The 57,671-nt window shown below is 39.4% G+C and carries 48 protein-coding genes, 2 tRNA genes and 1 pseudogene (2 of these 51 cut by a window edge); 22 read left to right on the forward strand and 29 right to left on the reverse strand.

The annotated features are described in order from the left end of the window. Positions 1-986, forward strand: partial view of an MFS transporter gene (locus tag B9Y81_RS06560; protein WP_085536201.1) — the 3' portion only. Its footprint begins 400 nt before the window's first position; 986 of the gene's 1,386 nt are visible here — the last part of the coding sequence; the start codon falls outside the window, past its left edge; the stop codon is at positions 984-986. 3 nt (positions 987-989) lie between these two features. On the opposite strand, the gene B9Y81_RS06565 is transcribed toward B9Y81_RS06560, so the two are convergent. Further along, the gene (locus tag B9Y81_RS06565; protein ID WP_085536202.1) at positions 990-1,364 is read right to left on the reverse strand and encodes a hypothetical protein; all 375 of its coding nucleotides are present in this window, start codon (positions 1,362-1,364) and stop codon (positions 990-992) included. Between the two features lie 2 nt (positions 1,365-1,366). Further along, positions 1,367-1,678, reverse strand: a complete 312-nt coding sequence (locus B9Y81_RS06570) for a GntR family transcriptional regulator (protein ID WP_245832414.1) — start codon at positions 1,676-1,678, stop codon at positions 1,367-1,369. Between the two features lie 973 nt (positions 1,679-2,651). Between B9Y81_RS06570 and trxA the strand changes: the two genes are divergently transcribed. Then, positions 2,652-3,116, forward strand: coding sequence for a thioredoxin (gene trxA / locus B9Y81_RS06585; protein WP_085536205.1), 465 nt, complete (start codon positions 2,652-2,654; stop codon positions 3,114-3,116). Between the two features lies 1 nt (position 3,117). Here trxA and B9Y81_RS06590 read toward each other — a convergent pair whose 3' ends face one another. Then, positions 3,118-6,000 (reverse strand): M16 family metallopeptidase, encoded by a 2,883-nt coding sequence (locus B9Y81_RS06590; protein WP_085536206.1) that lies wholly within the window; start codon positions 5,998-6,000, stop codon positions 3,118-3,120. 148 nt (positions 6,001-6,148) lie between these two features. Between B9Y81_RS06590 and B9Y81_RS06595 the strand changes: the two genes are divergently transcribed. From B9Y81_RS06595 to B9Y81_RS06615, 5 genes are all read left to right on the forward strand, one after another. Next, positions 6,149-10,063, forward strand: a complete 3,915-nt coding sequence (locus B9Y81_RS06595; RefSeq protein WP_085536207.1) for a hybrid sensor histidine kinase/response regulator transcription factor — start codon at positions 6,149-6,151, stop codon at positions 10,061-10,063. Between the two features lie 830 nt (positions 10,064-10,893). Continuing rightward, positions 10,894-11,355 (forward strand): helix-turn-helix domain-containing protein, encoded by a 462-nt coding sequence (locus tag B9Y81_RS06600; protein WP_085536208.1) that lies wholly within the window; start codon positions 10,894-10,896, stop codon positions 11,353-11,355. A 62-nt stretch (positions 11,356-11,417) separates the two neighbouring features. Next, positions 11,418-12,194, forward strand: a complete 777-nt coding sequence (locus B9Y81_RS06605) for a dihydroorotate dehydrogenase electron transfer subunit (RefSeq protein ID WP_085536209.1) — start codon at positions 11,418-11,420, stop codon at positions 12,192-12,194. Beyond that, positions 12,182-13,093: a dihydroorotate dehydrogenase gene (locus B9Y81_RS06610; protein ID WP_085536210.1), complete on the forward strand. Its 912-nt coding sequence runs from the start codon at positions 12,182-12,184 to the stop codon at positions 13,091-13,093. The genes B9Y81_RS06605 and B9Y81_RS06610 overlap by 13 nt, the downstream gene beginning before the upstream one ends. 122 nt (positions 13,094-13,215) lie before the next feature. Next, on the forward strand, positions 13,216-13,809 hold the full coding sequence (locus B9Y81_RS06615; protein WP_085536211.1) for a hypothetical protein: 594 nt from the start codon (positions 13,216-13,218) through the stop codon (positions 13,807-13,809). A 133-nt stretch (positions 13,810-13,942) separates the two neighbouring features. Here B9Y81_RS06615 and B9Y81_RS06620 read toward each other — a convergent pair whose 3' ends face one another. Then, positions 13,943-15,607, reverse strand: a complete 1,665-nt coding sequence (locus B9Y81_RS06620; protein WP_085536212.1) for an AMP-binding protein — start codon at positions 15,605-15,607, stop codon at positions 13,943-13,945. Positions 15,608-15,721: 114 nt separating this feature from the next. Between B9Y81_RS06620 and mtaB the strand changes: the two genes are divergently transcribed. Genes mtaB through B9Y81_RS06635 form a run of 3 tightly spaced genes read left to right on the forward strand, consistent with a single transcriptional unit; the run spans position 15,722 to position 18,948 of the window. Then, positions 15,722-17,041, forward strand: coding sequence for a tRNA (N(6)-L-threonylcarbamoyladenosine(37)-C(2))-methylthiotransferase MtaB (gene mtaB, locus B9Y81_RS06625; RefSeq protein ID WP_085536213.1), 1,320 nt, complete (start codon positions 15,722-15,724; stop codon positions 17,039-17,041). 6 nt (positions 17,042-17,047) lie between these two features. Then, complete coding sequence (locus tag B9Y81_RS06630; protein WP_085536214.1) at positions 17,048-17,935, forward strand: lysophospholipid acyltransferase family protein; 888 nt, start codon at positions 17,048-17,050, stop codon at positions 17,933-17,935. Then, entirely contained in the window at positions 17,932-18,948 is a 1,017-nt protein-coding gene (locus B9Y81_RS06635) for a glycosyltransferase family 2 protein (RefSeq protein WP_085536215.1), read from the forward strand. Before B9Y81_RS06630 ends, B9Y81_RS06635 begins: the two co-directional genes overlap by 4 nt. Positions 18,949-18,957: 9 nt before the next feature. On the opposite strand, the gene B9Y81_RS06640 is transcribed toward B9Y81_RS06635, so the two are convergent. The 3 genes from B9Y81_RS06640 to folB are packed head-to-tail and all read right to left on the reverse strand — an operon-like array spanning position 18,958 to position 20,657. Further along, the gene (locus B9Y81_RS06640) at positions 18,958-19,650 is read right to left on the reverse strand and encodes an HAD family hydrolase (protein ID WP_245832415.1); all 693 of its coding nucleotides are present in this window, start codon (positions 19,648-19,650) and stop codon (positions 18,958-18,960) included. Further along, positions 19,650-20,288 carry a MarC family protein gene (locus B9Y81_RS06645; RefSeq protein ID WP_085536216.1) on the reverse strand — a complete coding sequence of 213 codons (639 nt, stop codon included), beginning with the start codon at positions 20,286-20,288 and terminating at the stop codon, positions 19,650-19,652. Before B9Y81_RS06645 ends, B9Y81_RS06640 begins: the two co-directional genes overlap by 1 nt. Before the next feature lie 9 nt (positions 20,289-20,297). Further along, positions 20,298-20,657, reverse strand: coding sequence for a dihydroneopterin aldolase (gene folB, locus B9Y81_RS06650; protein WP_085536217.1), 360 nt, complete (start codon positions 20,655-20,657; stop codon positions 20,298-20,300). A 91-nt stretch (positions 20,658-20,748) separates the two neighbouring features. Between folB and B9Y81_RS06655 the strand changes: the two genes are divergently transcribed. Beyond that, positions 20,749-21,117: a bactofilin family protein gene (locus B9Y81_RS06655; protein WP_085536218.1), complete on the forward strand. Its 369-nt coding sequence runs from the start codon at positions 20,749-20,751 to the stop codon at positions 21,115-21,117. Between the two features lie 286 nt (positions 21,118-21,403). On the opposite strand, the gene B9Y81_RS06660 is transcribed toward B9Y81_RS06655, so the two are convergent. The 7 genes from B9Y81_RS06660 to B9Y81_RS06690 are packed head-to-tail and all read right to left on the reverse strand — an operon-like array spanning position 21,404 to position 28,077. Continuing rightward, a complete protein-coding gene (locus B9Y81_RS06660; protein WP_085536552.1) occupies positions 21,404-22,498 on the reverse strand; it encodes an ABC transporter permease in 1,095 nt (364 codons plus the stop codon). 18 nt (positions 22,499-22,516) lie between these two features. Next, a complete protein-coding gene (locus B9Y81_RS06665) occupies positions 22,517-23,611 on the reverse strand; it encodes an ABC transporter permease (RefSeq protein WP_085536219.1) in 1,095 nt (364 codons plus the stop codon). A gap of 4 nt (positions 23,612-23,615) precedes the next feature. After that, complete coding sequence (locus B9Y81_RS06670) at positions 23,616-24,350, reverse strand: ABC transporter ATP-binding protein (protein ID WP_085536220.1); 735 nt, start codon at positions 24,348-24,350, stop codon at positions 23,616-23,618. Further along, on the reverse strand, positions 24,347-25,261 hold the full coding sequence (locus tag B9Y81_RS06675) for an ABC transporter ATP-binding protein (RefSeq protein ID WP_085536221.1): 915 nt from the start codon (positions 25,259-25,261) through the stop codon (positions 24,347-24,349). The genes B9Y81_RS06670 and B9Y81_RS06675 overlap by 4 nt, the downstream gene beginning before the upstream one ends. After that, entirely contained in the window at positions 25,261-26,115 is an 855-nt protein-coding gene (locus B9Y81_RS06680; protein ID WP_394335434.1) for an HlyD family secretion protein, read from the reverse strand. Before B9Y81_RS06680 ends, B9Y81_RS06675 begins: the two co-directional genes overlap by 1 nt. Before the next feature lie 43 nt (positions 26,116-26,158). Continuing rightward, positions 26,159-27,433: a TolC family protein gene (locus B9Y81_RS06685; RefSeq protein ID WP_085536222.1), complete on the reverse strand. Its 1,275-nt coding sequence runs from the start codon at positions 27,431-27,433 to the stop codon at positions 26,159-26,161. Positions 27,434-27,444: 11 nt separating this feature from the next. Beyond that, positions 27,445-28,077, reverse strand: a complete 633-nt coding sequence (locus tag B9Y81_RS06690; protein WP_085536223.1) for a TetR/AcrR family transcriptional regulator — start codon at positions 28,075-28,077, stop codon at positions 27,445-27,447. A 220-nt stretch (positions 28,078-28,297) separates the two neighbouring features. Here B9Y81_RS06690 and B9Y81_RS06695 point away from each other — a divergent pair, with 220 nt between their 5' ends. From B9Y81_RS06695 to B9Y81_RS06730, 8 genes are all read left to right on the forward strand, one after another. After that, the gene (locus B9Y81_RS06695) at positions 28,298-28,900 is read left to right on the forward strand and encodes a TlpA family protein disulfide reductase (protein WP_085536224.1); all 603 of its coding nucleotides are present in this window, start codon (positions 28,298-28,300) and stop codon (positions 28,898-28,900) included. A gap of 471 nt (positions 28,901-29,371) precedes the next feature. Then, on the forward strand, positions 29,372-31,120 hold the full coding sequence (locus B9Y81_RS06700; protein WP_085536225.1) for a phospho-sugar mutase: 1,749 nt from the start codon (positions 29,372-29,374) through the stop codon (positions 31,118-31,120). Positions 31,121-31,299: 179 nt separating this feature from the next. Then, entirely contained in the window at positions 31,300-31,926 is a 627-nt protein-coding gene (locus tag B9Y81_RS06705) for a bifunctional nuclease family protein (RefSeq protein WP_085536226.1), read from the forward strand. Then, the gene (locus tag B9Y81_RS06710; RefSeq protein ID WP_085536227.1) at positions 31,923-33,242 is read left to right on the forward strand and encodes a NupC/NupG family nucleoside CNT transporter; all 1,320 of its coding nucleotides are present in this window, start codon (positions 31,923-31,925) and stop codon (positions 33,240-33,242) included. The genes B9Y81_RS06705 and B9Y81_RS06710 overlap by 4 nt, the downstream gene beginning before the upstream one ends. Positions 33,243-33,244: 2 nt before the next feature. Continuing rightward, complete coding sequence (locus B9Y81_RS06715) at positions 33,245-33,943, forward strand: 16S rRNA (uracil(1498)-N(3))-methyltransferase (RefSeq protein ID WP_085536228.1); 699 nt, start codon at positions 33,245-33,247, stop codon at positions 33,941-33,943. A gap of 3 nt (positions 33,944-33,946) precedes the next feature. Further along, a complete protein-coding gene (locus tag B9Y81_RS06720; RefSeq protein ID WP_085536229.1) occupies positions 33,947-34,438 on the forward strand; it encodes a 3'-5' exonuclease in 492 nt (163 codons plus the stop codon). A 72-nt stretch (positions 34,439-34,510) separates the two neighbouring features. Continuing rightward, on the forward strand, positions 34,511-35,128 hold the full coding sequence (locus B9Y81_RS06725) for an RNA polymerase sigma-70 factor (protein WP_245832416.1): 618 nt from the start codon (positions 34,511-34,513) through the stop codon (positions 35,126-35,128). Between the two features lie 263 nt (positions 35,129-35,391). Beyond that, positions 35,392-35,465, forward strand: a tRNA-Thr gene (locus tag B9Y81_RS06730). A 123-nt stretch (positions 35,466-35,588) separates the two neighbouring features. On the opposite strand, the pseudogene B9Y81_RS06735 reads toward B9Y81_RS06730, so the two are convergent. From B9Y81_RS06735 to tamL, 4 genes and pseudogenes are all read right to left on the reverse strand, one after another. Continuing rightward, positions 35,589-36,569: pseudogene (locus B9Y81_RS06735) on the reverse strand (ISAon1 family transposase). After that, positions 36,559-36,909, reverse strand: coding sequence for an ISAon1 family transposase N-terminal region protein (locus tag B9Y81_RS06740; RefSeq protein ID WP_085536230.1), 351 nt, complete (start codon positions 36,907-36,909; stop codon positions 36,559-36,561). Before B9Y81_RS06740 ends, B9Y81_RS06735 begins: the two are co-directional and overlap by 11 nt. Before the next feature lie 165 nt (positions 36,910-37,074). Continuing rightward, positions 37,075-37,151 (reverse strand) — tRNA-Arg (locus B9Y81_RS06745). A gap of 65 nt (positions 37,152-37,216) precedes the next feature. Beyond that, entirely contained in the window at positions 37,217-39,577 is a 2,361-nt protein-coding gene (tamL, locus tag B9Y81_RS06750; protein WP_085536231.1) for a translocation and assembly module lipoprotein TamL, read from the reverse strand. Between the two features lie 80 nt (positions 39,578-39,657). Here tamL and B9Y81_RS06755 point away from each other — a divergent pair, with 80 nt between their 5' ends. Then, complete coding sequence (locus B9Y81_RS06755; protein ID WP_085536232.1) at positions 39,658-40,407, forward strand: TrmH family RNA methyltransferase; 750 nt, start codon at positions 39,658-39,660, stop codon at positions 40,405-40,407. 1 nt (position 40,408) lies between these two features. Here B9Y81_RS06755 and B9Y81_RS06760 read toward each other — a convergent pair whose 3' ends face one another. From B9Y81_RS06760 to lepA, 9 genes are all read right to left on the reverse strand, one after another. Then, the gene (locus B9Y81_RS06760; protein ID WP_085536233.1) at positions 40,409-40,669 is read right to left on the reverse strand and encodes a hypothetical protein; all 261 of its coding nucleotides are present in this window, start codon (positions 40,667-40,669) and stop codon (positions 40,409-40,411) included. Between the two features lie 11 nt (positions 40,670-40,680). After that, on the reverse strand, positions 40,681-41,472 hold the full coding sequence (locus B9Y81_RS06765) for a DUF4296 domain-containing protein (RefSeq protein WP_085536234.1): 792 nt from the start codon (positions 41,470-41,472) through the stop codon (positions 40,681-40,683). After that, on the reverse strand, positions 41,462-42,091 hold the full coding sequence (locus B9Y81_RS06770; RefSeq protein ID WP_085536235.1) for a lipoprotein signal peptidase: 630 nt from the start codon (positions 42,089-42,091) through the stop codon (positions 41,462-41,464). The genes B9Y81_RS06765 and B9Y81_RS06770 overlap by 11 nt, the downstream gene beginning before the upstream one ends. Further along, positions 42,092-42,472: a TraR/DksA family transcriptional regulator gene (locus B9Y81_RS06775; protein WP_085536236.1), complete on the reverse strand. Its 381-nt coding sequence runs from the start codon at positions 42,470-42,472 to the stop codon at positions 42,092-42,094. Positions 42,473-42,599: 127 nt separating this feature from the next. Then, a complete protein-coding gene (gene ileS, locus B9Y81_RS06780; protein ID WP_085536237.1) occupies positions 42,600-46,019 on the reverse strand; it encodes an isoleucine--tRNA ligase in 3,420 nt (1,139 codons plus the stop codon). 411 nt (positions 46,020-46,430) lie between these two features. Then, positions 46,431-47,024: an RNA polymerase sigma factor gene (locus tag B9Y81_RS06785; protein WP_085536238.1), complete on the reverse strand. Its 594-nt coding sequence runs from the start codon at positions 47,022-47,024 to the stop codon at positions 46,431-46,433. Between the two features lie 198 nt (positions 47,025-47,222). Next, positions 47,223-48,806 carry an OmpP1/FadL family transporter gene (locus B9Y81_RS06790; protein WP_085536555.1) on the reverse strand — a complete coding sequence of 528 codons (1,584 nt, stop codon included), beginning with the start codon at positions 48,804-48,806 and terminating at the stop codon, positions 47,223-47,225. A 74-nt stretch (positions 48,807-48,880) separates the two neighbouring features. Beyond that, on the reverse strand, positions 48,881-50,203 hold the full coding sequence (locus B9Y81_RS06795) for a hypothetical protein (RefSeq protein ID WP_085536239.1): 1,323 nt from the start codon (positions 50,201-50,203) through the stop codon (positions 48,881-48,883). A gap of 256 nt (positions 50,204-50,459) precedes the next feature. Further along, a complete protein-coding gene (gene lepA / locus B9Y81_RS06800; protein ID WP_085536240.1) occupies positions 50,460-52,247 on the reverse strand; it encodes a translation elongation factor 4 in 1,788 nt (595 codons plus the stop codon). A gap of 83 nt (positions 52,248-52,330) precedes the next feature. On the opposite strand from lepA, the gene B9Y81_RS06805 reads away from it, so the two are divergent. Further along, a complete protein-coding gene (locus tag B9Y81_RS06805; protein WP_085536241.1) occupies positions 52,331-54,487 on the forward strand; it encodes a tetratricopeptide repeat protein in 2,157 nt (718 codons plus the stop codon). A gap of 72 nt (positions 54,488-54,559) precedes the next feature. Here the strand turns inward: B9Y81_RS06805 and B9Y81_RS06810 are convergent, their stop codons facing one another. Together B9Y81_RS06810 and B9Y81_RS06815 are read right to left on the reverse strand one after the other, a co-directional pair. Further along, positions 54,560-55,546 (reverse strand): glycoside hydrolase family 43 protein, encoded by a 987-nt coding sequence (locus B9Y81_RS06810; RefSeq protein WP_085536242.1) that lies wholly within the window; start codon positions 55,544-55,546, stop codon positions 54,560-54,562. 15 nt (positions 55,547-55,561) lie between these two features. Further along, positions 55,562-56,767 carry an L-serine ammonia-lyase gene (locus tag B9Y81_RS06815; protein ID WP_085536243.1) on the reverse strand — a complete coding sequence of 402 codons (1,206 nt, stop codon included), beginning with the start codon at positions 56,765-56,767 and terminating at the stop codon, positions 55,562-55,564. Positions 56,768-57,547: 780 nt separating this feature from the next. On the opposite strand from B9Y81_RS06815, the gene B9Y81_RS06825 reads away from it, so the two are divergent. Beyond that, positions 57,548-57,671 carry the 5' portion of a tetratricopeptide repeat protein gene (locus B9Y81_RS06825; RefSeq protein ID WP_139822900.1) on the forward strand. The gene runs 1,736 nt beyond the window's last position, so 124 of the gene's 1,860 nt are visible here — the first part of the coding sequence; the start codon lies at positions 57,548-57,550; its stop codon lies beyond the right edge, outside the window.

The following is a 57,671-nucleotide window of genomic DNA, read 5'->3' on the forward strand; positions in this document are numbered from 1 at the left end:
CACTGATTGTGCTGGGAGGTTCGTTTATAAAAAGTGTAATTACAGGAACTGTAGCCAAAGAAACTACAGCGGAAAACCGGGCAAAAGGTTTTTCTATCTTTTATTCAATGGTAAATATCGGTGCTTTTTCCGGTAAAACAATTGTTGACCCGCTGCGTAACGCTATGGGGAATCAAGGATTGATTACCTTGAACTTCTTTTCGGCAAGCATGACGCTGATCGCACTTGTATTGGTGTGGTTTCTATATAAAAGTAATAAGAACGCGGGCGAAGGCAAAACCTTTGCGCAGATATGGCAGGCCTTGATCAAGGTTTGTTCTAACGGACGTTTGATTATCCTGATCCTTATTATCACCGGATTCTGGATGGTGCAGCACCAGTTATACGCCACTATGCCAAAATACGTTCTTCGTTTAGCCGGCGAGGGAGCCTCTCCTTCCTGGTATGCGAATGTGAATCCATTGGTCGTAGTGCTGGCTGTTAATTTAGTTACCCAGCTGATGCGCAAGAAATCAGCACTTACTTCTATGACGTTCGGTATGTTTATTATGCCGATTTCGGCATTGTGCATGGCTTCCGGTAATCTGTTAGATTTTAATACACCGATACTGGGTATGCATCCGGTAGCCTTTATGATGGTAGTCGGTATTGTGTTTCAAGGTTTGGCCGAAACATTTATTTCGCCCCGTTTTCTGGAGTATTTTTCATTGCAAGCTCCTAAAGGAGAAGAAGGGCTTTACCTCGGATTCAGTCATCTCCACTCCTTCTTTTCGTCAATTTTAGGATTCGGACTGTCCGGTTTCCTATTGACAAAATATTGTCCGGAGCCTACCCTCTTCGCTACGCACGAAGAATGGGCGGCAGCAAGTGCCAACGCCCATTACATCTGGTATTATTTCGGAGGGATAGCGTTAATTTCAGCCTTCTCTTTGATTATATACGGAAAAGTAGTTAATTACCTCGATGCCAAGAAGGCACAGGTGTAAACGTTAACGGGTATAAATAACCTGATTTCCTAATGTCACTTTATCTACCCCTTTCAGGTGCAGATGGAGTGACATTTTTTGTTCTATTTCGTGAGGGCGCCTAACAATCAACGTGTCTCCGGAATGTCTTAACCAAACACCTTTAGTATATTCTCCTTTCGCATAATAAATGAAGGCTTCTTCCTTGGTTTCGGCAACATCGAAAAAGATTTCATCTTTACCTATTCTTTCGTCTTCAATGGAAACAACCCGGAATTGATCTGATATGGCTCTGGTAGCAGATCGGCTGTACTCCGGATTATAATTTAAAAACAGAAATAAATAGATAACGCCGGTTACCAACACCAACGCAAGAATAACTTTATTACTTGTTCTCATGATTAATCGCTTTGTTTTTTTGATGAATACTCGGCATACGCCCGGTTTAAAAGCTCGATGCTTATTCCTAACAAATCCATTTCTTTGAATAATGTAGGAAGTTCTTCGCGAATGAAAGCAGCATGACGCTGTTTGTGTATTTCGTCTTTGGCAGTAGGAGATATAAAATAACCGACTCCCCGTTTGTTATAGATAATATCCATTTGTTGCAAACGTTCGTAAGAGCGCATCACGGTGTTGGGGTTTACCTCTACCTCTACTCCCAACTCACGAACGGAAGGAATGCGTTGATCGGGCAAATAGGTTCCATCCAATACGCGCTTGCTTATCAGATCGGCAATCTGAATAAAAATGGGTTTATTGCTGGTAAAATACCCGGTGAAACAATTTTTTCTTCAAACAACCCTTCCAATGAGGTGGTACAATTGTCTAACGATTCATTGAAAACGATCTTTTGCTGATCTATAATCACAACAGCATCAATCAGACTATCCAGATCGCGAACCTGATGCGTAGATAAGACTACAATCTGATCTTCACGAACAAATAAAGTGTATTAGTTAAATAGTACACCACAAATGCATTCTTTCTAAATAACCAACTAAAAAGCGAAAAAAACAGGGTAAAATCAGGAAAAAAACACCATTTTATAACTCATTGATAATCAATGCTTATAAGTAATGAAAAAACATATCCTTTATTTTTTGAAATATAAAGGATATTTTTCAAAAAATAAAGGATATATTTTTTTTCATATAGTAATGTAAAAAAACGAACTCTTAAGAGCAAATCAGGCCTGTTTTTTTTCTCAACTGTCTCAACCCAAAAGATCATGAAAATCCCGGATTAAGATATCGCGCATAAAATAAATCTGAATGATTGTTGTGATGTTGTGGGGGGGAGTAAAAGAAAGCCGCACTGAGGATATGAACAAACTCCGTATGACAGGATTTGAGTGCTTTACCACCTTTGTAATCCGCTGTGCGAAGCATACCCGAAGGTTGCGGCCCGCCATTGGTAATAAGAGCTATGTCTCGGAATTAAAATAACTGATGAGTTTCCCAATCTATCAGCGCGGCTTAACTCATTTCTTTAATACAAAGTAAAGTAAAAAACTCGAAATTTCCAAACAAACCCCCGATCAAACCTATGTTTCAAACAAAGTTATAAAACATATCTAAGACGCAGAAAATGCTCCCTCGTAATTGTTATATTATTATGTGATGTACTTATAAAATAATATTTGTAGTTTTGCAAAATTAAAATCTTGATAATATACTTCTTTATATGAACAACTTAACAAAAGTATTTTTATTTACTATTATATTCTCTTTTTCAAGTTTCTTTTCGCATGCTGAAACAGACAACAAAAATGATAAATCCGGAGAGGTTATTGTTTTAACTAAAGCGGATTTTTTAAAGAAGGTATATAATTTCGAAAAAAATCAGGATGAGTGGGTTTATGAAGGTGATAAACCATGCATTGTGGATTTTTACGCTGATTGGTGTGGACCTTGCAGACAAGTTTCGCCTATTCTGAAGCAATTAGCTGAACAGTATAAAGATCAGATTATCGTTTATAAGATTAATGTGGACAACGAAAAGGAATTAGCTATGGCTTTCGGGATACAAAGTATTCCTACTTTTCTCTTTATACCGAAAAACGGACAGCCACAATTAGCTATGGGAGCTCTTCCAAAAGAAACGTTCGAAAAACAAATTAAAGAATTCCTGCTTGGTGAACAAGAATAACTTATTTGATAATATCTTTTTTACGAATGTAGATTACCTCTCCTAATTTGGCCAGTTCATTCATGTCTATTTTTCTTGAATTACCCACTACCATATAAACAACAGGGCGATCGGCTACATTTTCATTATAAAAACGCATAATATCAGCCATACTTAAATCTTTAAGATTTTGAATGAATAGATGATTCGGGTCTTCTGTATATCCCTCCATACGGTATGTGGCTATCTTTTCGGATATTTCACGAAAAGACGGATAGTTGTTATTGGCATGGTTCAGAACAGTTTGACGTATCGATTCAACTTTCTCCGGTTTCACGGGCATTTTTCGTATTAATGAATCCAACACAACCATGGCATCAGTTGTTTTGTCTGACAGTGTGGTCATACTTGCCGTCAGTTCACCGGGTTTGTCTTTATGAACCAACGACGGAATCGAATACCTGGCAAAAGCACGATAAGCAAACGAACGGAATTCCCTGATTTCCTGAAACATCAAGGATGACATATCTCCTCCGAAATAACCGCCAAACAACTTGCCCGAATGCCTTTTCCGAAACTCACCCTGAGCTTCACCGGGCACATAAGCGTATACAATGCTTTGGGAGGCATCCGGCATATTATAAAAATAGACCCGTGGCTCATCGTATGTGATTAACGAACGATAATAAGGTGAAGCAGATTCTTTGGTGATATTTTCCAAAGCAATGTTTTCCGATAAATAATCCGCTACTTTTTCTATGGGTATTGTACCGCAATAGTGTATATCGCAGGCAATTTTTTGTGCTTTCTTAAATGAATTAACCAACTCGTCGCCGGTCATTTTTTTCAATTCTGAAAGAGAAACTTTTTTTAAGTATCTGGATTCATTTCCGTATTTAACCATTTCAAGCAGGGCGCTGGAAATATCGTCACCTGATTTTACAAATGCTTTAAGAGCTACCTTTTCCGCATCTCTTAGTTGACTTATATTCTTTTTATCCGCTTTTACGGTCTTCATAAATGAGCTGATGAGTTGAACTGTCTGTTCAAATTTCTCGTCAAATCCATTTATCCTGATGGTAAACAGTTGTTCGCTTGCTTCAAAAGACAAAGACGCACCATAAGACTGAAGCACCTCCCTGAATTCACGGAAAGATTGTTGGTCCGTTCCTAAAAAAGGCAGGTAGTTGGCCACTTGCTTTAATATAGGTGCCTTCAGAGTACCTATTTTATAGGATATATTTAGCGTGAAAATCGTATTTACCGGGTTTTGTTTCACATACAAAGTGGCTAATGGAGTTAAAGCCAATGTTTGTACGTCATTATTGAAATCGAGCAAACGCGGAGAAACTTTCTTAACAGGTATTTTTTCAAGTTGTTTGGCAAATACTGATTTAGCTTCCGCATTTTTCGGAGCAATAGGTTCGTAATCGGGCTTAGGCAGATTGTCTTTCGGATATTTGCCGGTTGTTTTTGTTATATACAAGTAGTTATCGGTAAAATATTTACGCGCTGCATTAACTACATCGTCTTTTGTTAACGCATTAACCCTATCCAGATCGGTTACATATTCTTCCCACGAAATATTTTGAGAATATAATCTCATCATAGTTTGGGCGCGTGCGCTGATATCTTCAAGACTTGCATTATAGGAACGTACTGATTCCAGTTTAAGGCTATTGAACATTTCGTCGGTAAACTCTCCCGATTTAACGCGTTCTATCTCCCTCCAAACTAATTTAGTGGCGGAGTTATAGGTTTGAAATAACAACTTAGGCACTACACCTACTCCTAATATCCCCGCTTCATTCAGGCTTTCGTTCATAGCTATGGCAGCCATTAATTTACGATCTACCATGAGTTTATCTAAAAAGCCCGTTCCGTTTTCGTTATTAAGTAGTCCGACAGCTATTTTTAAAGCCGCTTCATCCGGATGATTGGCCGGTACACCCCGAAAGCCGAGTGCCAATACTTTGATAAAAGGAATAGACAGTTTTATGCGCTCTGTTTCTTTACCTTGAAAAGAAGGCAACGATACTTTCTCCCTAACAGGAGGCTCTCCTTGTCTGATTACAGAAAATTTCGACTCCAGAATAGGCAAAACTTCTTCCGATCTGAAATCACCACTCAGTATTAATCCCATATTAGAAGCAACATAATACTCCTCAAAGAATTTCATCATCTCTGAAAGACGGGGATTCTTCAGGTTTTCTGTACTCCCTACGATAGGATAAGCGTAAGGATGCGGATAAAAATAACGATAGGTCAATTTTTCAATAGCCTGCCCTCCTACGCGGTCTGTGTACATGTTTTTTTCTTCATAAACGGTTTCAAGTTCACTCTGAAAAAGACGAAAGACCGGATTTACAAGGCGTTCACTGTTTATGGCAGCCCATTGTTCAATATATTGAGGAGAAAATGTGTTGAAATAAACAGTATAATCATAGGATGTTCCGGCATTGAGCTTGCTTCCGCCGTAACGTGTAATTAAATGATCAAATTCATTCGGAATAACATATTCCGAAGCACGAACACTGATTTGATTGATCTCCATCTGAATTTTATTGCGTTCAGCCGGATCATTTATTTGTGCTAATTCATCATATTTTGCAGCAATGGAATCCAACAATACTTTTTCGGCATCATAATCTACCGTACCTATCTTATCCGTTCCTTTGAACATCATGTGTTCAAAATAATGCGCAATACCGGTATCAGGACAATCTTTTGAGCCTGCCTTAACCACCACAGCGCCAAAAACTTTAGGTTGACTATGATCTTCGTTTAACCAAACAGTTAATCCATTACTCAGTTTATATTCTTTTACGCGAAGAGATTCCGGAATTTCCGTTGAATACACACTCGCGCTTAATGTCAAAAGTGCCACAGGCAATATTTTTTTCATTAACGATATAGATATCTCTCAAATACAAATATATCTACTTTCATTAAACAATACGAGAATTCAAATGGTTTTTAGTTTTTAAAATGGATGATTATGATTGTTTTGGAAATTCTTAATAGATTTGTAGTGAAACAAGAACATCTATTTCATGAATTTTAAAATCTTTCTGTCAATATTTCTTCTATTTTTCATCTTCCCTAAGGCAGAAGGATATAGTGATAATCGTTATTTCAGACATTACAATAACAAACACGGTCTGTCTCACAACACCGTATACGCTTCTATTCAGGACAAAAGAGGCTTTATATGGTTTGGTACTGAAGACGGACTAAATCGCTTTGACGGACATACGTTTAAGGTTTTTCACTATAACTCTTCTACCGACAACTGTATTCCTAATAATTTTATAATTAGCCTTTTCGAGGATTCGAAAGACCGGATATGGATATGCACGAATAGAGGTGTTTGTTTTTACGACTATCATACGGATACGTTCACCCCTTTTCGTCTGGATCCTAAGCAGGAGCATATCGAATATTTTCGTCATGTTAAGGAAGATGCGCAAAGAAATCTGTGGTTCATCAGTCATCAACAGATTGTACGGTATAGTATAACGGATCAAACATACAAGGCTTATTCGGCCAATGATTATTTTCATCCGAATGCAATTACAATAACCGAAGAAGGTAATCCATTATTAACCGACGGAAGTTCACTATATGAGTACAATAAGCAAACCGATTCTTTTTCTCAGAAACTGATTTTAACTCCGGATGAAATTAAAGATCAGGGGCATATTGATGTTATCTGCCAGGTTCCTGATGCCGGTGTATTGATCGGCACAGATAAAATGGGACTAAAGTTCTATAATTATCGATTACAAACAACAGAAACAATCATTCCCGATACCCAAATCAGAGATATTTGCTTATATAATAAGCACACTTATTGGATCGCTTCAGAGTCCGGTATATACATATATAATATATTAGACAAAAATCTGGTCAATCTGCGTAAGTCGTTAACCAACGAATATGCACTGGCCGATAATGCCATTTATTCACTCACAAAAGATCGTGAAGGAGGTATGTGGGCAGGCTCCTTTTTCGGTGGAGTAAGTTATTTGCCGAAACAATACACGCCTTTCAGCTATTTCATTGGTGGAAAAACGCATGCCGAAATGCCGGGAAATGCCGTTAGAGAGATTTGTCCCGACCAATACGGAATGATTTGGCTCGGTACGGAAGATAATGGCATCAACAAATACAATCCGCACACAGGCGAGATTACAAACTTTTCTTACAATAACCCCTTGCGCCCTTTATCGGCTACTAACATTCACGGGTTGCTTGCATTAGGAGATAGTTTGTGGGTGGGTACATACAATAAAGGAATAGACGTGATTAATATTCCTTCGGGCAAAATCGTTAAACGATACACACGGGATAATACGGCAGGAGGATTAAGCAGCGACTTCATTGTTTGTTTTCATTCAACACGTTCGGGCGAACTCTTTGTAGGTACTTCCACAGGGGTAAGCCTACTCGACAGGAAGAGCAACGGATTCAAGCGTTGGAAGGATATTCGCTCTTTAGTCAGACAAATTTATGAAGACAAGGATAATAACCTTTGGTTTGTAACCTCACACGGTGTCTTTTACTACATTCGTAAGCAGGATGAACTCCGACATTACACCCATGACCCTTTAAATCCAAATAGCATTAGTAATAATAATACAACCTCTGTTTTTGAAGATTCTACAGGTCGGATATGGATTAGTACTGTAAATGGGCTATCCCTTTTCAATAAGAATGCCAACTCCTTTAGCCGAATCACTGCTGAAATTGGTTTACCAAGCAATATCGTATACCGAATCGTTGAAGATAAACAGGGATATTTCTGGCTTTCAACGGCAAACGGATTAGTCAGGTTTCATCCCGAATCACAAGTAATGCGGGTTTTTACCTACACTGACGGGCTACATGAAACCCAGTTTAATTACAGTTCTTCCTATCAAGCACCGGACGGCACAATTTATATGGGTACAATCAACGGCATGATCGCCTTTAACCCAAGTAGGTTTAGTGAAGATGATTATATACCTCCGGTACTGATTACCGGCATAAATGTGCCGGACAGTAAGAGTAATAACTATAAATCACTGTCTGCTGAGACCGTAAAAAGCCTCAAACTACCCTACGATGCGGCTACATTCAGCATTTCGTTCGTAGCGTTGAGCTACACCTCCCCGGAAGCTATTCAATATGCCTACAAGCTGGAGAATATTGATAAAGACTGGATTTATATGAATGATAACAAAGATGTTACATTCGCCAACCTCTCTCCCGGAAAATACATTTTCAAGGTAAAATCAACAAACAGCAGTGGCAGATGGGAAGATAATGAATATACCTTGCCCATTTTAATTACACCTCCTTTTTGGCTTACCGGATGGGCGTTCTTTATATATGTAGTGATAGCCGGCACGGTAGGATTTCTATTTTACGGTTATAAAAAACGTCGTTTAGAAGAAAAGCACCGGCTCAATCAGGAGCGATTTGAAGCACGAAAAGAAAAAGAGCTATACGATGCTAAAATTCAATTCTTTACTTTTATTACGCATGAAATACGCACTCCTTTAACGCTTATAAAGGCACCTTTGGAGAAAATCCTCAAATCGAAAGATGGAACCAACGATACGAAAGAGCACTTACAAACCATAGAACGAAATACGAGCAGATTGTTAAACCTTAGTAATCAATTGCTGGATTTTAGGAAGACGGAAAGTAAAGGCTTCAAGCTTAATTATTCGGATACAGATATAATTGTATGGGTAGAAACAATCCTGCAATCGTTCTTGCCGGTTATGAAGTTAAAAAATAAAGAGTTTTCTTCTGATTTACCAGACAGTAAATTATTCGCATTTATCGATAGAGAGGCTTTTTCGAAAATCGTAAGCAATTTATTGAGTAATGCGATTAAATATTCGGATAAGAAAATAAAACTGTCGGTTAAAAGTGCTGAAGAAAGCAAAGCATTCTCGATTGCTGTATGTAGTGACGGACATTTAATTCCGGAATCAGAACGGGAATCGATCTTTTCTCCGTTCTACAGGCTGAATGAAACAATTCATCAGGAGGGAAGTGGTATAGGGCTCGCGCTGGCACGTTCATTAGCAGACTTTCATCAGGGCACATTGAACTGCATTGCTACAGAAGAGGGTTTAAACTGTTTTATACTAACATTGCCGGCTCATCAATCGCAGATAAAAACTATCCAAACTACAAACAAAACCGAATCAAATGAATCCGGCAAACCAACAATACTAATTGTAGAAGATCAGGATGAAATGCGGAGCTTTATCTATAAAGAGTTGGATACAGACTATGCCGTGCTGGAAGCTGCAGACGGTAAAGAAGCCCTTGATAAATTAATGCATAATGCGGTAGATCTTATAATCAGCGATGTGATGATGCCTAATATGGATGGATTTGAGTTATGTAATGCAGTTAAAAACGACATAAACTACAGTCATATTCCATTTGTATTGCTTACAGCGCAACACAACCTACAGTCTCATCTTAATGGACTAAATCAAGGTGCGGATGCTTATATGGAAAAACCTTTTTCCATTGAACTGTTAACAGCACAGATAATTAACCTTCTTAAAAACCGCGAACTATTAAACAAAGCCTATAAAGAAAAACCGACAACACAGGTTACCGACTTATCGACTTCTCCGGCAGATGATATTTTCTTAAAAGACTTAACAAACTGTATCGAACGCAACATCACAAATCAACGTTTAAGCGTAGATATGTTGGCTTCAGAGTTGGGGATGAGTACTTCTGGTTTATATAGAAAGGTAAAAGGGATATCCGGAATACCTCCTGTAGAATTCATTAAATTAGCCCGATTAAAAAAAGCGGTTCGTTTAATGCAGGAAGGAGAAACAAGAATGAACGAAATAGCTTTTCAATCCGGATTCTCGTCTCCATCTTATTTTTCTACCAGTTTTCTGAAACAATACGGGAAATCACCATCCGAATTTATTAAAAAGTAAGCTTTTCACAACACAATATATGGTAATGGAGTAGCTGTATTGCCTATTTCACTGATTATGTATACTCTCTTAACTCAAAATATTTGCAATATCCGTACAATAGTAAGGCTACCGGCTGAAATATTCCATTCTTAAACACTTGAGAAAATATTGTAAACTATTTTATGCTTAATGGAAACATTTGTGTAGAACTTAAGGACTACACGAAACGTCAACTATCATTTTGTCAAAAAAACAGACTATTGTAAGGATATCATTGTAAACACAAACACCAATATAGCAGGTTTACATATCTATCATTCGCATTTAATGTTGATACATTCGTAACATTAGTTACATGCATAAACATTATCAGTTATCTTAGAAGCAAAGGAAACATTTGTGTCAGTTACAAAAGAGAACGTATTTATTAAAATTACTTACCTGTTTTAACATATTCGGAACATCAAATAAATATATTCAATATCCACTATATCAGCGTTTTAGTATAAAATATCAAACATTTACTTTAAGATAAGAACGCATTAATAAGGCGATATATTCAATACAACACCCTATTTAAGGGTTTTGTAGCTTTTAATGTATTATATAATAAGCTATTACACACAATAAGCAAACAAAAGCTTTTATAACAAAATACAATTATAACAGATGTATTACTTGTTTACGTATTTGAACAAAACATTTGTACCACAATCTCGCCTATCTAAATACATTTGTATACGTTTGGTGTTCTAAAAATAAATTCACATTACTATCTCCTATTCATTTCATTTTGTTTATCTTTGTAATCTATTCTTTTTCGGATACATTTATAAATTTCGAACATCATGAAAGAGCGTATTTTACAAGTTATGGAAAATGAAGGACTCGCTCCTTCGAAATTTGCGGAAACAATCGGAATCCAACGGTCTGCTATGTCTCATATCATCTCAGGCAGAAACAATCCCAGCTTAGATGTATTCATGAAAATTTTAGAAACCTTTCCTTATATAAATTCAGATTGGTTGCTTTTTGGTAAAGGAGAAATGCAAAAAGAAAAAACAGAGAAGATCAGTTTCTCGCAGCCCGATTTGTTTACAAATACGGCTGTAAATCGACCTATCCCCCAGGTTGATCAGGAATATCGCAAGGAAAACAGGGTTAAGGCGGATGAAAACGAAGCAAAACAAACAGATAAAGAGATAGTTATACGCACAGAATTAGTGGCTAAGAAAATAAGCAAATTAGTTATTTTTTACGCCGACGAGACTTACGAAACCTTTATACCCGAAAAAGGCAGGAAAGAATAATCCAAATTTCATACATCCGTCTTATTCATGTATCTTTGTAGAAAATTGAGTAATCCTTTTATATGAAGAAGTACATCATGGACATGAAGGTTACAGAAAACCTTCGCCTTCATCAAAACTACTGCCTCCTAAAATTAGCTCCGGAAGAAACCTTACCGGAAATGCTACCCGGACAATTCGTAGAAGTTAAAGTAGATAATGCGACAACTTTTTTACGCCGCCCTATTTCGATAAATTACATTGATCGGTCAAAAAACGAACTATGGTTGTTGATACAAATTGTTGGGGATGGTACATTGAGCATGTCAATGCTACAAATTGGCAATATAGTAAATATAATCCTTCCTTTAGGAAACAGCTTCACTATTCCTGAAGCACACACAAAACAGGAATTACTGTTGATAGGTGGTGGCGTGGGTACTGCTCCCATGCTTTATCTTGGCGATCATTTAAAACAACTTGGCTTTACACCTTCATTCTTATTGGGCGCGCGCTCAGAAAAAGATGTACTACAGATAGCGGATTTTGAAGCTTTAGGACAGGTGTATATTACAACCGAAGACGGCTCGCTTGGAGAGAAGGGCTATGTAACCCAACACACTATACTTAACAAGAAGCGTTTTGACCGCATTTACACCTGTGGCCCTAAGCCGATGATGATGGCCGTTGCGAAAGTAGCTCGCGAAGCCGCGATCGACTGTGAAGTATCACTCGAAAACACAATGGCATGCGGCATAGGTGCTTGCTTATGTTGTGTGGAAAAAACAACAGACGGACATATTTGTGTATGTACAGAAGGACCTGTTTTTAATATCAATAAACTGACATGGCAGAATTAAACGTAAATATAGGAAAGCTACAGCTGAAAAATCCGGTAATGACCGCTTCGGGTACATTCGGATACGGACTCGAATATACTGACTTTATGGATATTAACCGTTTAGGTGGAATATTTGTAAAAGGTACGACTGCTGAACACAGAGAAGGCAATGCTTATCCCCGTATGGCGGAAACTCCGGCCGGTATGCTGAATGCAGTGGGACTGCAAAACAAAGGTGCTCAATATTTTGCGGATCATATTTATCCTGAAATAAAGGCATATGATACGCACATGATTGTAAACGTAAGTGGCTCTACAATAGAATCGTATATTGAATGCGCGGAAATAATCGCACAATTGGATCAGATTCCGGCTATAGAATTAAATATTTCGTGTCCAAATGTAAAGGAAGGCGGAATGGCATTCGGTGTAACTTGCCAGGGAGCCGGAGATGTAGTGCGCGCGGTTAGAAAAGTATTCCCTAAAACGCTAATCGTGAAACTGTCGCCAAATGTAACCGACATTACCGAGATTGCCCGCACGGTGGAAGCCGAAGGTGCGGATGCCGTTTCGTTAATCAACACCATGCTGGGCATGGCTATAGATGTAGAAAAACGTCGTCCTGTGCTATCTACCATAACGGGCGGACTATCCGGCCCATGCGTTAAGCCAATTGCCGTAAGAATGGTCTGGCAGACGTATAACGCCGTTAAAATACCTATTATTGGTATGGGAGGCATAGCCAACTGGAAAGACGCTGTAGAATTTATGCTGGCAGGCTCTACCGCCATTCAAATAGGAACCTATAATTTTATCGACCCGGCTGTTTCAATCAAGGTTATTGATGGAATTAATGAATATTGCGACCGTCATGGATTTAAATCCGTTGCTGAACTGACAGGTGCCATGATGCAATAAACACAAAACATATCGGTGAAAAATCCTTTGAAAATAAATTTTCAAAGGATTTTTTTTGTTCTACCAATAGGGGTTTTCCCTTCGTTTCTGTCATAAAAGTATAACTTAAACAAACGCAAAAAATGAAACATATCATCATCCTTTTATTTTTATTTCTATCATTAAAAACATGGGCAGACGAGAAACGTAGTTTAGAAACCTTGCCCTCACGCTGGCAGGAAATAAATTTATCCGGAGGGATAAACGGGAACGGCTATTTTGAAGTAGAACCATCCTACTCGTACCTGCTAACCCGCAATTTGGGACTAACGGCAGGTGCTAACTTTATACTTGGAATAGCAGACGACGATTATTATAACAACTTTACGGGCGAATATGAAAGAAGGTTGTTTGATATTCAAACGTTATTATTTCGCACTTCCGTTCGTTTCAGATATCCCATAGTTCGCCAAAACAAGGCAGAACTATTCGCCTTAAACATAGAACCGGGAGTATGTGCACCCATAGGTTCCGAAAAATTCAAAGCGAATATTATTTCAGATCAATTAGGTAACAAAAAAATGAATTGGCTATATTTTCATCTGAAAACCTATATCACCTTAGATCTTTGCCCAATATTTCTTTCCGTTGGCTATTCCGTTACAGACTTCAGCCACGAAGTTGACAAATTCCGCTTCACCCACAGCGGCTTTTTACAGATAGGTTATGCCTTTTAAAATCTGACAAAAACAACAACCAAAAATCAATCATTTTTACATAATACTATATAATCAAAAACATAACCTTTATATTTTTGATCCAATTTACCCATTTGATTTACAAAAAACGACTCAGATTTTGAGCTGAAATTTAATAATTGCTATACAGGTAACGCTTAATACTTTTTTTAGGTGTTTTTTCAAATTCTGTAGGGTAAAGTTGAATGGCGGATACCGATTCATAAGACGCAAGCATTTTGTTTAGCTCTGCTTTATTAAGCTCCATCATTTCCGGCAAATTCGAATGTGCTATACCGGCACTGTCTACCGCATCATAGTCCGGATATACGAGGGCAACCAATTTGCCGTTTCTTTCAACAACTACACTTTCAAGCACATAAGGCAGATTGTTTAGTTTGGATTCGATTTCTTCCGGATAAATATTCTGACCACTTGCTCCAAGAATCATGGTTTTGCTTCGTCCACGAATAAAAATACGTTTCTCTTCGTCTATGGTGCCCAAATCGCCGGTGCAAAGCCAGCCATCTTTCGTAAATACGGCAGCCGTGGCTGTTTTGTTCTTATAATAACCTTTCATCACATTTTCACCACGCACCTGAATTTCACCAACAATATTATAGGGATCTTCAGAGTCTATCCTGACATCCATAATGTCTTTCAAAACGTGTCCGCATGAGCCGGGCACAAAGTGTTTATTATTGCTGTAACTAACCAGCGGACCGCATTCGGTCATTCCATAGCCAATAGTAAAAGGAAATTTAATCTTATAAAGGAAATCTACTACCTCCTGGTTCATTGCCGCCCCTCCTACAATTACTTCCCGGAATTGTCCGCCAAAAGATTCAGTCAGTCCCTTTCTGATCTTTTCATAGATGCGCTTATCGATAAAAGGAATAGTCAATGCAAGCTTTAAACCCTTTTGATTCAGCCTCGGAAGAATCATTTTTTTATATATTTTCTCCAAAATCAACGGCACGGTGATTATCAGATTAGGTCTGATCTCTTCAAAAGCTTTGAGCAATATTTTGGGAGAAGGAACTTTGCCGAGCATATATACATGCGCTCCAACGGCCATAGGCACAAGAAAGTTGAAGGCGCAGCTATAGGCGTGCGCTAAAGGAAGAAAACATAGGATGTTATCTTTCTGATACATCAGATCCAACGTTTTCGAATAGGTTACATTTCCTGCCAGGTTATTGCCCGTCAGCATTACTCCTTTGCTAAAGCCCGTTGTTCCGGAGGTGTAATTTAAAAGAACTACTTCGTCATTCGATTGATCTACATAATGAATATCTACGGTAGAAAATCCGTATGGATACCGTTCCTTCATTTTTTCATCCAACGATTTCGTTAGCTTAGTAATATAATCGTCATTTCTTTCATAAGTGCAACTGAAATCAGAAATGGCAAATACGGCTTTTAGCCCATTCATCTTTTCTTCTTCCAGTGTATCCCAAATACGATGTGTAACGAAAAGAAGTACGGATTCGGAGTGATTAATGATGTGATGTACGTCATTCGGACTAAAATCCTGTAGAATGGGAACGATAACCGCACCATAGGTCATAACCGCCATATATATAATACACCAATGAGCCGAGTCTTTTCCGATCAGCGCAATTTTATCTCCTTTCTTAATATCGGCTTCCTCAAAGACAATATGTAAACGCGCAATTTTATCGGCTACCTGTCCAAAAGTGAAGGTATTATTCTTACTGTAGTCTGTCAAGGCGGGCAATGCCCAGTTTTCCTTGAAACTCTCTTCATATAACTTTATAAAGTTCTCTTTTATCATAGCACAAAACGATGAATAATGAGCAAAAATACATAGTAGTAGGCAGATATACAATTAAACAAAGTATTAACTTCTCGGTTTTATGTAACTTTGCAACCAAATTTTTATAATTAGATGATAGATACTACCGTTTTTGAAAATAAGATAGCGGCATATTATACACTTGGTTGTAAACTGAATTTCGCAGAAACCTCCACTATTGGAAAGATGTTGGCCGGTAAAGGAATAAGAAAAGCCCGAGCCGGAGAGAAAGCACATATCTGCGTAGTCAATACTTGTTCTGTAACAGAACTTGCCGATAAAAAATGCCGTCAGGCAATCCGTAAAATAAACAAACAACACCCCGACGCCTTTGTTGTTGTAACCGGCTGTTATGCTCAGTTAAAACCCGAAGAGGTGGCAGGTATAGAAGGTGTTGATCTTGTTTTAGGTGCCGAACAGAAATTGGATATACTTGAACACCTGGAGAATCTGGATAAGAAAACATCCGGTGGAACAATCGTTACTTCTAAAACCAAAGATATTCGTTTGTTCACTCCTTCGTGTTCATCGGATGATCGTACGCGTCATTTCCTGAAGGTTCAGGATGGTTGTGATTATTTTTGTTCGTTCTGTACAATTCCTTTTGCCCGCGGTCGCAGTCGCAATGGCACAATTGCGAGCATGATCGAACAAGCTGAAGATGTTGTACGAAAGGGAGGTAAGGAAATTGTTCTCACAGGAGTTAATATAGGTGATTTCGGACGAAGTACCGGAGAGTCATTCCTGAACCTTATTAAAGCACTCGATAACGTAGAAGGAATCGAACGATACCGGATATCGTCCATAGAGCCCAATCTGATTACAGATGAGGCAATCGACTTTGTTGCCGGCAGTAAGCGATTCGCTCCTCACTTTCATATTCCGCTGCAAAGCGGTAGCGATGAAGTATTAAAACTCATGCGCCGCCGTTATGACACGGAATTGTTCCGACATAAAGTAGAAAAGATTAAAGCAGTTATTCCAAACGCTTTTATCGGAGTAGACGTAATTGTAGGTACTCGCGGAGAAACCGACGAATATTTTGAACAGGCTTATCAGTTTATAAAGAGCCTGGATATATCTCAGCTACACGTTTTCAGCTATTCTGAACGCCCGGGTACTCAAGCGCTTAAAATAGACTATGCCGTCGATGCAAAAACAAAGCACGAAAGAAGTCAGCGCTTACTGGATCTGTCTGATCAGAAACTACAAAACTTCTATGATCAATATATAGGTCAACAAGCTGTTGTATTGTTTGAGCATACACGAAAGGGTGAATTAATGCACGGTTTCACGGAAAATTACATTAAAGTAGAAATGCCTTATGAAGGTTCGCTGATTAATAAGCCTGAAAAGGTTATATTAGGCGACTGGAACGAGGATAAATCGGCGCTTAACGGATCGTTAATATAAATAATAATGTGGACTAAAATAGAATATTCCCTGTTGTTCGCATGGACTAAAATCCATGCGATACTTCCTATGAAAGTACTCTATCTGCTTTCGGACATATTATATGTTTTGATTTATAAAATCGCTCATTACAGGGTTTACGTAACAAGAGCAAACCTAAAAGCGTCTTTTCCGGAAATGACCGAAGAGGAACGGCTTAAACTGGAACAACGTTTTTATCATCATTTTTCTGATTACATTGTTGAAACAATCAAATTAGGGCATATATCCAAAGAGGAAGTGAAGAGCAGGGCTATTCTGAATAATCCGGAATTAATAGACAAATTAATGGACGACGGGCATCCTTGCGTGATTCTATTAATGGGGCATTATGGGAACTGGGAATGGTTCACGTCATCGAAATCCTTTTTTAAAGACGCGAAGATATATCAAGTCTACCGCCCATTGAAGGATAAAGCCTTTGACAAGCTCTTTGTTTATTTACGTTCGCGTTTTGGATCCCAAGGCATAAAGAAGAATGATACTATCCGTGATGTTATTACACTAAGCAAAAACAAGACGCGTTCTTGTGTGATCTTAATTTCCGATCAGACACCCAGTAAAGCAAACCTACATTACTGGACAAATTTCTTAAATCAGGATAGTGGTATGCTAACCGGTGCTGAAAGAATAGCCCGAAAATTAAATCTGCCGGTAGTATTTACAGACACAAAGAAAACATCTCGCGGATATTATACGGTAGATTTTAAATTGATAACTGATAAACCTCAGGAAACACCCGAATTCTGGATCACGGAACAATACACGCGTATGATGGAGGAATGTATTCTTCGAGATCCGGCTTACTGGTTGTGGACTCATAAACGCTGGAAACACAAAAGGGAAACAGAATGAAAGAAGTTGCGGTAGTGATCTTAAACTGGAACGGAAAGGCGCTGATGGAAGAGTTTCTTCCTTCTGTAATAGCTTATACTCCGACAGATAAAGCAGATATAGTGGTAGCAGACAACGGATCCACAGATGATTCGGTAGAGATGTTGAAAGCAAAGTTTCCCGAGGTACAACTTATTTTGTTGGATAAGAACTACGGATTTGCCGAAGGGTATAATCAGGCATTGAAACATATTGACAATAAATATACCGTACTGTTAAACAGCGATGTGGAAGTAACTCCCGGATGGATAGATGCTCCGCTCAATGTTATGAATGATCAACCCGAGATTGCTGCTGTTCAACCCAAGATACTGGCGCAAAGGAATAAGAAGTATTTTGAATACGCGGGTGCTTGTGGTGGTTTTATGGATCGATACGGCTATCCCTATTGTCGCGGACGGGTATTGCATGCGATAGAAGAAGATCGGGGTCAATACGATATGCCTGTTGATATTCTTTGGGCTACAGGAGCTTGCCATTTTGTACGTACGGAGGTTTATAAGAAAGAGGGAGGACTCGACGGACGGTTCTTTGCTCATCAGGAAGAGGTGGATTTCTGTTGGAGACTTCGTTGTCGCGGATACCGTTTGATTTGTACGCCTGATTCGGTTGTGTATCATGTTGGCGGAGCTACACTAAGTGTGGAAAGTCCGCATAAAACCTATCTTAACTTTCGTAATAACTTGCTTATGGTTTATAAGAATCTGGGCGAAGCAGATCTTGAACACGTGATGCGAACGCGCTTTTTCTTGGATTACCTGGCCGCATTAAAATTTCTGCTGACCGGACATTTTAAGAATGCAAAGGCTATTTATAAAGCACGGCAGGATTTCTTCGAATTAAAAGAAAGCTACCTGCCTATACGAAAGGAAAATCTTCAAAAAACAGTTTTATCCCCTATCCCGGAATTATCACGCAAAAGCCTGATTGTTTCTTTCTATCTGAAAGGAAAACGCAAATACTCGGATATGTAATGAATCAGTTCAGGGAACCAATCCGATAATATCCCAAAGCGAATCTACGGTATAAAAACGAGAACTGATAATCGGTTCGTCTACTCTTTCATGTTCCCATGTTGTATGGTAAGGCACATACACGGCATAACTTCCCAATGCTAACGGAGGCAAAATGTCTGATCTCAAAGAATTGCCAATCATCATAAACTCTTCGGGCAAAACATCAATATGGCGAAGAAGTTTTCCATATTCACGTGATGTTTTATCACTCATGATCTCTACATGATGAAACAAGTGCTCTAAACCGGAAAAAGCCAACTTACGTTCTTGGTCAAGCAAATCTCCCTTCGTAACTAAGATTAGTTCGTAGCGGCCTACCAACGCGTTCAGCGTTTCTTCAACACCTTCCAATAGCTCTACAGGCTGCAATAATTGCTGTTTGCCTAAGCGAATTATCTGATCAATTACAGAAGCCGGCAGGTTTCCTCCGGCTATTTTGTGTGCGGTTTCGATTACAGACAGGATAAAAGCTTTCACACCGTATCCGTAAAGCGCCATATTGGCCATTTCTGTACGATACAACTCGGCTTCAATCGTTTTTTCATCAGCAAATTCGGCCAAAAGTTTATAGAATTGTTGCTCAGTTTCTCTGAAAAACACTTCGTTTACCCACAATGTATCATCGGCATCAAAACCAATCTTCTTTATACCTTCAATCATCAAACTTGTTGTAATATATCAATCAATACAGGCCTTAGCCCACTTACAAAACATTCAATCGCGATTACCATCAATATAAGCCCCATCAAACGCATCATTACGTTATTTCCTGTTTCTCCTAACACTTTCAGTATGCGTGTGGATGCCCTGAGTATAAGGAATGAAAGTAAATAAACCAATGCGATCGATCCGACAAGTATTGCTTTCATTGAAATATCTTCCGCGTCTTCCATCAAAAGGATAGCATTCGCAATCGCTCCGGGACCACAAAGCATGGGTATGGCAAACGGAGTTACGGATATATCATTCGCATAGGTTTTAATCTCTTCATCCTTTAGTTTTATTTTCGCAATTCGCGCCTGAAGCATATCATAACCGATCACAAAAATAATTATTCCTCCTGCCATACGCAATCCGTTTGTTGATATGCCGAAGAAACGGAATAGCAACTGCCCTGTAAAAGCAAACACAACCAATGTAACAAAGGCAACGAAAGTGGCCCGCTTTACAACTGCCTGACGCTCTTTTTCCGACATTCCCGTGGTCATGGTAAGGAATACCGGCATAGTGCCTAAAGGATTGGTAAGTGTGAAAAATGAAGTAAAACATAATAAAGCAAAAGGTACCAATGTCTCCATATACGTATATTAATAAGTTTGACGAACAATCACGGAAGCACTCTGAATCTCGCCTTCAATGGGAGGATTCAGTTTTGACACTTTAAGCTCAATAGCCGAAAGTTGCGGAAAAGTTCTTTTCAAAGCATTAAGTGTTCGGCCGGCTACATGTTCAAGCAGATTGGAGGGAATGAGCATCTCCGATTTAATAACCTCGTAGATCAGGGCATAATTAATCGTATCGTCTAAGTGGTCACTATCCATCGCACGCTGAAGTGGTACAGTCAACAATGCGTCGACAACAAATTGATTACCAACAATCCGCTCTTGCTCCATCACGCCATGATAGGCGTAAAATTTGATATTTTTTAGTTCAATACTGGTTGTCATTTTTCTAAATTTAGGTGTAAAAGTAGCGAAAAGTAGGACATTCAGCCAAAATATAGTTCTATATTTGCAGCATGCTAAAATTAAAGGTACTATGATCAGAAACAAAAACAATCCGGAAGCAATAGTAGGAGGACTTCACAACACATTAGCCATTGGTACTAAAGTTAAAGGAGATATCATTTTAGATATTGATTTTAGATTAGACGGATGCATTGAAGGCAATATAAAATGTGGGGCAAAAATTGTAGTAGGTCCGAAAGCCCAGGTAAACGGAAATATTGAATCGGTCAATGCTGAAATTGCAGGGACTCTGGCGGGAACTATCCGGGCAAGTGAGAAATTAATTGTAAAGTCTACCGCAGACATTACCGGAGATATCTTTACTAAAATTCTTGAGATCGAGCCAAACGCTAAGGTGAACGGATCTTGCAACATGTCGGCAGACGCAGTAAAGAAATAAACGGAGAGCAGGAAGAAAATCCGGTTGGCAGTTACCCCGGTCTGAACGATTTTAACATTTCAATTTCACGCTTAATTGGAAGTTGATTTTTTTGCATCCTTTATAAAAAAAAATATATCCTTTATTTTTCAGAATATATCCTTTATTTTTCAAGAAATAACCTTTATGTTTTTGCACTATTCTAAAGGATTGATTTTCAACACCTATGAAAGCGATCGTATTCTTGAATAATTTACCCGATTTTAACTTAAAATGGGGGATAAATCACAAGATTTAATGATCTTAATCATCCCCTCTTTTTTCTGTATCCAAGAATCGCGATCGCATTGAAAAACACAGCAAATCCGCAAACAATAAGCAGGTGGTCTGCTATATCTGTTAAATAACTCCCTTTTAAGTAAATCATCCGCATAACTTCTACAAAATAGCGGATGGGATTAAATAATGTAATTGTCTGAGCCCACTGAGGCATACTGCTAATAGGCGTAAACAATCCGCTTAGCAATGCGAATATCATCGCGCAAAAGAACATGGTAAACATGGCCTGTTGCTGTGTAGTTGATATGGCGGAAACAGCCAGTCCGAGCCCGGTAAGCGCAATCAGATAGATAGCCGCGAACAAATAAATGGTAAGTATGTTGCCAACCGGTACAAACCCATAAATAACCCAGGCAGTCAACATGCCGAAAGCGAGAAGAATGAGTCCGATAATCCAGAATGGCACTAATTTAGACAACAGGAAAATGCTTTTTGGAACGGGCGTTACATTAATCTGTTCGATCGTACCTTTTTCTTTTTCCGCGACAATGTTTAGCGCGGAAAGAAATCCGCCTATTAACGTGAGTAGAAAAGCCATAATCCCCGGCACCATGTACGCCTTATAATCCAAATGGTGATTAAATAAATGAGTACTTTTTATCTGAACAGGCGCAGTTGCGGTAGACAATGTTTGTTCCAGATTATACTGTCTGATTATCGAAGCGAGATACGAAGAACCCAGTCCGGCTTTTGTTCCATTCACCGCGTTTGCGGTAATAGAAACCGTAACGCTTCCCTCCTGCCCTAAATCCTTTTCCATAGCCAAGGGATACTCAAAAATTATATCCGCATTGTTGTTTTCCATAAACGGCAACGCGTTTTCATAACTACTCTCTAAAGCAGTAAGCCGGAAATAGCCTGAAGATATTATTTTGTCGGTCAACTGAGCAGTCACCACCGAGCGATCATTATCTACAATTGCCAGGTTTACATTCTTCATTTCGAAGTTTGCGGCAAACGGAAGGATGATCAACTGAATAACAGGCATGAGCACTATCAAACGTGGCATTAATGAATCACGACCGATCTGTTTAAATTCCTTTTCCAATAAAAGGCGTAGTATTCTTATGTTATTCATAATCTATTCCAACCGGATTTTAAAACGTTTTACACTCAACACAATAAGTCCTACAACCATAGCGAAAAGAATGGTTATCTCCGGCAGAATATCCAGCACACCCAATCCTTTTATCATCACATCGCGCAGAGCCACAATATACCAGCGTGCAGGTATTACATTGGAAATGAGTTGTAATATCCAAGGCATGTTTTCTATCGGAAACATCATGCCGCTGAGCAGTATAACGGGGAGCATTAATACCATGGCGCAAATCAACATTGCTCCCTTCTGCGTGCTAACCACTGTAGATACGAAGAGTCCCAGACAAAGTGCTACCAGCGCATAGAGTAATGACAGCATGATAACGAGCATAAGGCTTCCTCTTATCGGCACTTCCAACAGGAAGTAAGACAACAACAGTATCGTCAAAATATTAACTAAGCTGATCAGCAAATAAGGAGCTGCCTTGGCCAGAATAATATAGATGGGCTTAAGCGGAGAAACCAAAAGCACCTCCATACTTCCGTATTCTTTCTCGCGCACAATCCCGACCGAAGTCATGATGGAACAAATCAGGATCAAAATCATGCCCATCACTCCGGGCACAAAATTATAAGCATCCTTCATCTGTGGGTTATAAAGCAAACGGACCACGGGTGTAATGCCGCCGGTTGTTTGCAGGGCACCTTCGCTCAACTCCGTATTAATAATCGCTGTAGCATACTCGATTAATGAAGTTGCTTCGTTGGGCGAAGAGGCGTCTACTAAAAGCTGAACCTCCGACCCGTTTCCTACATTTTCCGCAAAGCCGGTAGGAAAAACCACCGCTATCTTTATTTTATCCTTTCTGAAAAGCCTGTCGATTTCCTCATAATCGGCAGCCTGTTTGTAAAAGTCAAAGTACTCATTCGATATTAATCGGTCTGTTATGCGTTGTGTAAGTAAATCATGACCATGATCCAGCACAACAAGACCGGAGCTTTTGATCTCTGTGGAGATGGCATAGCCAAACAACACCACAAGTACCACAGGGATAACAATCATAATAATAGTTGTTCTTAAATCCCTGAAAATATGATAGAATTCTTTTTTCAAAAAAGATAAAAACTGTTTCATGTCTTTATTCCCCTCTTTGTGCCTTACGGGCTAATGAATAGAACACCTCGTCCATACTTGACGAATTAAATTTCCTTTTTAACGCTTTAGGAGAGTCCAGTGCGTCGATTCGCCCATCTACCATGATCGACACACGATCGCAGTATTCCGCTTCGTCCATATAGTGTGTGGTTACGAACACGGTAATTCCACGTTCGGCAGCCTGATAGATCAGTTCCCAGAACTGACGACGCGTTACGGGATCGACACCTCCTGTGGGTTCGTCCAGAAAAACAATTTGCGGATCATGTACAACTGCCACGGAAAAAGCCAACTTCTGCTTCCATCCCAATGGCAGCGAATCAACCAGCGCATCCCGTCTATCTTCCATCTGAAGGGTAAACAGCATCTCGTCGGTTTTCTCTTTCAATTGCTTATCAGACAATCCATAAATCCCTCCGAAGAGTCGGATATTCTCCCATACTTTCAAATCGCCATAAAGCGAAAACTTCTGACTCATGTAGCCTATATGCCGCTTGATTTGTTCAGTTCCCTTGTAGATGTCAAAACCGGCAACACGGGCTTGTCCGGAAGTAGGTTGAGATAATCCGCAAAGAATTCTCATCGCGGTTGTTTTCCCCGCTCCGTTAGCACCGAGAAAACCGAAAATTTCCCCTTTTTTCACTTCAAAGCTGATTTTATCTACAGCCGTGAAATTGCCGAAACGTTTGGTTAGTTTATCTGCTTCAATCACATTCATAATTCATCCTCCCTATAGTTCATAAAGACATCTTCCACTGCCGGTTGCAATGGTTTAATCTGTATTTCCCGATGCCCTTTACTTACAAGATAAGCCATAAGCATAGCAGTATCCTGTGCTTCATCTTTGAAAATCACATGATGCTGATCGCCAAACGCATGACAGGAATAGGTTCCTTCAAAGCTTCTGATATCCAACAGCAAGCGATACATATCTGTGGCACAAACCGACCATAGTTTATGCGGAAAGGATGCACAAATAGCATCCGGCGTATCCATACGCAAACAAACCCCGTCTCGCATTAAAGCAATACGATCGCACCGGGAGGCCTCGTCCATATAGGGAGTAGATACAAGAATCGTTATTCCTTGCTCTTTTATTCGAAATAAAATATCCCAGAACTCTTTACGGGAAACAGGGTCTACACCGGTAGTGGGCTCATCTAAAAACAACACACGTGGGCGGTGTATCAACGCGCAACATAACGCCAGCTTTTGCTTCATCCCTCCGGACAGTTTGCCGGCACGTCGTTTGGCGAAAGGTTCTAACTGCACATATATATCCCGTATCAGTTCATAGTTATCTTCGATCTTTGTTTTAAACACAGTAGCAAAAAATTGCAGGTTTTCTTCTACGGATAAATCCTGATACAAAGAAAATCTACCCGGCATATATCCGGAAATACGTCTGATTTCCTGCCAGTCTTTTCGCACGTCCATTCCGCATACTTTAGCATCCCCTTTGTCTGCCAGCAAAAGCGTTGTAAGAATGCGAAACAACGTTGTTTTTCCGGCACCATCCGGTCCGATAAGTCCGAACAATTCTCCGGAACGGATACGAAGAGACACATCCCTGACAGCGGTTATGTCTCCGTAAGACTTGGCGATATTTCTTACCTCTATGCTATTCATCAGAATATTACTTCACCGTATTGACCAATTTTAAGGTAACCATCATTCTTTACTGCTATTTTAACAGCATAAACCAAGTTGGCACGTTCATTCTTGGTCTGCACACCTTTGGGGGTAAACTCAGACTTATCCGAAACCCAAGTTACAGTGCCTTTATATTCACGCTGTTCGTCTTTTCCAAAATCAGAGTACACAGAAACAGACTGTCCGTTTTTCACCTGAGAAAGCTGATCGGCAGTGATGTAAGCGCGGAGATATAACAAATCAGTATCCGCTATTTTATAAAGCGGCTTTCCGGCAGCGGTCACCTCTCCTGCTTCGGCATATTTCACTAATACAGTTCCCGTTAAAGGATTCCGTATTTTGCATTTTGCTATCATGTCGTCTAATCCCATCACCTGAAAAACAAGTCCTTCCGCTTCGGCATCTGCTTTACCGAATGTTTTATCTAAAGAAGACTTATGCGCGTCTAATTGCTTACGCAGAAGAGCTATCTGATTCACAATATCATCCAACTGTTTCTGATTGCCGGCTTTCGCCTTAACTAAGTTTTCCATTCGGCGACCTTCTGATTCCGCTGTAGCGATTTGTTGCTCCAGTGCAGCTATTTGTTTACGGATATCCGGTTTTGCGATATCTACCGCCCGAAGCCCAGCACGTAGTTGCTCCTTTTTATAATAGAGCTGCATACTATCCACACAACCTACCTCTTTACCGGCATCCAAACGATCACCCTCTTGCATATCCAACCTAAGTATCTTGCCGGAAGCCTCAGAAGAAACAAGTATTTCGGTCGCTTCAAACGCACCTGTCGCATCGTATTTTTCACTATTTTCACCACAGGAATTAAACATAAACAAGGCTGCAACAGCCGGATAAATCAACGTTTTCATACGATTATTCATTATTCGTTATATACATTAACTGATAAACAGCCATTAAATGCTGGGTTTGATGAATTACAGCAGCCTGTCGCGCCATATCTTCGGCATTGATCTCACGGATAAGATCGGATACAGCTATCACGCCGTTTTCTAACTTTACCTCGGCTGCCTGTTTTACATTCGTTCGCAATCGAATGATTTCTCCATCCGATTCGCTTAGACGAGCTAACTTTTGTATCTCTTCATTTTGGTTGATCAGTTGCATTTGTGTATTGAAAAGGAAGGTTTCACGGCTAACGTCAATCTTTCGACGTGCTACTTCCACTTTCCTGCGGTCATTCTTTATCGTATAAAGATGCCCTAAGTTCCAGTTCATTCGGATGCCGGCTATATAGAACGGATTAAACTCGTCTTCAAGCATATTTAATCCCGGACGACCATACCCTGCTTGTACAAAAGCTCCGAAGCGTGGCATCAGACCTGCCGTAATTGCTTTATTCTGCGATTCTACATACGAGCTTTGTGCCTGAAACGCGGCTAATTCCGGACGATTAATCACACCGGACAATCGGGCAATAGGAAGCTCAGGCTTCACTAATTCCAGCTGTTCCGGATCGTTTTGTCCGGTGAAATAAGAAAGCATGCGCATATATGCAATACGCGATGTTTTAATCTCTGTTTCACGCTGACGCGCGTTGAGAAGTTCTACTTGCAACAAATCCTTATCCGATTCATTAGCCACTCCATTTGCGATCATGGCTTGTATACGGTCCAGATTGATCTGCAATTCCTTTTGAAGCAAACGGTTTTGCAACAACAGGTCATCATTCAATAAAGCACCGAAATAAAGTTGGTTAACCCTTTCCTTCAGCACGTATAATTCACTTTGCAGCTGCTTTCTGTTCGCCTCTGCTTCCGCTTTGGTTAATAATCTTCCGGAGCTTATGGCTCCCCCATCCCAAATAGTTTGTGTTAATTCGGCAGCTACCTGATACTGGTCTTTACTCAATGAAGGCATTGATAAATCAGCAGACAATTTACTTAAGTCAATCGGCAGCTTGGTTACAGCACTTTGGTAAGTAGCTTTGGCTGTTAAGCTTAATTGAGGAAGCCAAGACTTTCCGGCGTTAGACAAATTATAATTTTCCGCCTGATCTATCAGTCCATACTGACGGATCTGAGGGTAGTTATCTCCGGCCCACTGATAACATTGAGCAAGCGTAACCCGCTGTTGCGCTCCACCTACGACAGGAAGAAAAAGTATCAATAGAAACAAATAAGATTTCATTGTACGTTGATTTACTTTATATGATTTGGATTAAGTAATTTCTCTACAATACCATATACGAACTCTGTTCTACGATCCAGAAAAGCCTCAAACGCCTCTTCTTTTCCTTCAAGAAAGATTTCCGTTAATGGACGACGAATAAGAAATGGAAAAATCACAAGACTAACGAATGTCGACACCAGATCAACAATTGGCATCTTACGTAAATTGCCTTTCTCCATCTCGTTTTCAACAAATTGCCTTAATTTAATAACAGGCATTATCCGTACGGGATCTTTAATTACAGCCCGATACAAGTGCTGCGGATCACGCTGAAATTCGTTTATTACAAAAAGCGGCATAGATCTGTTTTCCCTAATCGTTTGCATATATAACCTGATGATCTTTTTTATTTTATCCTGATATGGAGTCGCTTCATCTACAATCTGGGCAATATTGGGCAATATCATGCCCAGCAGTTGATCTAATATGGCTTCAAATAAAATTTCCTTTGTACGGAAGTAATAATTCAAAGAAGTTCTTCCAATACCGGCCTCGTTGGCAATGTCGCCCATTGTTGCCGCCTCAAAACCTTTTTTGATAAAAATCTGTCTTGCAGCGTCTAAAATACGAACTTCTACTTCTTTATTATCCTCTTGTTTCATAATGTTTTTTTTATTTCATCATTCATGTCTGACATATCTGTTTGACACAGTTGTCAAATGTATGTTTTTTTTCTATTCGTTATTCACAGACGATTAACAAATAACATAATTTAACTATTTATACATTATTGGGTAATCTTTGAAAAAAGTGTCACGTTGTATATTTATTATCTTTGACGGCAAAATCAAAATAGTGTCTAATTAAAAAAAGTCTTTCTTCATGAAAAAAATAATCATTACATCTTTAATTGTTCTTAGTATAGGCTCAATTTCTTGCAAAAAAGCCGGAAACAATACATCGGCTGTAGAATCAGTAAACGTAGAAACTCCGCCCCCACCCAGTATGGAAGCCACTTCAGACGATCGGGGCTATATTGTCAATATTGGCGATCAGGCTCCCGATTTTACAATTGAATATTTAGACGGAACGAGCAAAAAGCTATCCGAGTTAAAGGGCAAGTTAGTGATGATTCAGTTTACAGCCAGTTGGTGTGGCGTTTGTCGTAAAGAAATGCCTTTCATTGAAAAAGACATCTGGACTAAGCACCAAAACAATCCTAATTTTGCATTGATTGGTATTGACCTGAAAGAAGATAAAGAAACGACAGCAAAGTTTGCCGAAACAATGAAGGTTACTTACCCCTTGACATTAGATACCGATGGATCGATATTTGCCATGTACACGGCTCCAAAAGCAGGCGTTACCCGCAATATCATTATCGATAAAGAAGGAAAAATCGTTCTGTTAACCCGTTTGTTCGAAATGGAAGAGTTTAACGAGATGACGAAATTTATTGACAACTATCTCAGCACGAACTTCTAAACAAATAGTTCAGGGCGATCTCTCAAATCCGGTCGGTCGCAAATTTATGCCGTTTTTTCGATGCCTTTTAAGTTAAAATTCAGCTAAAAGTGATCGAAAAAACGGCATTTTAATTTGCATTGAAAATCAGACCATTAGAGTAGTGTAAAAACATAAAGGTTATTTTTCAAAAAATAAAGGATATTTTCTGAAAAATAAAGGATATATTTTTTTTTATAAAGGATGCAAAAAAATCAACTTCCAATTAAGCGTGAAATTGAAATGTTAAAATTATGCCGGGTAAGTTCATCACCGGACAATTCAACGGGTTAGCATTTTTAACGTATCTATTAGAGAATGAAATTCTTTAATCCGGATCAAAACCAATTGTAAAATTCCATATTATAACACGAATCATTCAAATTAGGGGTTGTAGGGGTTAATTAATTTGTATATTTGTTATCATGAAAAACATTTTAAAACATATAAAAAATGGCAAATGACGGATTGATTGAAACTGTAATTAGTAAAGCTAAGGTGTGGCTTACAGAGAGCTACGATGAAGAAACGCGCGCGCAGGTTCAGGCAATGCTTGATAACGACGACAAAACCGAGTTGATAGAAGCATTCTATAAAGACCTGGAGTTCGGAACAGGCGGACTAAGGGGTATCATGGGAACTGGTTCAAACAGAATGAACATTTATACTGTAGGTGCAGCAACTCAAGGTCTTTCCAATTACTTAAAAAAAGAATTTGAACATTTAGATGAAATAAAGGTCGTGATCGGTCACGACTGCCGGAATAACAGTCGGAAATTCGCTGAAATATCGGCAGACATTTTCTCGGCAAATGGAATTAAAGTGTATCTTTTTGAAGATCTTCGCCCTACCCCGGAAATTTCATATACCATCCGTAAGTTTGGCTGTCAAAGTGGTATCATTCTTACCGCCTCTCACAATCCGAAAGAATACAACGGCTACAAGGCTTATTGGGATGATGGCGCGCAAATGATCGCTCCTCACGACAAAAACACAATTGCCGAAGTCAATAAAATCAGAAATGCTTCTGAAATCAAATTTAAAGGAAAAAAGAGCCTGATCGAAATTATCGGAAAGGAAGTAGACGAACAATACATTCAGGATCTTACCACCATATCGCTTTCACAAGATGCCATTAAGCGTCATCACGACATGAAGATTGTTTACACCCCGATTCACGGCACAGGTGTACACATGGTTCCCGCAGCGTTGAGGGCCTACGGGTTTACCAATATAATTAATGTGCCCGAACAGGATGTGATCAGCGGAAACTTCCCCACTGTAATCTCTCCTAACCCCGAAGAACCGGCAGCCTTAGCTTTAGCTGTAGCGAAAGCGAAAGAAACGGATGCGGAATTAGTATTGGCCACAGACCCTGACGGTGACCGTGTAGGTGCTGCTGTGAAAAACGAAAGTGGTGAGTGGGTGCTTCTCAACGGAAATCAGACGGCTTTGTTGTTTGTTTATTACCTGATCACGCGTTGGAAAGAGTTGGGAAAAATTACCGGTAAGGAATATATCGTTAAAACGATTGTTTCGACGGAAACGATTCGTTCAATCGCCGAAAAAAACGGAGTGGAAATGTATGACGTTTATACCGGCTTTAAATGGATTGCCGACATAATGAGAAAAAATGAAGGCAAAAAAACATATATCGGAGGTGGCGAAGAGAGCTACGGTTTCCTTTGCGAAGACTTTGTCAGAGACAAAGATGCTGTTTCGTCTTGCACAATTTTAGCCGAAATGGCTGCCTGGGCAAAAGATCAGGGCTTATCGCTTTATCAGCTACTTTTACAGATTTATGTAAAATACGGATACTCTAAAGAAGAAGGAATTTCCGTTGTTAAAAAAGGAAAGAGCGGAGCAGAAGAAATCGAAGCGATGATGAAACATTTCCGCGAAAACCCACCAACGGAAATAGCCGGATCAAAAGTAACCCTGCTTCATGATTTCGCATCGTTAAAAGGTTATAGCTTTACCGACAATGAAACCATAACATTAGATATGCCAACCACATCTAATGTGTTGCAATACTTTACGGAAGATAGAACAAAAGTATCGATCAGACCTTCCGGAACAGAACCCAAAATTAAATTCTATTGCGAAGTTCATCTACCGATAAAGGGATTGGAAGATATCCCCGAAGCGGAAAAAGAAGCAACAGAAAAGATTAACCGGATCAAGGAATCTTTGGGTATCTGAACAAGCCTATAAAATTAAATTTTTGCTTGTTTTACAACAGTTTAGAAAGGGATTATCATGAATTGGTGATCCCTTTTTTCTTATCAACAGTTTTTTCGCTTCACGGCGAATATCCGTATTTGGCTTTAATATATTTTATATTACTTTTGTATAATCACTAATCAGCAATATAATTAAAGGTGGACACAAGGATAAAATTGCGAGTACAAGGTCTGACAAACAGCCAGGTACAATCAGGAGCCTATGCATTAGTATTAGCGGAAGATAACGGATTAAGAAGAGTGCCGATTATTGTTGGTACGGCAGAAGCTCAATCTATTGCTTTCGCGTTAGAGCAAATTACTCCTCCCCGACCGTTAACGCACGATCTGTTTACAAAACTGCTGCAGACAGTAAATTTAAAACTGGCGGAAGTTTTCATTTATAAATTTGACGAGGGAGTGTTTTATTCCGAATTAGTCATTGAAAACGGCAGCGAACAATTACGGATCGACTCTCGAACTTCTGATGCTATTGCTATTGCCTTACGCATGAATTGTGCTATTTATACAACGGAAGGAATAGTAAGGGAATGTGGCGTAATTCTTGATGAAGATACCGAAACCGACACGGCCGCAGAAGAAGAGCAAAAGCTTGAACCAAGTGATTTGGCAGATGAAAAAAAGCTAAATGAATGGCTATCTCTCATCCCCGTGGGTGAACTACAGGAAAGGTTGGACGAAGCAATTGCGTCGGAAAACTATGAATACGCTAAATTATATAGAGATGAACAAGACCGCAGAGAACAGGAGGGGCTCAATAAATGATTAACGAAACAACAACCGGCTTTAGTTTTGACACATTATTAAGAGGAATTTTAGGAATTTGTATTATTATAGCAGCTGCTTATTTGTTTAGTAAAGACAGAAAGCGAATAGACTGGAAATTAGTCGGCACAGGGTTAATTCTTCAGCTTCTTTTTGCCTTAGCGGTTATTTATGTGCCATTTGTAGGCGCGTTCTTTGAGCTATTGGGAAAAGTATTTATCCGCTTGATGGACTTTACACAAGCCGGAATTAATTTTCTTCTTGGCCCCTACGCTTCAAAAGCGGGTGGCTTTGTTTTCCTTATTCACTCATTACCTGTGGTAATCTTCTTTTCAGCTCTTGTGTCTCTGTTCTATCACTGGGGAATTATTCAACGCCTTGTACAGGGATTGTCGTGGTTGTTGAGAAGAATTCTGAACATCTCGGGAGCCGAAGGATTAGTTGCTTCCGGCAACTTGTTTTTAGGAATGACCGAAGCCCCGGTATTAATCAAAAACTATATTCCGTCCATGAACCGCTCTGAAGTATTCCTGATCATGGTAACAGGTATGGCCACTATCGCAGGTTCACTGATGGGTACGTATATAGGATTGCTTTCTGGTGACGACCCCGTTCAACGCCTATTCTTTGCGAAACACCTGATTTCGGCCACAGCCATGGCTATTCCCGGAGCAATCGTTATTTCAAAGATGATCTATCCGCAAACCGAAGAAGTTGTAGATCAATTTGTGGATACCGAAAAAAATAATTCAAAGTCAACAGCATTAGAATCAATCTCCGCCGGTACAAGCATTGGTGTAAAACTTATGACGAATATCGCGGCTATGCTACTTGTTTTTATTGCTTTGATCGCAATGGCAAATTATATTCTTGACAACCTGATAGGCCATTATACCGGGCTTAATGACTGGATTGTGGAAATAACGAACGGTAAAAGTACAGGGCTTACGTTTCAGTTTATTATCGGTGTGGTAATGGCGCCGTTTATGTGGTTGGTAGGTATTCCTACCGGCGATATGATGCTTGTCGGATCATTACTTGGCCAGAAAACCATACTGAATGAATTTGTTGCTTTTGTACAATTTCAGGAATGGAAAGAAGCCGGTTTATTTATATCTCAGAAATCAATTATTATGACTACCTATATTTTATGTGGTTTTGCCAATATCTCATCCATCGGTATTCTGATCGGTGGTATCGGTGTGTTGGCACCCGACAAAAAAGGGATGATCACCCGCTTAGGCCCGTATGCCATGGTAGGTGGAACAATGGTCTCTGTTCTTTCGGCCACACTTGTAGGGATGATTTTAGGATAATTATGCAACTATTTTATACACCGGACATACATTCAAACCCGGAACTACCGGAAGACGAGGCGCGTCATTGTATTCGTGTGCTTCGTCTGGGAGAAGGGGAAGAGATAAATCTTACGGATGGAAAGGGCAGTTTCTATAAAGCCATAATCGAACAGGCCAATCCGAAGCATTGCCTTATTTCCATAAAAGAAACAATACAACAGCCGGCATTATGGCCGTTTCAGCTGCACATAGCTGTTGCGCCAACAAAAAACATCGACCGTATGGAGTGGTTTGCCGAAAAAGCCACCGAGATAGGTATTGATGCTATCACCTGCTTGAATTGCCGCTATTCCGAACGCAAAGAATTAAAGAAAGAACGCGTAGAGAAAATCCTGATCAGTGCCATGAAGCAATCTCTTAAGGCTACGCTGCCTAAGCTTACAGGCATGACGGATTTTAAAGCGTTTATCAAACAGCCTTTTGAGGGCAAGAAGTTTATTGCCCATTGTGAAGAAGGAGAAAAGCCCCTGCTTAAGCAAGTGTGCCAACCGGGTGATAATGTGCTTATTCTGATTGGGCCTGAAGGAGATTTCAGCCCGGAAGAAATAAAGCTGGCGAATGAAGCCGGCTTTACAGCTATATCTTTAGGAGAAAGTCGGCTGCGCACAGAAACAGCCGCTTTGGTTGCTTGTCAGACTGTTCACTTCATCAACCAATGAGTTATGAAAGATTTTGCGGCTATCGACTTCGAAACAGCCAATCAATACCCAACCAGCATTTGCAGCATTGGTATTGTTATAGTGCGAAATGACGAAATTGTAGACCGCATTTATAGCATTGTACAGCCCGAACCCAATTATTATACCTATTGGAACACGCGCGTACATGGAATCACCCGGGCCGATACAGAAAATGCTCCGGTTTTTCCTTTCGTTTGGAAAGAAATCGAATCTCGCATAGAAGGGTTGCCGTTAGTCGCTCATAATAAAGCATTCGACGAGGGCTGTCTGAAAGCGATTTTTCGCACCTATTGCATGGATTATCCTGACTATGAATTCTTCTGCACCCTTCAATCGGCCAAGCGAATTATCAAGCATCTCCCAAATTATCAATTGCAAACAGTCGCCGCTTACTGCGGTTATCATTTAGACCATCATCACCACGCGCTTGCAGATGCGGAAGCTTGCGCTTGGATTGCAAAAGAGATTATCTGACAATATTTCATAAATCATCTATATGTTTTTTTACATTTGTATATTATAATTTAGTATCAATAACTTGTTCGTGTGGATACAATCCGGGTAAATAAAATAATTGACGATTTACGCGATGGTAATCGTGAAGCATTTAATGAATTTTTCTGCTTCTACTACCCTCGTCTTCTTTCCTATACCACCTCTATAGTCGAAGAAGAAATTGCTGAAGACATTACTCAGGATGTGTTTCTGTATATATGGGAAAACAGGAAGAGGCTCGTTCCCGGAAAAGGATTTCACTCCTATTTATTTCAAGCTGCTTACACGAAATGTCTGGATTATTTGAAGAGAACACAATCTTCCGACAAATACAATGCGCATGTGATGCTTGAACACGCCCGATTGTATGGCGAATTGATCAACGAGAAAAACACCGTTTTGGAAGAGTTATATTCAAAAGATTTTTACAAACAACTTTACACACTTCTGGAACAAATCCCGCCTCAAAGACGTGAAGTTTTCATTCTTGCCTATATACAAGGCATGAAAACAAAAGAAATAGCCGAACTACTTGAACTACCCCAACGAACGGTAGAAAGCCACATTTATTTAACGTTGAAATATCTGAAAGGAAAAATGACAGCAAAAGATTTCTTTATTTTCTGTCAAATTCTATCAATTTCTCCTGATCTGGCTTCTCTTTTCTAACCGATAGTTTGATATGTTTTGCTATTAAAACATATCAAACATAAATATATTACATTTTTTAACACTACCCAATAACAAAGAAAACCAGACACTTATAAAAAACATGCATTTTATATAGTAATATATATTTGCATTTTAAATAAAAACATCTACTTTTGCACCCGGGTAAGTCCTATACGGCATGCTCCCTCGGAATCCCCCAGGGCTTGACCGCAGCAAGGGTACTTGGTTGTAGCGGCGCGATGTAGTAAGCTTACCCACCTGCCTCTTTAGCTCAGTTGGCCAGAGCACGTGATTTGTAATCTCGGGGTCGTTGGTTCGAATCCGACAAGAGGCTCAAAAAAAAGAGACTATCTATTTAAGATGGTCTCTTTTTTTTGCTCACTTTGAAGGGTCAAGTGGAAAATCCGGGTCAAGTGAAAAATCGGGTCAAGTGGAAAATCCGGTTGGTAGAACTATTTCAAGCAAACAATTTTGTTAGTCTAAATATAAAGAATGGAATATCTCTTACCCCTCTAAACTGTGACCTGAAAGCCTTAATTTTAGCATTAAAAGATTCTGCAGACGCATTGGTTGAACGATTATCGAAATAATTACAGATTATACCGTAATTGTTTTGCATCGTGTCAATTACACTTCTGAAGAACTTCAGGTTGAGTTTTTCTACTTTGTCATACTATTTAGCCAGTCGAGTTAGTCCTATTTGTTTATCGCTTGTTGTATTGTATATTTGGGTTAACTCCATGGATACCTGATAGGCCTCTTCAATAGCTGGATATTCTCGGAATAATATCCTTGCTCTCTTCTCTTGGCTATAAGTCCATTTACTGAAGTGTTTCATTACCACATGTCTACTTCTGGCTAATAGCTGCTTGCGGGTATCTCCATTTTCAAAAACATGGGGTATATGTTTACGTTTTTCTTCCTTGGCTAACAGGATTTCTTTATTCTCTAAATCAATAGCTTGCCAACGATAATCTACTCTGAGGTCACTGATGGCTTCATTCATTAATCGTTGAACATGAAATCTGTCGGCAACCAACGTTGCTCTGGGAAAGGTCTTCTTAGCTATCAGACGCATAGTGGGGGATAAATCAAGAGTAATTTCTTTTACTTTCAGCCGTAAGGATCGGGGAAGCTTCTCTAATGCGGAAATGACATCCTCTGACTTGGTTCCCTGTATCATAGCTACTAAAGTTCCTTGCTTTCCATGACCTTCCTTATTGGTTACAATCGTGTAAAGTTCACCTTGGGAAAGACAAGTTTCATCTATACTTAAATAGGGACCTAAATTCTGCTTATATAAAATATAAGGATAATAATGGTTCTTCTCCCAATAACGGAAGTTGCTGATATGTTCTTTGTATTGATAACCTAAGTTAGTACCATCTACATTGTAACAAGAAGCAATAGATTTGATACTTACCGCACTACTTTCTATTTGATTCTTTTAAAAAAGCGACGAATTCCTTCGTCAAACGGGTTCCTTCATAGTTGATATCGAACTGTCTGCTTATGATCTCTTCTGTATCCTTATTCAGCCATTTACGTCTGCGAAGATGTAAGTAAACTGCTTTCCCTTTTACCGGAAAGTCCTGGACAGTACTGTAGTCCGTAAAGCCGTAAGAAATTAAAGCGTCTGGTTCTCCCTCGGGCATAAGTTTCTTTTCACTTAAATAAACATCAATACGAGAAGAGTCTTGAGAATACTTTTCCAACTCGAAATGGTCGAAAAGCCACGAAGGCAAGAATAAGCGGAGAATATCTTCGGAACTAAGCATCGTTTTTATTTACAAAGATAGTTCTACCAACCGGATTTTCCACTTGACCCCTTTTTTTTGCTCACTTTGAAGGAACGGGTTTGACGGATCAGTGTAAATTTTAAATATGTTAACAAAAAAAACCGCTCAAATCAACTAAAGCGTTGAATTTAAGCGGTTTGTTTATGGTGATCAGGCTGGGATTCGAACCCAGGACCCACAGCTTAGAAGGCTGTTGCTCTATCCAGCTGAGCTACCCGACCGTCCTTGAATTGTGGTGCAAAGGTATATCTTTTATTTTAATCGGCAAACCTTGATCACATTTTTTTTAGAAAGGATATCCAACGGCAAAGTGCCAGGCAAAGTCGTCGCCAAAATTGGGGTTACTTATCGCCCATTTCTTTGATCCTTTTCTCTGTGGATCATAAGCTTTTAGACCGGTATCGAAACGAAGAAGAAAAAAGTCAAAGTCTAAGCGTAAACCTAAGCCATAAGAGAAGGCTATTTCTTTATAAAAGCGTGAGAAATCAAAATTTCCACCCTTTTGATCTTCGTATGGACGAATTGTCCAAATATTTCCGGCATCAAGATAAGCGGCCAATTCAAATTTCCAAAACAGCTTTGTGCGATACTCCAGATTCGCTTCCAGACGAACATCTCCAACCCGGGTTACAAAACTGGACGAGTCTTTAGACATACTACCCGGTCCTAAATCACGCACAGACCATCCGCGAAGGCTATTCGCTCCACCGGCAAAATAACGACGCTCAAAAGGCAGTCTGGTACTATTCGAATAAGGAACTCCTATACCGGCTCCGAAGTGAAAGGCTATTTTATTCCGGTTGTCTAACACCAATCCTTTGCTTATATCGAGGTCTGTTTTTACAAATTGCTGATAAGGAATTCCAAACAGTTCATATTCACCTTCCTTATTCGGTGTTGCTCCTAATAAAGACGACACGCCATATAGGAGGTTTCCTGCAAGCTCCACGGAGAAACGAAGAGAATGGGTATTACGTAAGCGGTTCTGAGGAGAATAGTTGCTAAACGCATAGTTGTATCCAATTCCCAGTATAAATTGATCTTTATAATAGTAACTGGCTGTGGTTTCGGGCAATAAGTCCAGGAAAGTACTGTCAATCTTAGGAAGTGAAACATAATCCACATCAATTAGTTTGAATGTATGCCGGGCCTGAGTGTTTGACCGGTCTTGCCAGATATAACTCCAACCTCCAGAAAAAATATCCCGTCGATATTCCGGGCGACGTTGTCTGTTATAGCTTACATTCAGTTGTGTCGTTGCTCTGAGTTTTCTTCTTAAGTCACTATTCAGGAACGGAAAAACAAAACGTGGAAATTGCAAGGAGGCCTCTCCTCCTATTTCCATATAATAGTCTGATCCGGCACTTCCTTTTTGTCCTGCCAATGATTCAAACGCTCCACGAATCTTGGCCGAAAACACTTCTGATCCTTTAAACAAGTTTCTATGCTGATAATTCACACTTGCGGCAAATCCCAAGTCTCCATTTGAGTTAGTTCCTTCCAAGTCTGTTCCAAAGCCCTGAATTTTAGCGGGAGAAGTAAAAATATAACTGTTTAGCTTTAAGGTGTCGTTTTCCTCTACTTCATCAAAACGAATATTTATATTTCGCAAGGCTCTGAGGGCGGAAAACGAAGAATAGGTCATTTCCACATCTCGCTCATTAAACAATTTTCCGGGCGTAATGTGTGTGCTGTTATGTAATACGGAACGACGCACGGTTTGTCCGTTGGTACCGTAAAGAAAATTAAGCCCTTTATAGTTCATTGTATCCGTATACTGCGCATATACGTCATCACCACTCTGCTGAAGGGCATCAAAATTGCTGATAATATAAACATCTTTAATATAGTATTGCTTATGTTCACCATCTTCTACATTCCCTATTGCATCAATTTTTCGATGCGGACGCAATTGCATTTCGAGTTCAACCTGCTTGTTTCCAACGGTTGTATCTGCCTGATAAACCAGATAATCCCTGTTAAAGGCGTAATATCCTTGTCTTCTAAGCAAAGAAGTGATTCGTTGTCTTTCTTTTTCCAACTGATCCCGGTCAAACAGGTTACCTTCCTGTACAACAGCAACATACTGATCTAAAGAAGATTGAAAGGGTGAAGTGAGCCAATTCCGTTTAGGTGCAGTTTGACGAACAATGCTATCAATTCGTTTATCCTCTAAATTCATCACATAGTCACTTAGCAGGTAAGGTTCATGCGCCTTAATATGGTAGGTAACGACAGCCTTTTTTTGCCTTGATGTGTCAATATCGCTGGTAACCTCTGCATTCAGATATCCTTTATTGATAAGATACTTCGTTAGTTCGTCAACCGACTGATCCACAAGCGTGGTGTCCAATATTACAGGGGCTTCTCCTATCCTACGCAACTGTTTATTGATCCACTTGCGTTCGTTTCTTCCGGACCAGTTGTAAACATACAACTGCCATTTCATCAGTCCGAAAGCTTTAAAATTGGGTTGCTGCCTCAAATAAGAATAATAGTCAAGATTCTTATTACTTTCCCCTTGAGTATCAAACTTAACTTTATCTAAAAGATAATCCCCTTCATCAACAAATTTAGTCGTGCTGCAGGAAGTGAGCAAAAGGAAAAACAAGATTGTTTGTACTATACGTATGGAGACAACTTTCATCTTTAAACCTATTAAACAGCAAATGTACTGGAATTATAACAATTTCCTGTATTTTTGTTTTGTAAAAAGACAATAGACAAATGCTGAGTAAAGCTAAAATAAAACACATACGTTCTCTGGAACTTAAAAAGTTCAGAAACGAACACAAGCTATTCGTTGCGGAAGGTAACAAACTTGTTGCCGACATGCTACCCTTTTTTAATTGCGAACTGCTAATAGCAAAACCATCCTGGATGGCAACCCAGGGAGATTTAATTGTGAAAGAATTACTCGTTGCCGACGACGGTGATATTGAAAAGGCCAGTTTTCTAAAATCTCCTCAGGATGTGATTGCCGTGTTTCATCAGCCTTTATATAATTTAGAAGAGGCCAATCCTAATACAAATCTGGTTCTTGTTCTTGATGGCATACAGGATCCGGGAAACCTTGGTACTATTATACGGTTGGCTGATTGGTTTGGCATTGAACATATTGTATGCAGCTACGATACAGCAGATGCTTTTAGTCCGAAAACCGTACAAGCAACTATGGGAGCTTTAGCCCGAATTAAAGTACATTACACAGACTTAACAGCATTTCTTAAGCAGCAAAAGGCTTCAATCTATGGAACATATCTGGATGGAGAGAATCTCTATTCAAAAGAGTTAAATGGTAACGGAATCATTATCATGGGAAGTGAAGGTAACGGAATAAGGCCGGAAATCACTCCGTTTGTAACAGAGAAAGTCTTTATCCCTAATTTCCCGGCAGAAAAGGCAACCAGCGAGTCTTTAAACGTTGCCATTGCAACAGCCATTGTATGTAGTGAGTTCAGACGAAGACAACTTTGAGCTATAAAATGATTTGATTTAGAACAACCTTGCTCCCGGTTTTAACAGCATCGGTAATGCCGGAAGCTTCCAGTTCGGATACGGATTTTATTTCTTGTTGATCATCTAAGGAGGGAAATATAACGCCATCTTTAAATTCTGTGCCGGCAATCTCTTCATTAAGAGGGAAAACTCCGATAAGCGTGTTATCATCGCCCAGTTCAATATAATGAAGAGGTAAAAGTTTTTTCCAAAAAATATAATGAGCAGCAATTCTACGCATTAGGCCGGGATTTATTGAGTCGTCAATGTGTCTTTAGGTACTGACGTCGAGACATCACGTCCGTAGTTATATTTCATCAAATTAATGCTGTCTAAATAGACTTTATAATATGTGCTATCAGCATTATCCAATCGTATATAACCATAGACCTGTTTAACTTGTTTTGTCGCTAAGGTTTTCAAGATAATTTCCTGATAACCGTCTTTCTTTATTGTCTGATTGGTAGTTATAATCGTATCTCCCTGATTGGCACTAATACGAACTTCGGGGTAATAACTACTTCCTTCTTTCAATCCCCAAACTTTCATTCCCAACACAAAAGAGCTTCCGGATGAATAACTCACATCAGGGGATATATCAAAAACAACACCATTAAACAATGCTTTAGGAGTAAGCTCAACTGATGATCTGCGTGGCCATACGTCGATTGAATCCTGATTGGAAGATGGAGCTGCTTTGGCTTGTACATCTCCCAGGTCTTTTATTTCATTTTCAATTTCAATTTTCGCACGATCGTATACCTGCAGATAAATATCCAGATTACGTGCATACCAAACTAAAGAAGAGTCATAGTCTGCTTGTGAAATCCCATGTTTGGTAAAAACAGAATTAAACAGTACTTTTTTTATTGAGTCATTATTGTACCTCTTGTAATCCGACGAAATTATAGATTCAGCCAAATGCATATCAATAATTACTTCCTGCATTTTTTTCTCAGGAAGGATATGATCAGGCACCTTGCTGCAAGTAGTCAATAAAAACAAGACCAGAAAAGCTATGCAATATTTTAAATTAATTGGCATCCGTCTTTACTTCTTTAGACAGGCTTGCGGATAAGGTATGTCTGTGGAATATCAATAAGAAAAACACTCCTACACAGATAGCTGAATCCGCTATATTAAAAATCGGACGAAAAAACACAAATTCTTCCCCTCCCCAAAAAGGAACCCAGGTTGGCAAAACAGTTTGTATCAGCGGAAAGTAGAACATATCAACCACTTTCCCATGCAACCAACCGGCATATCCTCCACTTTCTGGCATAAAAGAAGCCACTTGATTATAACTATGGTCAAAAATCACACCATAAAACACTGAATCAATTATATTACCTATAGCACCGGCAAAAATTAAAGCTATACAAGCTATAAACCAGAAATTGTAATTCTTTTTTACAATTTGGTAAAGATAATAACCTATAAAGCTTACTGCTATAATGCGGAATATAGACAGGAACAGTTTCCCTATAACTTCAATTCCGAAAGCCATGCCCGGATTTTCAGTAAAATAGATATAAAACCAAGATGTAACCTCATAACTCTCATGCAATTGCATATTGGTTTTAATCCAGATCTTTAGTATTTGGTCAAGAAGAAGGAGCAGTATTATAATTAACACTGCTCCCCAGCCTTTTGAATATTTCATTTATCTAATGCCTCCTTGTTTCGCTTCAATACTTAATGTAGCATGCGGAACTGCACGCAAACGTTCTTTTGGTATAAGTTTTCCGGTTTCACGGCATACACCATAAGTCTTATTTTCTATACGGATCAAAGCTGCCTGAAGATTCTGTATAAATTTCATTTGTCTCTGAGCCAAACGACCGGCTTCTTCTTTAGATAAAGTTGCCGCTCCTTCTTCCAATACTTTAAACGTAGGGGATGTATCGGAAACATCATTCCCGTCAGAATTAGTCACTCCGGATCTCAAGAGCTCATAGTCGTTCTTTGCTTTTTCAAGCTTTTCTAATATGATAGCACGGAATTCCTCGAGTTCCGCGTCCGAATATCTTGTTTTTTCAGCCATAGCAATCACTTTTTTAAGTTCTACAATTAAATATACTTAAACATCATCTATCACTCCGGATTGTTTTACACCAAAGATAGGTATATTATATCGAATCCCACAAAGTAGTTTTCTTTTTTATAACATATCAGATCTTTTCAATCTTAACGGATAATTGAAAATCTTCAAAATCGAGAAGTACAGGATCGCTCATCACATCAACAATCTCTACTGTAGCAGCCAATACCTGATTTGCAATATACTCACGGTAATCATTAATCGCCGGATCTGTTTGATCAAACGACAGTATCTGCACTGCAATTTTATCAGTTATTTCATACCCGTTACCTTTGCGAAGGTTTTGTATACGATTGACTAACTCCCGGGCTAATCCTTCTTTTCGAAGTTCTTCCGTTACGGTTATATCAAGTGCTACAGTCAGGCGTCCCTCATTAGCAACCAACCATCCGGGGATATCTTCGGATATGATTTCAACATCTTCAGGCTTAATAACAGCTTCCTGCCCTTCAATGTTTAAATTTAAACTTCCTGTTTTCTCAAATGTTTGAATATCATCCTGAGTAAGTACTTGAATAGCCGCGGCCAATTGTTTCATAATTTTACCGTATCGAGGACCTAACTTTTTGAAATCAGGTTTCACTTTCTTCACTAAGATACCGGCTGTATTATCAACAAAATTAAGCTCTTTCACATTAACTTCGCCTAATATCAACGCTTTTACGGCCTCGATACTTTCTTGTTGGTGCTGATCTATAACCGGAACCATAATGGCTTGAAGCGGTTGGCGCACTTTGATATTAACCTTGCGTCTCAAAGCCAAGATCATTGAAGATATGTCTTGCGCAATCTTCATTTGCTCCTCAAGCTGCTTGTTGATCAACGTTTCATTGTATTTCGGAAAATCGGACAAATGAACAGATTCAACATGCTCACGCTTTGTTACGGCAATTAAATCCGAAAACAATTGATCGGCATAGAAAGGTGCAATTGGCGCCATCAATTTTGCTACTGTTTCCAAACAAGTATATAGGGTTTGGTAGGCAGACAGTTTATCATCTGTCATTCCTCCACCCCAAAAACGACGGCGGTTCAAACGAACGTACCAGTTACTCAAATTGTCGTTCACGAATTCAGAAATAGCACGTCCGGCACGTGTCGGTTCGTATGTATCATAATAACCGTCTACATTCTTAACCAGCGTATTCAAAAGCGATAATATCCACCGGTCAATTTCCGGACGTTTACTGAACTCAATATCTACCTCCGCATAAGTGAAGTTATCCACATTCGCATAAAGCGAGAAGAATGAATATGTATTGTAAAGCGTACCAAAGAATTTACGACGCACTTCCTCTATCCCTTCAATATCAAATTTGATATTATCCCATGGAGAAGCGTTTGTGATCATATACCAGCGTAATGGATCCGATCCATGTTGCTCAATCGTTGAGAACGGATCAATCGCATTACCCAAACGCTTAGACATCTTATTTCCATTCTTATCAAGCACCAAACCATTAGACACTACCGTTTTATACGACACACTATCAAATACCATTGTAGCTATCGCATGGAGTGTAAAGAACCATCCGCGGGTTTGGTCTACTCCCTCCGCTATAAAATCAGCCGGAAAGACAGTACCGTTATCCAACAATTCCTTATTCTCAAACGGATAATGAATCTGCGCATAAGGCATTGCGCCCGAATCAAACCAAACATCAATCAGGTCTGTTTCACGTTTCATAGGCTTGCCGTTTTCTGAAATCAGGATAATATCATCCACATACGGACGGTGCAAGTCTATTTTATCATAATTCTCCTGCGTATAAAGTCCGGCCTTAAAGCCTTTATATGGATTTGACTCCATCAATCCGGCCTTAACCGCTTTTTCTATTTCTTTGTATAATTCTTCTACGGAACCAATACACTTTTCTTCTGTACCATCTTCTGTTCTCCAGATCGGTAGTGGAGTTCCCCAGTAACGACTACGACTTAAGTTCCAGTCTTGCAAGTTTTCCAACCATTTACCAAAACGCCCCGTACCCGTACTTTGCGGCTTCCAGTTAATCGTATTATTCAATTCGATCATGCGTTCACGGCAGGCGGTGGTACGAATAAACCAACTATCCAACGGGTAATACAATACAGGCTTGTCTGTACGCCAGCAATGAGGATAGTTGTGCACCTGTTTCTCAATGCGAAACACCAAATTCTGCTGTTTAAGCATTATACAAAGACTTACGTCCAAGGTTTCATCCGCATCTGTCAAATTAGGGTCATAAGCATTCTTCACAAAACGACCGGCAAAGTCACCATACAAAGGAACATCAACCGATGTCTTTGTAAAAGAAGAATCCAAATCCCTTAAAAGATAATATTTACCGGTCATATCTACCATCGGACGCTTATTTCCATCCGTATCGATCATCATTAATGGAGGTATGCCGTTTATTTTTGCTACGCGGTCGTCATCCGCACCAAAAGTAGGCGCTATATGTACAATTCCGGTACCATCATCAGTCGTAACAAAGTCGCCCGTAATCACACGGAACGCACCTTCGCCCGGATTAACCCAAGGAATAAGCTGTTGATACTTCATTCCGGCCAACTCTGATCCCTGCCATTCTCCTACTATTTTAAATGGCACCAACTTATCTCCTTGTTTATAATCTTCAAGAGCCAATTCGGCAGCTTTCGGATTAAAATACACATCCATTAAATTCTTGGCTAAAACCGCTGTCATCGGTACGCCGGTATATGGATTATAAGACTGTACAGCTATATATGTGATATTTGGTCCAACACAAAGTGCTGTATTTGAAGGCAACGTCCAGGGAGTAGTTGTCCAGGCAAGGAAATAGGCGTCTCCAAACCCTGTCATTTCCGGCTTCGGATCTACAATATGAAATTGCGCCGTGCAAGTCGTGTCTTTTACATCACGATAGCAACCCGGCTGATTCAGTTCATGAGTACTCAATCCAGTTCCTGCAGCAGGAGAATAAGGTTGAATTGTATATCCCTTATATAGTAAATTCTTATTATACAATTCCTTAAGCAAATACCACAACGTTTCGATATATCGATTATCATAGGTGATATAAGGATCGTCCATATCCACCCAATATCCCATCTTCTGAGTCAGATCTTCCCATTCACGGGTGAATTTCATTACGTCCTTGCGGCAAGCTGCGTTATATTCCGCGACGGTAATCTTCTTGCCAATATCTTCCTTCGTTATACCTAAAGATTTTTCCACACCAAGCTCCACAGGTAGCCCATGCGTATCCCATCCTGCTTTTCGCTCAACAAGAAAGCCTTTCATTGTTTTATAGCGGCAGAAAATATCTTTAATCGAACGAGCTATCACATGGTGGATACCGGGCATTCCATTTGCAGAAGGCGGTCCTTCGTAAAAAACAAATGAAGGATGTCCCTCACGAATAGCGAGGCTTTTCCGGAAGAGATCACCTTCCTGCCATTTCTTTAGCACCTCTTTATTTACATTCGATAAATCAAATTTCGAATATTCGGCAAATTTATTACTCATTTTGTCGTAGTTTATCTTGCTCTTAAAAATTGGTGCAAATTTACGGCTTTTATTCTAAACAGCCAACGGATTGATGGGTCAATTAAAACTTCTCTGAAACAGCTGTTTTTTCATTAAAAACAATCACGTTAAAAAAGAGAGAGACTCAAAATGAATCTCTCTCTCTTTTTAGTTCAGGACAAAATTACAAGGTCCTGCATGAAATGTTTTTTCCGAACAATATACTCGCGCAAACTGAGTTAAAAAATCAACTGTTTTTTTATGCGGAGAAGTTTTCTTTTCATTATTAACTTCATTCCTATTGTTCTTATGCTTCATAGATCTGGTAGAAAGTTTCTTCATAGGCAACTATTTTATTTATACCTAATAAACGAAGGGTTTACTACCTTATTGTACGAGAACAATATTTTTTCAGGCCAATGAAAGCTCCATTCTGTTTTCGTTTGCCATTCTCCGCATATTCAGTATCGCGTAGCGCATACGTCCAAGAGCAGTATTAATACTTACACCGGTTATATCCGCAATTTCTTTGAAACTCAAATCCTGATAATACCTCATTTCTAAAACCTCCCTTTGATTATCCGGCAAGTGTTGAACCAGTTTTTTAACATCAGAAAGCACCTGATGATTCACTAAGTGATCTTCAACAGTTCCATCACACAGCTTCATGTTATTGAACAAATCAACCTCTACATCATCATTAGAGATTGTATTTTCACTTCTCTCCTGGCGGAAATTATCAATAATTAAATTATGGGCAATACGGGTAATCCAAGCCTTAAACTTACCATTTTCGGTGTAGCGACCTTGTTTAATAGTTACAATAGCTTTAACAAAAGTTTCCTGGAAAATATCTTCTGCTAAATCTCTGTTACGTACAATAAAATAAATGTAAGAATGGATATTGCTTTTGTGGCGATTCAAAAGAACGTCAAAAGCGGCATTATTACCTTCCGCATAAAGGACAACCAATTCCTCATCGGTCATCTTTTTCAATGTATTCATTACTTTCTATTTTAGGATTTTATTAAGTAATGTTATGCAATAGGCAATTATTTTTAGAATGGTTATATAATATTTATTGTTTGCAAAAAAACAACAATAATTTGTAATAAACAACTATTCCATCAAAAATCAACAAAAAATGTCCCTGATCCGTACTTTTCAGTACAAATCAGGGACATTTCCTTACAAAGCTATAATTTAGAACTTATATCCTAAAGTTAATGAAACACGTGTTGTGTTTGTTTTCATTGAAGAAGGAGTTGAATCAACAAAAACAACGTCAACATTATTCTCGTTTATAAACGTTTTCGAGAAAGCATATACATCTTCTTTGTATTGTTTATAAACACAAGCTAAATCGGCGTAGAAACGAGGAGTGAAACGATAGCCTAAACCAATTGTATAATAATCGGTACCTTTATCTACTGTATAATGAGGAATTGTTCCCGCGGTTATTACTTCAACTTTTCCATCTTTTATTTCATTACTTACAGGGCTGCTCATCCATGCACCCCCTGCTCTTATTGAGAATTGAGGCGTAATTTTAGCCTCAGCACCTATACGCAATGTGCCGACCGATTTAAAGTCTTGTTTTATAAACTTATTATCATTAAAATCACGGCCGTCGGCATCAGACAAACGCATATTCTTATAGTTGTTTAATTCGTAGTCAACACTTATTAACCCATATTGACCAATAAAACCGGCAGCACTAAATATCCAGCGATCATTTGTTTTTAATTTATAATCAAAAGCACCTGACGGTGTTTTTTCAGTTATTTTTTCATCTGCAATAACAGACTCTGCATCCGCAAGAAAATAATCGGTCAATTTATACCAGGTTGGTGAATTATAGGCTATCCCTAATCGCAGGTAGTCGACCGGACGAACAATTGCTCCTATATTAAAAGAATAACCATTCCCTTCAGTTGACATGGCATTATCTAAAAGCAAATAATCTCCATGTCCAAAATCCTCATCATAATAAGATCTGTATCCATAATCAATATCTGTCAAAACAAATGTTGCTCCCAGAAAAACTACGTCAGATATATTCGTTGCAAATGAGAAATCATATTGATCAATCGCTCCTTTTTCAACGACTTCAAGGTTGGATGAGTTTAACGGCCAAAGTCCTGTTTCATCACTAAAAGCATTATAAAACCCACCTACCACCTTAGGGTCATCGGCACCAATAAATCCACCACTATAACCAACTACAGAGAGAGGGTTATAAGAAGTATAGGGATTATAATCTTGCGTTGCCCATAAATTATCTCCGGTATACTTTCCATCCCCTCCAGCATAAATATTAGTCAAGTCAGCAATATAATCCGCCACAGACCAGTCTTGCTTGCCGGACATCTTATAATGCCTATTAAAGTTCTTCACACGATTATATGCAAACCCTACGTTCCAGCTTTTTATTCCGGAGTAATTACCTGTCGGAAAATAACCAACATAAGCTATGTTATCAAAATTAAATTTAGTCTTCCCTAAATCGGTTTTAGCACCCGACCAATCATTCTTTGTTTGAATAGAAGAAAGACTTAATGTAGTTACAACTTCCGAACTTCTGTATATACCAAGTCCTGCCGGATTTGTTGTCATAGAAGAGATATCTCCCCCTAAGGCTCCAAAAGCTCCTGCCATACCTGAATACCGAGCTGTACCCTGTATATCCAGTTGTGAGTATTTATATGCGTCAAATTCGGCTTGCGCAAAAACATTTCCACTACCTATAAGAGATACAAACATGAATAAACTTACAATCTTTTTCATCATCTTATACTTTTCAGTTCAATATTAAAAGGGCATTAATTATGCCCTTTTGTTTAGAATCTCAATATTTCAATTTATCTGGAGCGTCCACCACCGCCGCCACCGGAGCGACTGCTACCTCCACCACCGGATGAACCGGAAGAAGAACGACTACTGCCTCCACCACTGCTAAAACTTCCGCTTGAGCGTGAACTACCGGATGAAGAAGAACTATTGTATGATCTTGAGCTTCCGGAAGAAGAAGAAGAATTATTATTATTGTATGAGTTCGAACGACTACTTCCTGTACTTGGTGCAGAATAACTTCTGCGACTTCCGCTTGAAGAAGATTGAGTCGCTGAGCGATTACTGCTGCTTCCGGTTCTTGGAGTAGCAACTCTTTGTTGACTTCTTGTAGAAGTACCCGAATTATTAATTCTTGAGTCACTATTACGTGTTGTGCTTGAAGAACGAACAGATGATGACTCACGTGTTGAATTAGAGGTTGCACCTGAACGAATACTTGAATTATTACGTTCTCTGTTAGCCCGATCAATTGAGTTTATACTCTCTGATCTTAAAGAAGAACTTCTGTTTACACTGGAGTTGCGCGAACTTGTAGAGGTGCGTGAACTGCTATATGCAGAACCTGTGCGTCCTCCGGTTCGATCATCTCGTCCATAAGCAGTTGATCTGCGACTACTGCTGTAATAACCTCTATTATTATAACTTGGATAATAATGATGATGGTGATGGCCGTAATAACCGCCATAATAACCACCGTAGTATCCACCATAATACCAAGGATCATAATGCCATGGAGAATAAAATCCTGCATAGAAACCGCCCCAACCGAAGCCCCAGCTCCAAGGACGATAATGATAAGAAGAATACCAAGGATTGTAACCATAATACCAAGGATCATACCATCCACCGTAGCCACCGTAGCCCCAGCTATTTCCAACATTTACGTTAAAGCTTACATTTGCTCCTCCATAACCATTATCATAAGCCTCATAGCCGTAGCCATAATAACCATCACTCAAATATAGATCAACCTGATCTGCTCCTGCAATTGTTATTTTACTCGGAGAGTGGTATCGAATGATTCGTTCCGTATATTCATTATCCGAACGACGTCCGTTTTCCTCAATCACAAGCGTGTCTGTATTTTCATACACGTATTCTTCTTCCGGAAGATAACGACGGTTATATTCATCCACACTACGTTCTGTAGTTGCAGTTCTTACCGCGTTCGCTTGTGTACGTGATTGGGGAATTACTTTCTCTTCTACTTTATTTTGTTTTTTATCTTTGCCGGAAGAGAAATACACATCATCGAAAAATTCATCCTGAGCAGCCACATTCATCGCTACCAGAACCATCATCAATAAAGATGTTAATTTCTTAAGTTTCATTTTTGTTTCTCCTCTACTTTAATTAATAAACGACTATCTTATTCCTTTGACTAAAGATGAAAGGTAAAGGTTTAACCGGCAACAAACAATTAACGATTTTCTTTATACCTATCATACACAAATATAAACAATAAACAATATAAATCAAGTATCTACAGATACTTTAACTATAGGATAAATCCTTTATATTACGTCTTATGTATATATAAGATAAAAAAGTATGCCAAAACGCTGCACAAACAAATAAAAAAATAAATTAATCCAATTTCAACACGGCAAGAAAAGCCTTCTGAGGCACTTCTACGGTACCGATTTGTTTCATTTTCTTTTTCCCTTCCTTCTGCTTTTCCAGCAATTTGCGTTTACGGGAGATATCGCCGCCATAACATTTCGCGGTCACATCTTTTCTTACTGCTTTAATTGTTTCACGGGCGATAATTTTCGCTCCGATCGCGGCCTGAATCGCTATGTCAAATTGCTGTCTCGGAATCAATTCTTTCAGCTTCTCACACATACGACGGCCGAAATTGACACTATTATCAAAATGTGTCAGCGTAGATAAAGCATCAACCGATTCTCCGTTCAGCAAAATGTCTAATTTCACCAACTTACTTGGGCGATAGTCGTGTATATGATAATCAAAAGAAGCATATCCTTTAGAGATACTCTTCAGTTTGTCGTAAAAATCTATCACTATCTCGCCCAACGGCATGTCGTAGTGGATTTCTATACGATCTCCCGAGATATATTCCTGCTTTAACAAGATACCCCGTTTTCCCAGACAAAGTGTCATAATCGCCCCTATATAAGCCGTATTGGTAATAACGGAAGCACGAATATAAGGTTCATCTATATGATCAATCAAGGTTATATCCGGCAGCCCGCTCGGATTGTGTACTTCCATGCAATTCCCTTTCTTGTCGTATACCTGATAAGACACGTTGGGCACCGTAGTGATCACATCCATATTAAACTCTCTGTCCAACCGTTCCTGGATTATCTCCATGTGCAATAAGCCAAGGAATCCACAACGGAAACCAAAGCCCAATGCCGCGGAACTTTCCGGCTGAAACGTAAGAGAAGCATCATTCAATTGTAGTTTCTCAAGTGACGAACGCAAGTTTTCAAAGTCTTCACTATCGATCGGATAGACACCGGCAAAAACCATTGGTTTCACCTCTTCAAAACCGGAAATAGCTTCTTTTGCTCCATTCTTAACATGCGTAATCGTATCTCCCACACGCACTTCTTTTGATGTTTTGATACCGGAGATAATATACCCTACATCTCCCGTTCGAATTTCGCTTCGAGGAGACATACCGAGTTTTAAAACACCAACTTCATCGGCTTCATACTCTTTCTCCGTCGCGATAAACTTCACAACATCTCCTTTACGTATCACACCGTTTACAACCTTAAAGTATGCGATAATACCACGGAAAGAGTTAAACACCGAGTCAAATATAAGGCATTGAAGCGGTGCGTCGGGATCACCTTTGGGTGCAGGTACCCTATTGATAATAGCATCCAGAATAGCATAAACGCCTTCACCTGTTTTACCACTCGCGCGAATTATGTCCGTACGGGGGCAACCGAGTAATTCCACAATCTGATCTTCTACCTCTTCCGGCATTGCACTCGGCAAATCGATTTTATTTATTACAGGAATAATTTCCAGATCATGCTCAATAGCCATGTACAGATTGGAGATCGTTTGGGCCTGAATACCCTGAGCCGCATCAACAATCAACAAAGCACCTTCACAAGCGGCAATCGAACGAGACACCTCATACGAAAAGTCAACATGCCCCGGAGTATCGATCAGGTTCAGAATGTATTCTTCTCCTTCAATACTATATTTCATCTGTATGGCGTGACTTTTTATAGTAATACCACGTTCGCGTTCCAGATCCATGCTATCTAAAACCTGCGCCTGCAAATCTTTGCCTTCTACGGTTTTAGTATATTCAAGCAAACGGTCGGCCAAGGTACTCTTCCCATGGTCAATATGGGCAATAATACAGAAATTGCGAATATTCTTCATCTGCTAATTTTATTATAAGTGCGCAAAGATAGGAATTTTAGGCTAAATACTATATTTTTGGCAGACCATATTATTCGACAAATATGACACAACAAGAAATAAACCAAGCTTGCAACCGGGCTATCGGATCATTAGACAGTAAAGAGTTAAAAAATGCGCTGGACACATTACAAGGACTAATTTCCGGAAACCGGTTGTTTTCTTTTCAGGATAGGCTTAATGACATTCATGACACCTATCGAAACATGCTTCGCTATCGTACTGAAGGGGCGAAAGATCCGATGCAGGAACATATCTACAGATCATTGCAGACGCAATCTTACGAGTTGGCTGATGCCATAAAAAGAGACTTACTCGGAAAAGAATCTACTTTGAGTTATTATATGTATCTCCGAAATACCGGCACAACGCTTTTTCCTTCTTTTGATCAGGCGCACAAGCAACTCAAAACAGAGGTAGAAGTAGACAATCAACTCGGATACGAGAACAGCCTGACGGATCTATTCAACCGAATATGGCTTTCTGACACATTAAGCCTACAGGATACCGAAGAGATTAAAGCGATTCTCGCAGATAACGCCTTGCCTCATCATATCGGATGTCAGATTGTTTCAGCTCTTACATTGGGACTTCAAACCATGTTTGACAACAATAAAATCATGCTTCTTTTTGACGCGGCTTCGCACATACACAATGAAATCAGGGTAAGAGCCTATATTGGTATTCTGCTCACCCTTTATTTCTATAGAAACCGAATTAAGCTTTATCCGGCAATTTACGACAGATTAGGATTTTTATCTGAAAATGGGCAGTTTATAAAAACCGTACGTACAATTACATTACGTTTTATTCTGGCAAGAGAAACGGAAAAGATAACCCGGAAGTTACAAGACGAGATTATCCCGGAGATGTTAAAACTGAATGCGCGTATAAATAAGAAGACAGATTTTACAAACATCAATCCGGAACAACTTACCGAAGGCATGAACCCGGAGTGGATGGAAATGCTGGAAGGAAGTGAAATAAGTAAGAAAATTGAAGAATTCAGCGAGCTTCAACAGGAAGGTGCCGATGTAATGCATTCTACTTTTACTCATCTGAAATCTTTCTCGTTTTTCTCTAAAATTGCCAATTGGTTTTTACCTTTCAACCCTAATTTGTCTATTTTTCATAGTCCGGGTTCAACAGATAAAGAAACAAGCCAGATATTGAACCTGCTTGAATCTGCCCCGTTTATGTGTAATTCGGATAAATATTCACTCTATTTAAGCGTCATGCAATTACCCGAAAGTCACCGTTCGTTGATGATAGGGCAATTCAGCAGTCAGGCGGAAGAGATGTTAAAGCAAAATAAAGAGGAACTGCTAAGTAATATTGACAACACGGCAACCCTTGCCAGTCAATACATACAGGATCTATATCGTTTCCATAAGCTACATCCAGCTCATCTCGACTTTGATGATATCTTCTCTTTCCCTCTCGATTTTCACAATCTGGATATTTTAAAACCATATTTATCCGACGAAGAAAGTCTGACCATCATTGCAGAATACTATTTACACAAAAATTATTTCGCTGATGCACTGGCTATATATGACCGGCTGGCTAATGAGCAGATGGACAACGCTATGCTCTTTCAAAAGACCGGATATTGCCGACAAATGAATGGTGATTTTGAAGGTGCGTTGGATGATTATCTGCATGCTGACATTATCGCACCGGATAAATGGCTTACTCGCAGGATAGCTTTTTGCTATAAAGCGTTAAAACTACCCCAGGATGCGCTGAAATATTATTTACGATACGACAAACTCCAGCCCGACAATCTGTCCGTTTTGAGTAGTATCGGACATTGTTATTTGGAACTCAAAGACTACAATGAGGCTTTGAAATATTACTACAAGGTTGATTATTTAGACAACAAAAGCCATAAAACATGGCGCCCGATTGCCTGGTGTTCTTTTTTGATCGGCAAATACGATCAGGCAAGAAATTACTATAAGAAAATTATGGAAGAGTCTGCCTCCTCACAAGATTATCTCAATGCCGGTCATACCGAATGGGCTTTGCAAAATTTAAAAGGCGCGTTAGCGTTTTACAAGGAGGCAATCCGACTTGAGTCCGGAGACATAAATCGTTTCAAAGAACTTTTTTACGAAGACAAAGAAGATTTGTTAGTAGCAGGCATTGAAGAAGAAGAATTTCCATTGATGCTGGATCAACTGATGTATTCATTATAAAATCACGGATAGCAAAGGTTGGTATACGTCAAAAGCATGGAAAGCAAGTTATTCCATGCTTTTGACGGTATTTTATTTTATTTCTCTTTTCTCTACACCTTCAAAAGTTATTTTCACAGGATTAATAAATCCATTCTCATCAAAGGTCATTTGCTCTATACAGGTCTCCCGGTGATCGCGTGTGTCATCACCAATCGGACGGCGATGGTATACAATATAATATTCCTCAGTACCCGGAATTTGCATTACAGAATGATGCCCCGCTCCTCTTGCCACTTCCATATCCTGCTGTAGAATTGTTCCCACACGATTAAAAGGTCCGAAAGGAGAATCAGAGATAGCATACGCAACCGAATAATCCGGTCCGGTCCATCCTCCCTCACTCCACATAAAGTAGTATTTGCCGTCTTTAATAAACATAAACGGTCCTTCCACATAGCTTTCCGGTGTAACCTCTTTATAGATCTCCCCATCTTCAAAAGGTACTAAACCGGTAAAATCATCATTCAGTTTCACCATATTGCAATGACGCCAGCCGCCATAATACATATAATATGTACCGTCTTTATCCTTAAAAACAAATTGATCAATAGGTTGTGCCCCATTTACAATATCGTTAATAAGCGGTTTGCCAAGCAAATCTTTATACGGACCTTCAGGGCGATCGGCAACAGCCACACCTATCCCGCCTACTTCGCCTTCGTGCACATCATTCGCACCAAAAAACAAGTAATATTTATTGTCTTCACGAAACACAGCAGGAGCCCACATAGCCCGTTTAGCCCATTTCACTTCAGTGTTATCCAGAATATTGGCGTGCTTTGTCCAGGTTATCAGGTCTTTTGAAGAAAAGCAATCAAAGAAAGTCTGATTTTCATACAAATCACTCCACGTCGGGTAAATCCAATATGTATCATCATAGATAATTCCTTCAGGGTCGGCATACCACCCTTCAAAAATCGGATTCCCACTCTTTACAACTTCTTCTTTTTTCCCGGATTGACCGCAAGAAGCCAGTAAAATACCTAAAGACAATACACTCAAATACAAATAGTTCATAATTTATAATTTAATTTAACAGGTCAGTACATGCTTCGCCAGACCTCCTTCTGATGTTTCTTTATATAGACTCGGCAAGTCATTTCCTGTTTGCCTCATTACCTCTACTACCTGATCAAAGCTTACACGGTGTCTTCCGTCCGAAAAGTTCGAGAACGTATTGGCATCGAGCGCACGGGCGGCAGCAAATGCATTTCGTTCAATGCAAGGTATCTGCACCAAGCCGCATACCGGATCGCAGGTCAAGCCCAGATGATGTTCCAATCCCATCTCAGCGGCATATTCAATTTGCGCGGGTGTTCCACCGAACAGCTGACTTGCGGCAGCGGCAGCCATCGCACATGCTACTCCCACTTCACCCTGACAACCTACTTCGGCTCCGGATACGGAAGCGTTTGTTTTTACCACATTGCCAAAAAGACCGGCCGTAGCCAAAGCCCTTAATATGCGGGAATCACGAAACTCTCTCGACTCTCTTAAATAATACAATACGGCAGGAAGCACACCACATGAACCGCAGGTAGGCGCTGTCACCATTTCTCCACCTCCGGCGTTTTCTTCCGATACGGCTAATGCGTAGGCATATACCATACCCCGGCTACGGATATTACTTCCATATCCTTTAGCACGAATCAGATAGTCTGAAGCTTTGCGGCGCAATCCTAACCCACCGGGCAAAATGCCCTCGGTTTCTAAACCACGCACAATAGTTCTTTGCATAACTTCCCACACTTCCGCCAAATAATCCCAGATAGCAGAACCTTCATTCTGCTCTACGTACTCCCAATAAGAATGTCCTGATTTTTCGCACCATGTTTGTATCTCGCGGATATTCTCCATTTCATAAACACGGGCCGACATTTGCTCATTAAAGTCTTCGTTAGCCAATGTTCCTCCGCCAATACTAAATACAGTCCACGATTCCCTCACCTCATTCTCGTCAGTAAATGCTTCAAACTTCATTCCGTTCGGATGAAAAGGCAAAAATACCCTTGGCTCCCAGATTATGGCTGTTTTAGCTATCGGTTCCAATTCTTCTAAAATAGCTTTGTCGGTTAAGTGTCCTTTTCCTGTGGCAGCCAGACTTCCGTATAAAGTCACTTCAAAACGGTTTGCACCATGATGGCGACCTCCAAAAATAGAAGCAGCACGTTTTGGTCCCATCGTATGACTACTGGATGGCCCATGTCCTATTCTGTATATTTGTTTGATTGAATCCATTTAATATCCTAATTTGCGCTTGTTTGTACTAATAAATAAACGAAGGACAAACATACATAAAAAAGGCGATTATTAATCGCGTCCAATAAAAATAAAGGCCTCCCCTCTTTTAAACCCAAAAGGAAAAATTTGTTCGGTCAATATGTTAATTCCAACATATTAACAATTCAAATTCACCCATAATGCAGAAGCGTTTTTTCACAATACTATATATTTTAAAAAACATCCTTTATTTTTCCAAAAATATCCTTTATGTTTGAAAAAATATCCTTTATGTTTTTCAACACCCACAACAAGTTGATTATCAAGAAATTAAAAACACACAAAAAAAACCAAGACCAAACACTGTTTTTAACTTAAAAAACAGCAAAAAAATGTTTATCGCCATTGCAACTTAATATTCATCACACGAAGCAAAAGGATGGTTTCTTACAAGCTCAGGGTGACAGTGGGAAGGAACCACCCACCCTGTCATCTCGACCGAAGTGGAGAGATCTCTGCATAAAGCTTCGTTTAAGAATAGTCAGACGGGATGAGATGTTTCGACAGGCTCAACATGACAATGGGAAGGAACCACCCACCCTGTCATCTCGACCGAAGTGGAGAGATCTCTGCATTAAGCTTCGTTTAAGAATAGTCAGACAGGATGAGATGTTTCTACAGGCTCAGGATGACAGTGGATTGTTTCTTTTAATATGCACAGAAAAATCCAACAATTATTGTTATTCAGAAATAAATATTCCTATATTGCAGAGGCTAACCGATTAATGCTATGTCAATATGCGATCATGCTATATATTAATACTATTATTATGTGTATGCTTAACTTTCTCCTGCAATAAAACAACAGAATCCGTATTGTCGGAATTTGATCTGGTAGAAGCTGTTATGTGGGAACATCCGG

It is taken from the genome of Massilibacteroides vaginae (genome assembly GCF_900178525.1).
GTDB classification, from domain to species: Bacteria; Bacteroidota; Bacteroidia; order Bacteroidales; family Tannerellaceae; genus Massilibacteroides; species Massilibacteroides vaginae.

Coding starts and splice junctions, on each gene's coding strand:
- B9Y81_RS06700 (WP_085536225.1), top strand. CDS start 29,372: ATGGCAAATGACGGATTGATTGAAACTGTAATTAGTAAAGCTAAGGTG.
- B9Y81_RS06775 (WP_085536236.1), bottom strand. CDS start 42,472: ATGGCTGAAAAAACAAGATATTCGGACGCGGAACTCGAGGAATTCCGT.
- B9Y81_RS06815 (WP_085536243.1), bottom strand. CDS start 56,767: ATGGATTCAATCAAACAAATATACAGAATAGGACATGGGCCATCCAGT.
- B9Y81_RS06765 (WP_085536234.1), bottom strand. CDS start 41,472: ATGCCAATTAATTTAAAATATTGCATAGCTTTTCTGGTCTTGTTTTTA.
- folB (WP_085536217.1), bottom strand. CDS start 20,657: ATGACAACCAGTATTGAACTAAAAAATATCAAATTTTACGCCTATCAT.
- ileS (WP_085536237.1), bottom strand. CDS start 46,019: ATGAGTAATAAATTTGCCGAATATTCGAAATTTGATTTATCGAATGTA.
- B9Y81_RS06635 (WP_085536215.1), top strand. CDS start 17,932: ATGAAAGAAGTTGCGGTAGTGATCTTAAACTGGAACGGAAAGGCGCTG.
- B9Y81_RS06710 (WP_085536227.1), top strand. CDS start 31,923: ATGATTAACGAAACAACAACCGGCTTTAGTTTTGACACATTATTAAGA.
- B9Y81_RS06785 (WP_085536238.1), bottom strand. CDS start 47,024: ATGAATACATTGAAAAAGATGACCGATGAGGAATTGGTTGTCCTTTAT.
- B9Y81_RS06600 (WP_085536208.1), top strand. CDS start 10,894: ATGAAAGAGCGTATTTTACAAGTTATGGAAAATGAAGGACTCGCTCCT.
- B9Y81_RS06640 (WP_245832415.1), bottom strand. CDS start 19,650: ATGATTGAAGGTATAAAGAAGATTGGTTTTGATGCCGATGATACATTG.
- B9Y81_RS06720 (WP_085536229.1), top strand. CDS start 33,947: ATGAAAGATTTTGCGGCTATCGACTTCGAAACAGCCAATCAATACCCA.
- B9Y81_RS06770 (WP_085536235.1), bottom strand. CDS start 42,091: ATGAAATATTCAAAAGGCTGGGGAGCAGTGTTAATTATAATACTGCTC.
- B9Y81_RS06615 (WP_085536211.1), top strand. CDS start 13,216: ATGAAACATATCATCATCCTTTTATTTTTATTTCTATCATTAAAAACA.
- B9Y81_RS06695 (WP_085536224.1), top strand. CDS start 28,298: ATGAAAAAAATAATCATTACATCTTTAATTGTTCTTAGTATAGGCTCA.
- B9Y81_RS06620 (WP_085536212.1), bottom strand. CDS start 15,607: ATGATAAAAGAGAACTTTATAAAGTTATATGAAGAGAGTTTCAAGGAA.
- B9Y81_RS06685 (WP_085536222.1), bottom strand. CDS start 27,433: ATGAAATCTTATTTGTTTCTATTGATACTTTTTCTTCCTGTCGTAGGT.
- B9Y81_RS06630 (WP_085536214.1), top strand. CDS start 17,048: ATGTGGACTAAAATAGAATATTCCCTGTTGTTCGCATGGACTAAAATC.
- tamL (WP_085536231.1), bottom strand. CDS start 39,577: ATGAAAGTTGTCTCCATACGTATAGTACAAACAATCTTGTTTTTCCTT.
- B9Y81_RS06810 (WP_085536242.1), bottom strand. CDS start 55,546: ATGAACTATTTGTATTTGAGTGTATTGTCTTTAGGTATTTTACTGGCT.
- B9Y81_RS06605 (WP_085536209.1), top strand. CDS start 11,418: ATGAAGAAGTACATCATGGACATGAAGGTTACAGAAAACCTTCGCCTT.
- B9Y81_RS06675 (WP_085536221.1), bottom strand. CDS start 25,261: ATGAATAGCATAGAGGTAAGAAATATCGCCAAGTCTTACGGAGACATA.
- B9Y81_RS06715 (WP_085536228.1), top strand. CDS start 33,245: ATGCAACTATTTTATACACCGGACATACATTCAAACCCGGAACTACCG.
- B9Y81_RS06595 (WP_085536207.1), top strand. CDS start 6,149: ATGAATTTTAAAATCTTTCTGTCAATATTTCTTCTATTTTTCATCTTC.
- B9Y81_RS06665 (WP_085536219.1), bottom strand. CDS start 23,611: ATGAAACAGTTTTTATCTTTTTTGAAAAAAGAATTCTATCATATTTTC.
- mtaB (WP_085536213.1), top strand. CDS start 15,722: ATGATAGATACTACCGTTTTTGAAAATAAGATAGCGGCATATTATACA.
- B9Y81_RS06760 (WP_085536233.1), bottom strand. CDS start 40,669: ATGCGTAGAATTGCTGCTCATTATATTTTTTGGAAAAAACTTTTACCT.
- B9Y81_RS06740 (WP_085536230.1), bottom strand. CDS start 36,909: ATGCTTAGTTCCGAAGATATTCTCCGCTTATTCTTGCCTTCGTGGCTT.
- B9Y81_RS06805 (WP_085536241.1), top strand. CDS start 52,331: ATGACACAACAAGAAATAAACCAAGCTTGCAACCGGGCTATCGGATCA.
- B9Y81_RS06790 (WP_085536555.1), bottom strand. CDS start 48,806: ATGAAAAAGATTGTAAGTTTATTCATGTTTGTATCTCTTATAGGTAGT.
- B9Y81_RS06690 (WP_085536223.1), bottom strand. CDS start 28,077: ATGAAACAAGAGGATAATAAAGAAGTAGAAGTTCGTATTTTAGACGCT.
- B9Y81_RS06590 (WP_085536206.1), bottom strand. CDS start 6,000: ATGAAAAAAATATTGCCTGTGGCACTTTTGACATTAAGCGCGAGTGTG.
- B9Y81_RS06755 (WP_085536232.1), top strand. CDS start 39,658: ATGCTGAGTAAAGCTAAAATAAAACACATACGTTCTCTGGAACTTAAA.
- B9Y81_RS06565 (WP_085536202.1), bottom strand. CDS start 1,364: ATGAGAACAAGTAATAAAGTTATTCTTGCGTTGGTGTTGGTAACCGGC.
- B9Y81_RS06655 (WP_085536218.1), top strand. CDS start 20,749: ATGATCAGAAACAAAAACAATCCGGAAGCAATAGTAGGAGGACTTCAC.
- B9Y81_RS06795 (WP_085536239.1), bottom strand. CDS start 50,203: ATGAAACTTAAGAAATTAACATCTTTATTGATGATGGTTCTGGTAGCG.
- trxA (WP_085536205.1), top strand. CDS start 2,652: ATGAACAACTTAACAAAAGTATTTTTATTTACTATTATATTCTCTTTT.
- B9Y81_RS06680 (WP_394335434.1), bottom strand. CDS start 26,115: ATGTTTAATTCCTGTGGTGAAAATAGTGAAAAATACGATGCGACAGGT.
- lepA (WP_085536240.1), bottom strand. CDS start 52,247: ATGAAGAATATTCGCAATTTCTGTATTATTGCCCATATTGACCATGGG.
- B9Y81_RS06645 (WP_085536216.1), bottom strand. CDS start 20,288: ATGGAGACATTGGTACCTTTTGCTTTATTATGTTTTACTTCATTTTTC.
- B9Y81_RS06610 (WP_085536210.1), top strand. CDS start 12,182: ATGGCAGAATTAAACGTAAATATAGGAAAGCTACAGCTGAAAAATCCG.
- B9Y81_RS06670 (WP_085536220.1), bottom strand. CDS start 24,350: ATGAATGTGATTGAAGCAGATAAACTAACCAAACGTTTCGGCAATTTC.